The sequence below is a fragment of the Streptomyces sp. NPDC015661 genome (genome assembly GCF_043077765.1).
In the GTDB taxonomy this organism is placed as follows: domain Bacteria; phylum Actinomycetota; class Actinomycetes; order Streptomycetales; family Streptomycetaceae; genus Streptomyces.
In genome coordinates, this window is sequence record NZ_JBIBST010000004.1 from 512754 (window position 1) to 568373 (window position 55620).

Here is a 55620-nt window from a genome sequence, read left to right on the forward strand (position 1 = left end):
GTCGGCCAGGGAGGCGAGCCCGGAGTTCGCGGAGCTGTGGGAGCAGCGGGACATCCTGCCGGGCGGGCAGAACCGCAAGGAGATGGAGCACCCGCTGGTCGGCAGGCTCGTCGTCGAGGCGACCCAGCTCAGGGTCCCGGCCCGGCCGGACCTGGTCATCGTGATGCACACCCCGATGCCGGAGGCGAACACGGCAGAGAAGCTGGAGTGGCTGGTGTCGCCGGAGGGGCGCCGCGGGGCGATGTACCCGGTCGCGGGCTGATCATCCGTACGGACCTATGCTCGGCTCATGACACTCAGCAGCGAGCACGGCGACCTCGGCGCCGAGGACCTCAAGATCATCACCCTTGCGCGGAGCGCCCGCGCCCGTAACGGCGTGCCCGAGGGCGCGGCCGTACGCGACGAGACGGGCCGCACCTATGTGGCCGGCACCGTGGAGCTGGAGTCGCTCAAGCTGAGCGCGCTGCGGACCGCGGTCGCCATGGCCGTGGCCAGCGGGGCCCAGTCCCTGGAGGCGGCGGCCGTGGTGTCGAACGCCGAGGCGGCCTCGGACGAGGACCGCGCTGCGGTACGCGACCTCGGCGGCCCGGAGACCCCGGTGCTGCTCGCGGGTCCCGACGGGCAGCTGCGGCTGGCCGTCACCGCCGGCTGAGCGAACGGATCAGGACAGCGGGGGCCCGGCGTCACGCCGGGCCCCCGCTGTCTTTGTGTGTTTGTGAAGGATCACCGCATCTTCTCTTGCCTTCCCCGGCCGTCTGCGCGTCAATGACAGCGGTTCGTCCGACGGACCGTCAGATCTCTCGTCCTTCACGCAGTGTCCGCACCCCTGCGTTCGGTATCGGAAGGGGTTCGAACTCGCCATGAGAAGCAGAAGCACCTTAGGGACCGTCGCGGTACTCACCGGGGCGCTCGCCGCCGCCGGACTCGCCTTCGCCCCGACGGCCGGCGCGGTGTCGCCGGGCTCGGCGACCGCGACGTACGACTGCGGCAGCTGGGGCGGTGGCACCGCCACCCTCACGGCCACGCAGAGCGGCACCGCCGCGACCATCACCATCACCTCCGCCGTCACGACGCCGGTCGCGGTCGGCGCCGACACGATCAGCTCCACGCTGACGATGGCCAAGGCCGGCGGCGGCACCCGGGTCTTCACCGGGAAGAAGAACCCGGCGCTCTCCGCCGGGCAGTCCGTCGTCATGGGCCCGCTGAGCGGGACCGTGGCCTCGGGCGACAGCCTCAACTCGTACTTCGCGGGGGTCGCCCTCAAGATGGTGATCTTCGGGATCACGGTGAACTGCGACGCGGTGACCTCGCAGTCGCCGGGTCCGTTCGTCTTCAGCTGACCCTCGCTCGCTCCTCCCGACCGGTGTCGCCCTCGGCGGCACCGGTCTCCGTCGTGACCTGGGGAAATGTCGCCGATGTCACGATCTTGACAGTATCTGATGGGTCATCAGTCGGTGGAATTCGATTCCATTGACTTCTCTCCGCCCGCAGCCGTCAATGGCGCCCACTCATCCCTCAGGAGGGGGCACACACATGGCACTCACCCGATCCCGGGCGGCGGCCCGAAGACGGCGCTGGACCGCCGTCCTCGGCGTCACCGCCCTCGCGGTCGCCGGCGGCGCGCTCGCCGCCCCGGCCGGCGCGGCGACCACCTCGCAGTCGGTGGAATTCCAGACCCGCTGCGTCCCGCCGCCGGTCGCCCAGATCCCGCCGATCGAGGGCGCGACCACCGCCCAGATCACGGTCGACAAGACCAGCCCCAAGGTCGGCGAGACCGTCACCGTGACCTACACGGTCACCAAGCCCGCCGCGTCCAACCCGGTCGACCTCGCGCTCCCGGCCGACATCATGACGCCCAGCGGCAAGGTGGTCCTCGGCGGCGCCCAGACCGGCACGGTCACCGTCACCGGCCCCAAGAAGAACCCGCCGGTCCCCGGCAAGGGCTCCTTCCCGGCCTTCTCCATGACGGGCACCTTCACCGCCACCGAGGCCGGCTCGATCACCCTCTCGCCCGGCGACTACAACATCCACACCAGCTACCTCATGGAGCTGGACACCCCCTGTACGGTGCTCAACCCGCCCGCCCCGGTCTCCGAGACGGTCGTCGCGAGCCCCGTGACCAGCCCCAACACCCGGGCGCTCCAGCTCGACAACGCCACCGGCGACCCGGGGGTCCGCGTCACCGTCACCGGCTCCCACTTCACCCCGCTCACCGAGGTCACCGTCGTCGGCCGCGCCGGAGCGGCGGAGACCGCCGACAAGATGACCGTCACCACCGACAGCGAGGGCGGCTTCGCCGCGCGCCTGAAGGTCAACGACCCGGCGACCACCGGGATCGTGGCGTACGAGGGCACGGCCTGGGACCCCGAGAAGGGCGCGGGCCCCGCCGCGTACAAGGTCATCGTCCCGGCACCGCCGAACAGCCAGACGATCACCGCGGCCGTCACGGCGGGCGAGCTGTCCATGACCCAGGCCGGGGACGCCGTCCAGCTGTCCTCCGTCGACTTCGGCGCGGGCGGCGCGGCCACCGGCGCGCTCCAGACGGTGACCGTCAAGGACTTCCGCGGCGGCCCCGCCGGCTGGTCCCTGACCGGCAAGGTCACCGACTTCACCGGCCCCGGCGGCGCCATCGGAGCCGGGAACCTGTCCTGGACGCCCGCCTGCACCGCCAAGGCCGGCAGCCCCAGCGCCTGCGCCGCAGGCTCGGCGGGCCCGGTCGGCAGCGGCGGCGCGACCCTCGCCTCCACGCCGAACGGCACCCTCACGGGCGGCGAGTTCACCGTCGACGCGCAGCTCTCCCTCGACGTCCCGGCGTTCACCGCGCCCGGCTCGTACGCGGGCGTGCTCACGCTGACCCTGTCCTGACCGCTCGCGGGCCGGGCGCGCACCCGGCCGGCCCGCTCCGATCCGCACCCCGGGGGTCCGCACCCGTGCGCAAGCTCTCCGCACTCCTCCTGAGCACCCTGATCGCGCTGCTCGGCCTCGCGCCGGGCGCCGGGGCAGCCGAGAACGGCGAGTGGGCCGTCTACCCGGCCGCCTCGAAGCTCGGCGGCCGCCCGTACTTCTACCTGTCCGCCGACCCCGGCGCGACGCTCACCGACCGCGTCACCGTCGCCAACAAGACCGCCGCCCCGCTCACCTTCCGGCTGTACGGCGCCGACGCCTACAACACCGACCGCGACGGCGGCTTCGCCGTCCGCACCCAGCGCGAGAAGCAGACCGGCGCCGGAGCCTGGATCAAGCCCGAGCGGACCCGGATCACCGTCCCGCCCCGCTCCGCCGTCACCGTGCCGTACACGCTGACCGTCCCCGCCGACGCCGACCCCGGCGACCACCCGGGGGCCCTCGTCGCCCTCGACGAGCGGATCGCCCCCGGCGGGAAGGGCTCCGTCGCCGTCGGCGTGCAGCGCGCGGTCGGCGCCCGCGTCTACCTCCGGGTCAACGGGCCGACCGTGCCCGCCCTCGCCGTCGAGGACGTCACCCTCGACCAGGACCGGCCACTGGTCCCCGGCACCCGCACGAGCAGCGCCCTCGTCTCGTACACCCTGCACAACCGGGGCAACGTCACCCTGAACCCCAAGGTCGTCCTGAAGGCCGAGGGCCTCTTCGGCCGCACCCTCCTCGCCCGCGACCTGGCCAGGGTCCCCGCCGAGCTGCTGCCCCGCCAGAAGATCCGGCTCACCGAGCGCTGGACCGGCTCCCCGCAGCTCGACTGGGGCGACGTCACCCTCACCGCCACCGCGAAGGACGTGAAGGAGACCGGCACGGTGTCCTTCCTGGCCCTGCCCTGGCTCGCCGCCGCGGTCCTCGCCGTGGGCGGCGCGGCAGGGCTCTACGGCCTGCGGATACGACGCCGCCGGGCAGCCGGTACGTGACGGGATACGACGCCTCCGGGCACTGAGTACGTGACGCGGGCGCTCATCGGGGACAATGGCCCCCATGAGCGCTCGCAACCAAGAAACCGAAGCCGTCCACCGGGCCGGCTTCGCCTGCTTCGTCGGCCGCCCCAACGCGGGCAAGTCCACCCTCACGAACGCTCTGGTCGGCCAGAAGGTGGCCATCACCTCGAACCGGCCGCAGACCACCCGGCACACCGTCCGCGGCATCGTGCACCGCCCGGACGCCCAGCTGATCCTGGTGGACACCCCCGGCCTCCACAAGCCGCGCACCCTCCTCGGCGAGCGGCTCAACGACGTCGTCCGCACCACCTGGGCCGAGGTCGACGTGATCGGCTTCTGCCTGCCCGCCGACCAGAAGCTCGGCCCCGGCGACCGCTTCATCGCCAAGGAGCTCGCCGGGATCAAGAAGACCCCCAAGGTCGCGATCATCACCAAGACCGACCTGGTCGACTCCAAGACGCTCGCCGAGCAGCTCATCGCCATCGACCAGCTCGGCAAGGAGCTGGGCTTCGAGTGGGCGCAGATCGTGCCGGTCTCGGCCGTCGGCAACAAGCAGGTCCAGCTCGTCGCCGACCTGCTCATCCCGCTCCTGCCGGAGTCCCCGCCGCTCTACCCGGAGGGCGACCTCACGGACGAGCCGGAGCAGGTCATGGTCGCGGAGCTGATCCGCGAGGCCGCGCTCGAAGGCGTACGGGACGAGCTGCCGCACTCGATCGCGGTGGTCGTCGAGGAGATGATCCCGCGCGAGAACCGCCCGGCGGACCGGCCGCTGCTCGACATCCACGCGAACGTGTACATCGAGCGCCCCAGCCAGAAGGGCATCATCATCGGCCCGAAGGGCAGCCGCCTCAAGGAGGTCGGCATGAAGTCCCGCAAGCACATCGAGGCCCTCCTCGGCACTCCGGTCTTCCTCGACCTCCACGTGAAGGTCGCGAAGGACTGGCAGCGGGACCCGAAGCAGCTGCGGAAGCTCGGCTTCTAGGCGGTTTTCCGGGCGGCGTCCGGGGGCGCGTGTCAGCATGGCGCCGTGACAGAGATCGTCAAGGGGGGAAACCTGCCGGTCCCCGGGCAGGTGTGGCGGATCGCGGTCGTCCGGCGGGCCGGCGGTGAGGGCGTGCCGGACGTCGACGCCTCGGCGCTGCTGCTCGACGCCGCGGGCCGGGTCAGGGGCGACGGCGATCTGGTCTTCTACAACCAGCCCGCGCACGCGTCCGGAGCCGTGCGGCTGCTCGGTCAGGTGCGGGACGAGGATCAGCGCGTCGCCGACTGGCTGGAGATCGACACCGCGCGCGTGGAGCCCGCCGTCCAGCGCATCGTGATCACCGCCTCCAGCGAGGACGGGACGTTCGGCCGGGTGCCGGGCCTCCACATCAGGACGACCAGCGCCGTCACCGGCGAGCAGCTGGCGCTGTACGAGGTCGACGACGCGAGCACCGAGACGGCGTTCGTCCTCGGCGAGTTCTACCGGCGCGACGGGGCGTGGAAGTTCCGTGCCGTGGGCCAGGGGTACGACTCCGGGCTCGTCGGCCTCGCCGAGGACTTCGGCATCGAGGGCAGGGACCCGGAGCCCGCCTTCGACGACAGGCCCGCCTTCGACGACGAGCCCGCCCTCGACGACGGGCCCACCGCCGCCGGCGCCCTGCCGGAGGCCATTCCCGAGGAGCTCCTGGCCAAGGTCCGGGAGGCCGAGGCCGCCGTCCCGGCGCAGCCCCCCGTACGGATCCCGGCACAGGTCCCCGTGCAGGGCCCCGGGCGGGTCGGCCCGCAGTCGGACATCGAGCTCTTCGGCCAGGACTTCCCGGAGTTCGTCCGCAGCGGCGAGGGCAATGCCGAGATCACCGTCGACGTGCCCGTCCCGGCCGGTTTCGTCGTGGTCGACTCGACCCGGAGGGGCAGCGGCTACTTCGGGGTGGCCAGCCTCGACGAGAAGGGCGAGGACGCCGTCCTGCTCGCGAACACGACGCTGGACGACTTCGAGGGCCGTGGGCTGCTGCGGCACGACGGCCGGAGCCCGCTGCGCCTGCGCGTGAGCTCCTACGACCGCGCGTGGACGATCGCCGTCCGTCCGGTGAGCACCGTGGAGGACCTCGACGGCGACGCCGAGGGGCGGGGCGCCGACGTCCTGCTGTACACGGGCCCCGCCGGCCTGCTCGCCTCCCGGCTCCGCACGAAGTACAACCACGCGTACTTCCATGTGCAGGGCCATGAGCCGGACGGCCGCGATCACCTCCTGGCCAACGTGGCGAGCAGGCGCTGCAAGGACGAGCGGCCGCTGCCCGAGGGGCCTCTGCTCGTGCAGGTCAGGAGTGCCGACGGAGACTGGTCCCTGGAGGTCAGGGCGCCGAAGCAGAGCAGGTTCTGGCGCCGCGCCTCCCGCTAGCCCCTACGCGCCTTCCTTGAGGACCCTCGTGACGAGGGTCCTCTGGGCGTCCGTCAGGTGGGGGTCGCCGCAGTGGAGCGTGCGGCCGTCGACGGTGATCTCGTACGAGAAGCCGTCCGGCACGCCCCGGGCGTCACCGTCGCCCTCCGCGAGGACGGCGGAGGTCAGGGACTCCCACTCGGGTCCCGAGACCTCCACCTCCGCCGACCGCTCGATGCCCGCGAAACCACCCGTGCGCCGCACTCGAATCCGCATGGGCCCTGTCTACCAGCCGGTCAGTCGGTGGGCACCCCCACCGTCGCCCAGGCCTTCAGGACGGCCTGCATCTCCGCGCCGTCGCCGTACCGCGCCTTCGCCGCCGCGACGGTGGCCCGCGCGAACTCGGAGAAGCGGGCCTCCTCGGTCAGCGTGCCGCCGGTCATCACGTCGTACCAGATCTGCCCCGCCCGCTCCCAGGCGTTGCCGCCGAGTTCGGTCGCGAGGAGGTAGAAGGCGTGGTTGGGGATGCCCGAGTTGATGTGCACCCCGCCGTTGTCGGAGCTGGTGCGTACGTAGCCGTCCATGGTCGCCGGCTGCGGGTCCTTGCCCAGGACGTCGTCGTCGTAGGCCGTGCCGGGCTCCTTCATGGAGCGCAGCGCGACCCCGTTGTCGATGGCGGGACCGAGGAGACCGGCGCCGATCAGCCAGTCGGCCTCGTCGGCCGACTGGCCCAGCGCGTACTGCTTCACCAGCGTGCCGAAGACGTCGGACACCGACTCGTTGAGCGCCCCGGACTGGCCGAAGTAGGCGAGGTTGGCGGAGTGCTGGGTGAAGCCGTGGGCCAGCTCGTGGCCGATGACGTCGACGGGGATCGTGAAGTCGAGGAACAGCTCGCCGTCGCCGTCGCCGAACACCATCTGCGTGCCGTTCCAGAACGCGTTGTCGTACTTCTCGTCGAAGTGGACGGTGGCATCGAGCGGCATGCCCGCCCCGTCGACCGAGTCGTGGCCGTACGCCCCCAGGAACAGGTCGAAGGTGGCGCCCAGCCCCGCGTGGGCGCGGTTGACGGTGGCGTCCCGGGACGGCTGGTCGCTCTCGCCGTGCACACGGCGGCCCGGCAGTTCCGTGGTGTTCCCGGCGTCGTAGATCGTGCGCTGCGGCTTGCCGGACGACGTGGCCGGAGGGGCGGTCGTGGTGGCCGTGCGGGCCGTGCGCTGCTCCGCGTCCACCGTCAGGGTGCGCCGGGCGGCCTCGGCGACGGCCGGGTCGTCGGACCGGGCCAGCCGCTCCAGGATGTGGGGCGGGACGATCGTGCAGAAGAGTGACGTCATCCCAGCAATGTGGCACTCCGTGATGCCACTGTCACGGGATGCGACGCAGATTGGCGAAATGGAGTGATGGGTCACCTTTCGCCCTTGACGCGGGCGCCGTCCCGCATACTGAAACGGCACGTCCGGCTTCCCCGGACCTGGGCTATGGTGACGCACATCATGCGTTTCGGGCTGCTTCTCCTTAGCTGCCGCGGCGAGGGCCTGTAGTCGTAGGCCGACCCCCTCCCCGCGGGTTTTGGTGTTGCGTTCGACAGTCGGCCGTCCCTCCCGCAGGACCCGAGGAGCCCTACGCAATGTCTCAGTCGCCTTTCGTCAGCCGCCCGACGCCCGTCACCAACGCGACGCACACGCAGCAGCCGTCCGGGATGCCGATCCACAAGTACGGCCAGTACGAGGCCGTGACCATCCCCGACCGGACCTGGCCCGAGAAGCGCATCACGAAGGCGCCCCGCTGGCTGTCCACCGACCTGCGCGACGGCAACCAGGCCCTGATCGACCCGATGTCCCCGGCCCGCAAGCGCGAGATGTTCGACCTGCTCGTACGCATGGGCTACAAGGAGATCGAGGTCGGCTTCCCGTCCTCCGGCGAGACCGACTTCGCGTTCGTGCGCTCCATCATCGAAGAGGGCGCGATCCCGGACGACGTCACCATCTCCGTCCTGACCCAGGCCCGCGAGGACCTGATCGAGCGGACCGTGGAGTCCCTGGTCGGCGCCAGGCGCGCCACCGTCCACCTGTACAACGCCACCGCGCCCACCTTCCGCCGCGTCGTCTTCCGCGGCTCGAAGGAGCAGATCAAGCAGATCGCCGTGGACGGCACCCGTCTGGTGATGGAGTACGCGGAGAAGCTGCTGGGCCCGGAGACCACCTTCGGCTACCAGTACAGCCCCGAGATCTTCACCGACACCGAGCTGGACTTCGCCCTGGAGGTCTGCGAGGCCGTCTGTGACGTCTGGCAGCCCGGCCCCGGCCGCGAGATCATCCTCAACCTGCCCGCCACCGTGGAGCGTTCGACGCCGTCCACGCACGCGGACCGCTTCGAGTGGATGTCCCGGAACCTGACCCGCCGCGAGCACATCTGCATCTCCGTCCACCCGCACAACGACCGCGGTACGGCCGTGGCGGCGGCCGAGCTGGCCGTCATGGCCGGCGCCGACCGCATCGAGGGCTGCCTGTTCGGCCAGGGCGAGCGGACCGGCAACGTCGACCTGGTGACGCTGGGCATGAACCTGTTCTCGCAGGGCGTCGACCCGCAGATCGACTTCTCCCAGATCGACGAGATCCGCCGTACCTCCGAGTACTGCAACCAGATGGAGGTCCACCCGCGCCACCCCTACGCGGGCGACCTGGTCTACACGGCCTTCTCCGGCTCCCACCAGGACGCCATCAAGAAGGGCTTCGACGCCATGGAGGCCGACGCGGCCGCCCAGGGCAAGACCGTCGACGAGATCGAGTGGGCCGTCCCGTACCTGCCGATCGACCCGAAGGACGTCGGCCGCTCCTACGAGGCCGTCATCCGCGTCAACTCGCAGTCCGGCAAGGGCGGCATCGCGTACGTCCTGAAGAACGACCACAAGCTGGACCTGCCCCGCCGGATGCAGATCGAGTTCTCGAAGATCATCCAGCAGAAGACCGACACCGAGGGCGGCGAGGTCACCCCGGCCGCGATCTGGGCCGTCTTCCAGGACGAGTACCTGCCCAACCCGGACAACTCCGCGGCTCGTTGGGGGCGCATCCAGCTGCGCTCCGGCCAGACCACCTCCGACACCGACGGCACGGACACGCTGACCGTCGAGGCGGTCGTGGACGGCGTCGACACCGTCCTGACCGGCGCCGGCAACGGTCCGATCTCCGCGTTCTTCGCCGCGCTGCAGTCCATCGGCGTCGACGCCCGCCTGCTGGACTACCAGGAGCACACGATGAGCGAGGGCGCCTCCGCGCAGGCCGCCTCGTACATCGAGTGCGCCATCGACGGCAAGGTCCTGTGGGGCATCGGCATCGACGCCAACACGACCCGCGCCTCCCTGAAGGCGGTCATCTCGGCGGTCAACCGCTCCGCCCGCTGACCCCGCTCCACCCCGCCGTCCGCTGCCCCGCACCCTTCCTCCCGGAGGGTGCGGGGCAGCGGCACATGTGAACTGCGTCACCGTTTCGAGTCGCTTCAGGTTCGCTTAAGGAAGATCATCCCGGCATGCCGGAATCGGCGTCATATCAGGTGAGTTGACGCCACATCGGGGAATGGCGGAAGGTCGGCTCGTCCACTCGGACACGCCCCCCACGCGCCCTCTCCGTACCTCCCTGACCTGGAGTTTCGCATGCGCACGACCGCTGCCGTGGCCGCCGTCCTCGCGGTGACCGGTGCCGCCCTCACCTGGGCCCCCGCCGCCTCCGCCACCACCGCGGAGTGCGTGTCGCAGCCGCTCGGCACGGCCGGTCTGTACGCCGAGTTCGTCGAGAAGGACTCCGTCCGCCACGCGGACTCCGAGGGCGCGGTCGCGGTCGGCGGGGACGCCACCTTCGGGAAGCCGGGCACGTCCGGCTTCTCCGTCGGCTCCCGCCTCTCCGACGCCGACCTCGCCCGGCTGCCCGGCGGGCACAGCCTCGTCGTCGGCGGCACCCTCAAGGCCAACGGCGTGGTCCTGGTGAAGGGCTCCGGCATCGCCGGCAAGGTCGTGGACAACACCGGAGGCGCCGGCTTCGACGTCGACGGCGACAAGGTCGCGACCGGGCCCTCCCCGATCGACTTCGGCAAGGAGTTCACCGAGCTGCGCAAGCTCTCCGCCGGCTGGGCGGGCGTGCGGCCCAACGGCGAGGCGGCCGGCGGCCAGGACGGCCGGAGCCTCTACCTCACCGGCACCGACGCGAAGCTGAACGTCTTCGCCCTGAGCAGCGCCGACCTGGAGAAGGCCGGCGAGATCTACCTCAAGGTCCCGGCGGGCTCCTCCACCCTCGTGAACGTCATCGGCGCCTCGTACGACATGCAGGCCAAGCCCACCACCGGCGTCTGGATCTCGGACGGCGGCGCGTACGTCCAGGACGACTACGACCGGCACACCGACGCCCACAAGAGCATCCGCTCCAAGCTGCTGTGGAACTTCCCGCAGGCCGAGACCGTCAGGAAGAACTACGCCGCCTGGCCCGGCGCGATCCTCGCGCCCAACGCCGACGTCACCATGGGCAGCGAGGGAACCTACGGCCCCGGCCACATCAACGGCTCCGTCATCGCCGAGTCGCTGCACACCGTCCCCGGCGCCGAGACCCACCGGATGAACTTCACCGGCTGCCTCCCCGAGGTGACCACCCCCGGCCCGGTCGTCACCCCCGAGACGCCCAAGCCGACCGACACCCCCGCGCCCACCACCCCGGCGACCGAGGGCACGCCGACCACCCCGGAGGGCACCGACAGCCCCTCCGCGTCCCCGTCCACCCCGGCCGCCCCGGCGACCCCGGGTGAGGCCACCACCGCGCCCGCCCCGGCTCCGTCCGCCACCCCGGAGGGTGATCTCGCGACGACCGGTTCGGCCATCGGCCCGGGCGTCGTCGCCGCCGCCGTGGCCGCCGTCGCCGTCGGCGGAGGCTTCCTGGCCTTCGCGAAGCGCCGCCGCCGCACTTCCTGATCATGCGAGAGCGGTGACGTGTCTCGGCCAACTCCGTGGTGAACTCCCGACGGGGTGCTGACGCCACATCAAGGATGTGGCTAACATCACGCCAACGCCGGCAGTGCAGCCGGGCCGTTGAGGAGGTGCGTGTGCGGTCTGCCCGGAATTCACGTGGTGGGAAAGTGGGCGTCTGCGGAATCCGCACCTCCTGGAACACCGTCGGAGACGGCGAGTTCTTCTGCGAGGAGTGCGGGGGCGACCGCAACTACCGGCGGCGCACCGGCCGCCGCAGGTTCGCCGTCCTGGGCGTCCCCGTCCTGCCCCGGGGCTGTACGGGCCCCGTCGTCGAGTGCGCGGCCTGTCACACGCACTTCGGCACGGAGGTGCTCGACCGGCCGACGACCAGCCGCTTCTCCGCGATGCTGCGGGACGCCGTGCACACCGTCGCCCTCGCCGTCCTCGCGGCCGGCGGCACCGAGTCCCGCGAGGTCCTCGACCGGGCCGTCACCGCGGTCCGGTCGGCCGGCTTCGCCGAGTGCACTGCGGTCCAGCTCGTCGACCTCGTGGAGGCCCTGGAGGCCGACACGGGGCGCTTCATGCCCGAGGTGAACCCCGAGGGGACGCTCCTGTCGATCGAGCTCCACGAGGCCCTGGAGCCGCTCACCCCGCACCTGGCTGCCGCCGGGCGGGAGTCGATCCTGGTCCAGGCCGCCCGGATCGCCCTCGCCGACGGCGCCTACACCCCGGCCGAGACCGAGGTCCTCGGCACCGTCGGGAACGCGCTCGCGCTCGCCCCCGAGGACACCGTCCGTCTCCTCGCCTCGGCCCGCACCGTCCCGTAGGCCCTGTCCATCCGCCGAAGGCGGGCAGGGCGAGGGCGGCCGTGCCCCAGCCGGCGAGCGCCGTGATCGCCGTGAGGAACGCGGCCCCGATCAGCGTCCTGACCACGGAGCCCGTCCCCTTGTGCCGTACCGCCATGTGCGGCCTCCGGGGGTGGTGGGCGACCCTGACGGTCTCGCCCCGGGCCTTGTCGCCGGCGGCGACGGGCCGGCCCCTTCCGGTGGTGTCCGTGTACGCGTAGGTGCCCCGGCACGGTGAGGGCGACGAGCAGCACGGCGAGGCCGAGCGGAACGCGGGTCAGTGAGGCCTGGGCCTTCCCCTCCGTCCGCGAAGACGGTTTTCCGGCGCCCGAACGGCGAGAGCGCCACGTACGACACGGGCGTGACGGTCCTGCCCGTCCACGTGGTCGGCGACACCTGGGCCCTGGCCCTCGGACCCCGACGAGCGGCTACGGCGCGATGTTCTGGTTGAACCGGAACACGTTGTCGGGGTCGTAGCGGCGCTTCACCTCGCGCAGCCGGTCGTAGTTCTGCCGGTAGTTCACCCGCACCCGGTCCTGGTCGTCGTCCGTCATGAAGTTCACGTACCCGGCCTCCTCGGTGTGCGGCCGCAGCGCCGCGTCGTAGGCGCGGGTCCAGACGATGTTCCGCTCGTTGTCCGCCGGGTCGACCCAGGTGCCGCCGAAGGTGTGCGAGAAGGAGGCGTCCCGGTAGGCGAAGGCGGTGTCCTCCGGGCCCACCTCGTGGCACGCCCCGTCGATCGGGAAGATCGCCGTGTCCGACTCCATCGACGGCATCGTCGCGCCGAACTCCATGTGCGCGGCGATCGCGCCGTCCGTCAGCCCGCGGCTGAAGTTGCCCTTCCAGTAGTGGTAGAGGCCGGGCGGCAACTGCTCGTCGAAGAACGTGTTGATCACCGGGTACGGCATGCGGTCGATGAACCGGCCGACGACAGGGCCCAGCCCCTCCAGCCGGGCGAGGACCCTCTCGTCCTCCGCCGCCGGGCCGCTGAAGCAGGTGAACGCGGCGCAGATCGGGCGCCCGTGCCAGCGCTCCGGCAGGAACGGCTCCTCCGGGCCGAGCGCCACGACGAGGATCGTGTTCAGCTCGACGGGAGCGGCCGCGTTCATCTCCTGCCAGGCGCGGGCGACGTCCCCGTCGAGCGGATAGCAGACGATCCCGCCGAAGACCACGTCGATCGGGTGCAGCCGGAACGCGAGCGAGGTGACCACCCCGAAGTTGCCACCGCCGCCGCGCAGGGCCCACAGCAGCTCGGGGTTCCGGTCCCGGTCGCAGGTGACGAGCGTGCCCTCGGCGGTCACCACGTCCGCCGCGACCAGGTTGTCGCAGCTCAGCCCGCAGCGGCGGGCCAGATGGCCCATGCCGCCGCCCAGCGTCAGGCCGGCGACGCCGGTCGTCGACACGACCCCGCCGGTGGTGGCGAGCCCGAAGGCGTGGGTGGCGTGGTTGAAGTCGCCCCAGGTGGCACCGCCCTCCGCCCGTGCCGTACGGGCCCCGGGGTCGACCCGGACGGCCCGCATCCGGGACAGGTCGACGACCAGGCCGTCGTCGACGGTGCCGAAGCCTGCGACGGAGTGGGAGCCGCCGCGCACGGCCACCGGGAGCCGTTGCTCCCGGGCGTAACGGACCGCCGCGATCACGTCGGCGGCGTCCACGGCGTGGACGACGGCGGCGGGGCGGCGGTCGATCAGGGCGTTGTAGACCCGGCGGGAGACGTCGTACGACGGGTCGCCAGGGGTCACGACGGTGCCGCGCACGGCATCGCGGAGCGTGTCCAGGGGAGTGGTCGTGGTGGTCATGCCTCCGGTGTAGCCGGGTGCCCCGCGCGGCCGCATCGCCTGATCCGCCCATGGTCCGGCACGGGCCCGTATGGGCCGTTCAGACCAGGTCGTGCGCGTACGCGTACGCCGTCGCCGCCGCCCGTGAGCCCACGCCCAGTTTCGCGAAGATGTTGTTCAGGTGCCGGGCCACCGTGTGCTCGCTGATCACCAGGGCGTGGGCGATGTCCCTGTTCGTGCCGCCCGAGGCGACGAGACGGAGGACCTCCGCCTCGCGGGCCGTCAGGCCGCCCGGCAGGCGGCGCCGCGACCCGCCGGTCAGCAGCGCCGCCGCACGCCGGGCGTCCGGCACGGCCCCGAGCCGTTCGAACACCGCCCGCGCCGCGCCCAGCTCCAGGCGGGCCGCCTCCTCGTCGCCCACCGTCCGGTCGGCCGCCGCGAGCAGCATCCGCACCTGCGCCGCCTCGTACGGCACCCGCAGCTCCAGCCACCCGGCGAGCGCCCGGCGCAGCAGCCGCAGCGCGGGCTCGGGCCGCGCCTCCGCCAGCGCCACCGCACCCCGGGCCGTGTCGGCCATCGCCCGCAGCAGCGGTACGTCCCCGGCCAGGACCTCCAGCTCCGCCGCCGCGCCCGCGGCCCCGGGCACGTCACGGACGGCGAGGGCCACCTCGCTCCGGGCGGCGAGCAGCCGGGCCCGGCCGAGGAGGTCGTGGCGGGGGTCGCTCTGGCAGGCGAGCGCCAGGTCGACGCCCGCCACCGCCGCGTCGGCCCGGCCCTGCGCGAGCCGCAGCAGCGCGAGGCCCGGCTGCGGGATCCTGCCCAGTTCGTGGGCGTGCGCGTACGAGGCGGCGGCCTCCTCCAGGCGGCCCTGGCGCCGCTGGACGTCCCCGGTGGCGTAGTACGCGGCGGCCGCCGACTCCAGGCAGTCCACCGGCACCTCCCGGCACGCCAGCCGGGCCTCCTCCTCGGCGCTCGCCCACGCCCCGAGGAGGTCGAGCACCTGGACCCGGTGTGCCCGGCACACTCCCCGGAAGGGGTTCTCACCGGAGGGGACGGCCATGGGGCCCGTGCCCGTACCGGTCTCGTCCGGCGCGCTGCCCGTCCACGGTGGTTCGCACCATTCCATCGCCGCGTTCGTCCACTCCACCGCGCGGGCGAAGTCCGCCGTCTCCATGCACTGGGTGATCGCCAGGCAGTACAGCCAGCCCGTGCACATGCCGCTCAGTTCGCCGGCGGTGACCGCGCACATCGCGTCGTCCAGGAGCGCCAGGGCTTCGGCGCGCCGGCCGCTCGCGAGGAGGACGGAGGACTCCGCCTGGCGGCTCAGGGCCAGCAGGTCCGGGCTGCCGGAGCGGAGGGCGAGCCTGTACATGCGGCGGCCGGCCGCGAGGGCCGCCGCGTGGTCGCCGCGGGCCGACGCCTCCTCCGCGTCGGTCCACGCGAGGAAGCACTGCTCGGGGCAGGGCGGCAGGTCGTCCAGATGGTGGTGGGCCCGGTGCAGCCAGCCGGCCGCCGCCGCGGGCCGCCCGAGGCCCTCGTACTCGTGCGACAGCCACCACGAGGCCAGTCCCGCGCCCCGGTGGTCGCCGCCCGCCACGTACGCCGCGTGGGCCCGCAGCCGGGCCGCGACGGACTCGTCCACATGGCCCGACCACCAGGCGGCGTCGGCCAGGACCGTCAGGTCGTCTGCGCTCAGCGCGCTCGTGGGGTGCTCGTCGTGGGCGTGCAGCAGTCCGTACGCCTCGGCCCAGGACTCCCGGGCCGCCGCGGTCCTCGCCCGAGCGATCCGGTCGATCGTGGGTGCGGACATGGCCCTCACCTCTTCCGGGTCCTTCCAGGGTAGGACCGGGAGCGGGTGAGGGCCCCGCGACGGTTACTTGATCGCGCCGCTCGCGCGCAGCATGTCCTCGCGCTCGACGATCTTCACGCGGTCGCGGCCCTGCGGCTCGCCGAGCGCCTTCTCGGCGGCGTCGAGGGCGTACCAGCCCTCCCACGTCGTGTACGTGATGCCCTTGCCCTCCAGGAAGGACACGACCGCGTCCTCCTCCGGGGTCTCCGGCGTGAGCAGGCGCCCGTTCGCGAAGTCGTCCAGGAGGTTCGCCACGGTCTCGTTGGCGTCGCCCTTGGTGTGGCCGATGAGGCCGACGGGGCCGCGGCGGATCCAGCCCGTGCAGTACGTGGAGGCCATGTGCGCGCCGGTCTCCTCGATCACGCGGCCGCCCTCGTCCGGGACGGTGCCGGAGACGGCGTCCCAGGGGAGCTTGGGCAGCTCGTCGGAGAGGTAACCGACCGCGCGGTAGACCGCCTGGACGTCCCAGTCGGTGGTGGCGCCGGTGCCCTTCACGTTGCCCGTGCCGTCCAGCTCCGTGCGCTCGGTGCGCAGGCCGACGACCTGGCCGTCCTCGCCGAGGATCTCGACGGGCGACTCGAAGAAGTGCAGGAAGAGCTTGTGCGGGCGGTCGCCGACGTCGCGGATCGCCCAGTTCTCCAGGGTCTTGGCGACCATGTCGGTCTGCTTGTTCTTGCGGCGCTCGGCGATCGAGCCCTCGTCGTAGTCGATGTCCTCGGGGTTGACGATGACCTCGATGTTCGGCGAGTGGTCGAGCTCGCGCAGCTCCATGGGGCTGAACTTCGCCTGCGCCGGGCCGCGACGGCCGAAGACGTGGACCTCCAGGGCCTTGTTGGCCTTGAGGCCCTCGTAGACGTTGGCCGGGATCTCGGTCGGCAGCAGCTCGTCCGCCGTCTTGGCGAGGATGCGCGCGATGTCGAGGGCCACGTTGCCGACGCCGAGGACGGCGACCTTCTCGGCCTTCAGGGGCCAGGTGCGCGGCACGTCCGGGTGGCCGTCGTACCAGGAGGCGAAGTCGGCGGCGCCGTACGAGCCGTCGAGCTCCACGCCGGGGATCCTCAGCTCGCGGTCGGCCATGGCGCCGGTCGAGAAGATCACCGCGTCGTAGAAGGCGCGCAGGTCGTCGAGGTGCACGTCGGTGCCGTAGTCGACATTGCCGAAGAGGCGGACCTGCGGCTTGTCGAGGACCTGGTGGAGGGCGGTGATGATGCCCTTGATGCGCGGGTGGTCGGGGGCGACGCCGTAGCGGATGAGGCCGAAGGGCGCGGGCATCCGCTCGAAGAGGTCGATCGACACACCCGGCTCGGCGGCGGCCTCGGACTTCAGCAGCGCATCGGCGGCGTAGATTCCGGCGGGGCCGGCGCCGACGATCGCGACCCGGAGGGGGCGGGGCATGACTGGGTTCCCTTCGCAAGCGACGTGGCGGCGAAGCCGCCGACACTTAGGTCACCCTAAATAACACCTCGCGCGGATCGGTACCCGCCCCCGGTCTATGGCCTCATAAGGTGAACTTATGACTTCCATAAGTAGGCCTAGAAGGCGCCGGCGATCGACCCGGGGTCGAGGAACGCCATGACGGCCCATGCGACCGTGCCGACCAGGCCGGCGAGGCCGAGGAGGCCCAGGAACAGTCCGAGCGCCAGCTCCCCGCGCCGGAACAGGGCGATCCTGGGGAGGGCGACGTTCCCCGGGTCGACGGGGTCGTAGCAGACCTTGACGGCGATGCCCCCGGCCCACGTGAACACATGGCGGATCAGGCCGGCCGGGTCCGTGTAGAGGTACATCCCCGGCCTGTCCGGCACCTCGGCGGCGAAGGTCGTGATGCCGTGCCGGATCAGGCGCCACTCGCGGTACCAGTTGGCCAGGGCGTTCGCGCCGATGGCGAGGGCCGCGGTCAGGACGAGCCCTCCGGGCATGATGGCGACCGCGGCGAACGGCTCCCCGGCGACGGCGACGAGCACGCAGGAGAGGACGAGCAGACCGAAGGCGCCGGCCGACAGCCACATGATCCGCCGCAGCTTCCTCGTCCGCCGGCTCAGGGGCAGGTCGCGCGTCTGGACGAGGGCGGTCCCGTCGGCCGTGGCGTCCCGTCCGGGCGTGCCGGGCAGGGCGGCGTTCACGGTCTCGGCGAACATGACCGCCGCTGCCTCGCTCACCCCGGCGATCCGGTGCACGTACCGCGTGGTCCCCGCCGGGGCCGTCAGCTCGACGGTGATCGACCGTCCCTCGGTGCGGATCCGCTCGATCGCCGCCAGGGGGATGAGGGCCTCCTCGTGCGGGCGGCTCAGGAGGACCGCGTCGCCGTCGAGGCGGAGGGAGGCCTTCTTCGCGCCTTCGACGACGGGCGTGGACGGGGTGATCGACATGGAGGGGATGGTAGGCGCGGGGACCGGTTTACGGGAGGGGTGCCGCCCCGCCCGGGGGGCGGACGGAGCCCCGCTTCGTGTGGTCCCCCGAACACGGCCTGAGGGACGGCTCGTTCACTTCGGCTTGAAGAGGATCTTCTCCGAAGGGAGCGTCATCCTCGCGGTGCCGCCGTTGGTGATCTCGACGATCCGCTGAAGCCCGGTCTGCTCCTTCGGCTTGACCTGCGTCAGGTCGAGGAACTTGTCCGCGGCTCCTGCCAGATAGGCGGGGAAGGCGTCGAGCGTGGTGTGGCCGAGCGAGAAGTACTCCTTCAGGCGACGGAAGAGCTTCGGGAGGATCACCACGTCGTCGGTGATCGACTGCATCCCGGTGATCTTCGCCCCGGTGAGGGTCACGTCGCCGAACGCGTCGCCCGTGGTGTTCCAGATGCCTACGCCGATCCCCGCCCGCGCCTCCGCCGTGCCGTCGGCCAGCGCGTCGCGCAGGACGGGAAGCAGCCCCTGGTAGAACGTCGGATACGCCAGACCCTGGGCGAGCAGGTGGTAGTTGGCCGTCCTCTCCTTCAGGAGCCTCACCGACACGTCCAGCTCGTAGCCGCTGGCCCCCGGCGGGTCCCCCGCGCAGGCGAACGCCACGCAGCGGCCGAAGACGTCGGCGCCGTTGGTGAGGATGAAGCCCGGGATCGACTCCGGGGTCGCGGAGATCATGTCGTGCGGGTGATGGGGGTCGGGGGTCCGCCGGATGTCACGGAAACCGAGAAAGGTCAGCAGCGCGTCCGTGGCCGCGTCGCCGAACTTGGCCGGCTGGCGCTCCTCGTCCCCGTAGTTCCCCGTGTAGTGGGTCTCCAGCGCGTCGATGCCTTCGAGCCGGACGTCGACGTGGCCGTCGCGCTCCGGCTGCGGCTTCTCACAGCCTCGGACGAGCTTCCACTCGCCCACGTAGTCGGGGATGAAGGGGACGGTGTCCCCGTCGGGGGCCGTACGGCCCGAGAGATGGAAGGATCCCTTGATCAGCAGCATGGGCATGGTGACTCCCACGGCGATGTGTGTGCGGCATGGAAGGGAACCGGTTCTCCTGCTTCCATGCTGCGACCGGCCGCGGCGGAACGCCATTGGGACTGACGCAGGGGCGTACGCCGGCGCATGGGGGCATCTCGCGAGCGCGCCCCGACGCGCGGTTGAACCCCTCGGCCGTTCCCTCAGCCTCTGACGGCCTCGACGACCAGCCAGCCGATCCCGAACCACCCGCCGCCCGCGAGGCCGCAGCCGACGAGGGTCATGAGCGCCATCATGCCGCGGACGTAGAGGCCCTCGGGGTGGATGGCGACCTTCGGGTCGCGCGGATCGTAGGACACCTCGAACCGGGTCCCGCCCACGGTGTTGTTGTACGTGTGAGTGGTGCCGGTCGCGTCCGTGTACGTGAACACCCTCGTGTTGTTCGTGTAGTGCGAGAACTCCGCGGCGACGGTGATCCCGTGCCTCGGCAGGTGCCACATCCGGTACAGGTCCCGCCCCATGACGTACACCAGGAACACGCCGACGGCGACGACCAGGAACGCGGGCCAGAACAGGCCCGCGTACCCCCATTCACCCGCCGCGCCGACGAACACGTCCAGCGCGACGACCGGGACGGCGGCGACGAGCGCGCGCGCCTGCCGGCGGGCGAGGCGGGGCGGCGGGGCCGGGACGGCGTACGTGGTGACGAGGCCGGCGCCGTCGGCGACGGGGGTCTCGGGCAGCGCAGCGGTGACCGCGTCCACGAAGGCGGTGGCGGCGGCCTCGCTGACGTCCTCGACGCGGTACGGGTCCCCGGCACCGGTCAGCTCGATCTCGACCGCCCGCCCCTCGGCCTGGACCGACTCGATCGCCGCCAGCGGGATGCGGTGACCCCCGCCGGGGCGGCCGAGGGTGACCACTGTTCCCTCGAACCGGAGCACGGCGTCGCCGCTGCCGCGCAGGACGAGGGAGGGGGACGTCGTCATCTCGCGATGCCTGCGACGAACACGGACCAGGCGGCGGCGGGGACGACGAGGACGGGCCCGTCGGTGACCTTGCTGTCGCGGACCGGGACGACACCGGTGAAGTCGTACGAGACCTCGACGCAGTCGCCGCCCTCGCCGTTGCTGTAGCTGCTCTTGCGCCAGGCGGCGCCCGTGAAGTCGTACGAGACCTCGACGCACGAGCCGCCCTCGCCGTTGCTGTAGGAGCTCTTGAACCAACGGGCGTTGCTCAGGTCGTACTCGCGCATCGTCTGAAGTCCTCCGCCGCCGATTCGATCAGGGCCTGGGACGCCTCCGGCGACAAGGCGGCGACCCTGAGCAGATCGTAGGCGCGGTGTGCACGCTTCACCACCGCCGGATCGTCCAGGAGCGTTCCCGAAAACGAGGTCTCTGTATAGGCCGTTGGCGGCTGGTCCTCGAACTCCATGAGCTTGAGTGTGCCGTTCATGGAGGCGTGTGCCCCGGCGGTGCGGGGCACGACGGTCACCAGTACCCAGCGCTGCCGGATCAGCGTCGCGATGTGACCGAGTTGCTCGGTCATGACTGTCGGGCCGCCGACCGGGATACGGATCGCGTTCTCGTGCAGCGTGACCCAATACTCGGGCCTTGTGGCGTCCGCGAGGATCCCCGCCCGGTCGAGCCGCGAGGTGACCTTCTCCTCGACGTACTCCTCCGTCGCGAACGGGTTCGCCGCCACCGTAACCGCCCGCGCGTACGCCGCCGTCTGCATCAACCCCGGCACCACCAGCGGCGCGAACTCGCAGATCTTCGTCGCCACCGACTCCAGCTCCGCCACCGCGCTGAAATAAGACGCGTAGGGCGACTTGTTGATGAGCTTGCGCCACGTGCGTTCGAAAATACCGCCGGTTTGTAGGACCGTATCGATTCGCTGGGCCACATCCAGCTGCGGCTTTCGAATTCCCTGCTCGAACAGGCCGATGTACGCCCCGGATACGAACACCCGTCTGCCCAGTTCGCCCTGCGAGAGGCCGGCCGCCTCCCGGCGTTCCTTCAGGACCTCGCCGAAGAACTCCCACGCGTCCTGCTGCTTGCTTCTGGCCATGGGTTAACTCCCCAACCCTACCTCGCAGTTGTACGGCCTGCGCATCTGCCGATTCTACGGATCTGCCCCCACTCTGGAGAGGCGAAGCGGGAAATGGATTCAGAAAGGCATACGTTGGTGAAGGAAGACATCATGAAGACGACCACGGGGACCGTCGGAACGGCACAAGAGGCAGTGGCGGAATTGCGCGAGGCCCTCGCGAGGGCGGGAATCACGCTCCCCTCGCTCGGGCTCGACGTCGTCACCCTCGCGGCCGACCCGCCGCGGCCGCTCGTGGAATTGGGATGCTGCACGGTGGAAACGGCCCGGCTCCTCGCCGCCGCCGTACTGCCGAGGGAGGAGAGTCGATCGTGACGCTGCCCATCGGGTCGTACGTCGTCGAGATCCGTACCGGACGGGTCGGGAGGGTCATGGGGCACGAGGGGCCCCATGTGCAGGTGCGTCCGCTGGGGGGCGGGCGGGAGTGGGACGTGGAGCCGGACGGGGTACGGGAGGCCACCTCGGCGGAGCGGCTGAGCGCGGCCACGGCGCACGTCAACGCGCGGAGCCGGGGCGAAGTGCCCTGAGTCCGCTCGGGTGAAACGCCGTTCGGCGGCCCGTTGGTCCATCCGCCGCGCCCGTGCTGCACCCGCCTCGTCGCCCCGGTTACGTGGTTGCCGCGAACCGGTTCGGGTTCGTTGACCACGAAAGGAGACGAGGTGTTCGGCATGGTGGGACGAGGCCGGGTCGCGAGACCGGCGTACCGGCTGGCGGCGGTGTCCGCGGCGGCAGGGGCATTGCTCGCGGGGGGAATGACAGGGGCGGGGGCCGCCGAGCCGGAGGGGCGGTACGTGGTCGTCCTGAAGGAAGCGGCCCGTGGCAGGTTCGACGCGGTCGTGGGGGCGCACGGACGGGACCACGGGGTGCGGGCGGGCTTCCGGTACCGGCACGCGCTGGTCGGGTACTCGGCGGTGATCCCGGAGTCCCAGGTGGCGGCGCTGCGGGAGGACCCGAACGTGAAGGCGGTGGCTCCGGACCGGCCGGTGCAGGCCACCCAGCAGGTGCTGCCGACCGGGGTGGACCGGATCGACGCCGACGCGAGCAGTGCGGCCGCCGGGAACGGGACGGGGACCGTCGACGCGGCGGTCGCGATCCTCGACACTGGGATCGACGACCGGCACCCCGATCTCAACGTGGCAGGCGGGTTCAACTGCCTGGATCCCTCGCGGCCCGGCGCGTGGCGGGACAACAACGGCCACGGCACCCACGTGGCCGGTACCGTCGCCGCCCGGGACAACGGCGGCGCCGTGGTCGGGGTCGTGCCGGGCGCCCGGCTGTACGCGGTGAAGGTGCTCGGCGCCTCCGGCCACGGATCCACCGCCAACATCGTCTGCGGGCTCGACTGGCTGGCGCAGAACGCCGGCCCGCTCGGCATCAAGGTCGCGAACATGAGCCTCGGAGGGGACGGCGCCGACGACGGCAACTGCGGGTTCACCGACAACGACCCGGAGCACCAGGCGATCTGCCACGTGGTGAACGACATCGGCGTCACGATGGTCGTCGCCGCCGGCAACGACGCCGAGGACCTGGCGAACCACAGCCCCGCCGCCTTCGACGAGGTCCTCACCGTGACCGCCGTGGCCGACTACAACGGGCAGCCCGGCGGCGGCGCCGCCGCGACCTGCCGGGCGCCCTACGCGGACGACAGCGCGGCCGGCTTCTCCAACTTCGCCGTGAGCGCCGCGGACGCCGACCACACCATCGCCGGACCGGGGGTGTGCATCGAGTCCACCCGCAGAAGCACCGGCACGGTGGCCTACTCCGGCACCTCCATGGCCTCGCCGCACGTGGCCGGCACGGCCGCGCTCTGCCTGGCCAGCGGGCAGTGCGCGGACCCGTCCCCGGCCGGTGTGATCGCCGAGCTCCGCGGCAACGCGGCGGCCCGGCCCGCCTCGTACGGCTTCGCGGGCGACCCGAACACGCCCGTCGGCGGGCGCTACTACGGGTACCTCGTGCACGCCGGCGACTACTGAGCACACCGCACCCGCTGACGGTGCCTCGAACGGGCACCGTCAGGGGGTACGGCGGCGGATCCGCTGCACCTCACGGGTGATGGCCCAGGCGTCGGCCACCGGGCCGAGGTGGCCTAGCTTGTCGGGGTTGAGGACGGAGCGGATGGCCTGGATCCGGCCGTCGAGGATGTCCAGGACGACCGCCTGGAGGATCCTGCCGTCGCGGTCGCGGTAGAGCGCGCCCGGCTGGCCGTTGACCTCGTGGGGCTCGACGGTGACGTCCAGCTCCAGGAGCGTGGGGAAGACCGTGCCCAGGAGCCGCGCCACCTTCTCCGCGCCGACGATGGTCCTGGCGAAGTTCGGGGCCTTGCCGCCGCCGTCGCCGACGAGCTGGACGTCGGCGGCCAGGAGGTCCTGGAGCCCGCCGATGTCACCGTCCATGAGGGCGTCGAAGAAGCGGGTGGCCAGTTCCTGGCGCTCCTGGCGGTCGGCCTCGAACCGGGGGCGTCCGTCGTGCATGTGCCGCCTGGCCCGTACGAGCAGCTGGCGGCAGGCCGCCTCCGAGCGGCCCACGGCCTCGGCGATGTCCTGGAAGTCGAAGGCGAAGACCTCCCGGAGGAGGAACACGGCCCGTTCCAGGGGACTGAGCCTTTCGAGGAGCAGCAGCGCGGCCATGGAGACCGAGTCGGCCAGCTCCACCGCGCGCGCCGGGTCCTCGTACGGATCGCTCAGCAGCGGCTCGGGGAACCAGGGGCCGACGTACTCCTCGCGCCGCACCCGCGCCGAGCGCAGGACGTCGATCGAGAGGCGGGTGACCGTGGCCGACAGGAAGGCCTTGGCCGAGACGGGCCGGGTCGAGGAGCCGTCGAAGCGCAGCCAGGTCTCCTGGACGGCGTCCTCGGCCTCGCTGACGCTGCCGAGGATCCGGTAGGCGATCGAGAACAGCAGCGGACGCAGCTCCTCGAACTCCTCGACCTTGCTCATGACGACTTCCTCTCCCCGTACGCGTTCGCCTCGTACTCCCGCGCCTCATGATCATCCAGGCGGGTGGTGTCCGTCAGTGGAACTGGCCCGGAACGTAGTCGCCGGCCGGCTGACGGGTGATCGCGTTCAGCCGGTTCGCCAGGTTCATGAAGGCGATGTGCATGACGAGGGCCATGAGCTGCTCCTCGTCGTAGTGGAGGGCCGCGCGCTCCCAGACCTCGTCGCTGACGCCGCCGGCCCCGTCCGCGACCCGGGTGCCCTCCTCGGCGAGTTCCAGGGCGGCGCGCTCGGCCTCGGTGTAGACGGTGGCCTCGCGCCAGGCCGCCACCAGGTTGAGCCGCACCGCGGTCTCACCGGCGTGGGCGGCCTCCTTCGTGTGCATGTCGATGCAGACGGCGCAGCCGTTGATCTGGCTCACGCGCAGCGCGACCAGCTCCTGGGTCGCGGCCGGCACCGTCGACTCCTTGACGGCCTTGCCCGCCGCCATGAGGTGCTTGAAGGCCTTCCCGGCGGTCGGGCTGGCGAAGAGGTTCAGTCGGGCGTCCATGGGGTGCTCCCTCGTGCAGGTCGTCGGGCGGATACACCCCCGAGACGAGACAGCCCGAACCCCTGTGACACCGCCGGATGTGACCTGCGTCTCCCTGCGGCCGTGCGCCCTGTCCACCGTCGCCGTACGGGAGAATGGGCGCATGAGTCTGTTCCGCGACGACGGCATCGTGCTGCGCACCCAGAAGCTGGGTGAAGCGGACCGCATCATCACGATCCTCACGCGCGGTCACGGCCGCGTACGCGCCGTCGCGCGGGGCGTACGCCGGACGAAGTCGAAGTTCGGGGCGCGCCTCGAACCCTTCTCGCACGTGGACGTGCAGTTCTTCGCCCGGGGGAGTGAGCTGGTCGGACGCGGGCTGCCGCTCTGCACGCAGAGCGAGACCATCGCCGCGTACGGCGGCGGGATCGTCACCGACTACGCCCGGTACACCGCCGGCACGGCCATGCTGGAGACGGCGGAACGGTTCACCGACCACGAGGGCGAGCCCGCCGTCCAGCAGTACCTGCTGCTCGTCGGCGGATTGCGGACGCTCGCCCGGGGCGAGCACGCGCCGCACCTCATCCTCGACGCCTTCCTCCTCCGCTCCCTCGCCGTGAACGGCTACGCGCCCAGCTTCGAGGACTGTGCGAAATGCGGACTCCACGGCCCGAACCGGTTCTTCTCGGTCGCGGCGGGCGGGGTCATATGCGGCGACTGCCGGGTGCCCGGAAGCGTCGTACCCTCCGCGGAGGCCATCGGTCTGCTCAGCGCGCTGCTCACCGGCGACTGGGCGACGGCGGACGCGTGCGAGCCGCGTCACGTCAGGGAGGGCAGCGGACTCGTGTCCGCCTATCTCCACTGGCACCTGGAGCGCGGCCTGCGCTCCCTGCGGTACGTGGAGAAAAGCTGACGGACGGCGTCCTCGTCTACGCTGCTCGACGGACACGAGGGACCGGAGGGCCGGTCGGGTGCATCCGACGGCGTCACGCACGGGCGACCGTGCGCGGGGGGAGTGCGGGCGATGGAGAACGGCGCGGACCTGCCGCGGCGGATCGGTGTCTACGACGTCGAGCGGGAGCTGGGCGCGGGCGGCATGGGGACGGTCTACCTCGCCCGGTCACCGGGCGGCCGGGCCGTCGCGGTCAAGGTGGCCCGCCCCGAGCTCGCGAGCGACCCGCACTTCCGCCGACGGTTCCGCGCGGAGGTCGAGGCCGCCCGCAGGGTCGGCGGTTTCCACACGGCTCCGGTCGTGGACGCCGACCCCGACGCGAAGGTGCCGTGGCTGGCCACCGCGTACGTCCCCGGGCCCACCCTCGCCGAGCTGATCGAGCGCGAAGGGCCCATGGACGACGGGCGGTTGAGGGCTCTCGGGGCTGCGCTGGCCGAGGCGCTCCAGGCCGTCCACGCCTGCGGGCTCGTCCACCGGGACCTGAAGCCGGGGAACATCATCATGGCCGAGGACGGCCCACGCGTCCTCGACTTCGGCATCGCGCGGGCCGTTGAGTCCACCCGGCTCACCGCGACCGGGGCGGCCTTCGGCACTCCCGGATACCTGGCGCCCGAGCAGGCGCAGGGCGAGGAGGTCGGCGGTGCCGCCGATGTGTTCGCGCTCGGGGCGGTGCTCGTCGCGGCGGCCGGAGGACGGGCGTTCGGCACCGGGACTCCGATGGGGCTGATGTACCGGTCGGTGCACGAGCCGGCGGACCTGTCCGCGCTGCCGGGGGAGCTGCGAGAGCTGGTCGCGGCCTGCCTCTCCAAGGACCCGGCCGCCCGGCCGACACCCGAGGCGCTCCTGACGGCACTCGGGCCGACGCCGGACCCGGCCCCGATCGCGAGCCCGGCCGCCGCACCGGACCCGCGCCTGGACCCCGTACCGGCCCGGGACCCGGCCCCGGCCTCCGTACCGGCACCGGACCCGGCACCGGACCCGGCCCCGGCCCCGGACCCGCGCCTGGACCGCGTACCGGCCCGGGACCCGGCCCTGGACTCCGTACCGGCCCCGGACCCGGCCCCGGCCTCCGTACCGGATCCGGTTCCCGCTTCTGGGCCCGATCCCGACACCCGTGTGCTCACCACCCCCGACCCGGTGCGGCCCGCGTCGGCCGGGGCCTCGCGCGCCTCCCGCGCGCTCACCCTTGCGATCGTCGCCGTCGCCGTCGTGGGCGCACTCGGGGGTGGTCTCCTCGCCCTCACGCAGCTGGGGGACAAGGACGACAAGGGCGCCGGACCCAGCATCACCGCTTCCGGTCCTTCCACCGCTTCGGAATCCCCGCAGGCCTCCTCCCCGCCGTCCACGCCCGCCCCTTCCCGGGCGAGCGCCGCTCCCAAGGACCGGGTCACCGTCGTCCTGACCGGGACCGTGGAGGGCGGGAAGAGCTGGGTCTCGGTGAAGGGGCAGGACGGCACCCTGCTGTACGACGGACTGCTGGACGTCGGCGAGACCAAGACCTTCACGGACAAGAACCAGATCACGCTGGTCCTCGGCAACGCCCACGCCGTCCAGCTCGTCGTCAACGGCAAGCAGGTTCCGAACGACTTCCAGCCCGGCCAGGTCGAACGTCTGACCTATGGCAGGGGCGACTAGACCAAGAGCAGGCCTCCCGCCGTGGGAAACTCGACTACGCGTGAAGTACGGCACCACCTCTTAGGAGATTCATCGCCATGGCCATCGCACGACTCCTCGGGCGCCAGCGTCGGGAGTACAGCACCCCCGAGCCGCACCCGTCCGGTGCCCGCCCGCCGAAGCTCCAGACCGAGCTGGTGCCGGAGCACGTCGCGATCGTCATGGACGGCAACGGCCGCTGGGCGAAGGAGCGCGGGCTTCCGCGCACCGAGGGGCACAAGGTCGGCGCCGAGCAGGTGCTCGACGTGCTCCAGGGCGCCATCGAGATGGGCGTGGGGGCGATCTCGCTGTACGCCTTCTCGACCGAGAACTGGAAGCGCTCCCCCGAAGAGGTGCGCTTCCTGATGAACTTCAACCGCGACTTCATCCGCAAGACCCGCGACCAGCTCGACGCGCTCGGCATCCGGGTGCGCTGGGTCGGCCGCATGCCCAAGCTGTGGAAGTCCGTCGCCAAGGAGCTCCAGGTCGCCCAGGAGCAGACCAAGGACAACACCAAGCTCACGCTGTACTTCTGCATGAACTACGGCGGTCGCGCCGAGCTCACGGACGCGGCGCAGGCGCTCGCCGAGGACGTGAAGGCCGGCAGGCTCGACCCGGCGAAGATCACCGAGAAGACCATCCAGAAGTACCTCTACTACCCGGACATGCCGGACGTGGACCTCTTCCTGCGGCCCAGCGGCGAGCAGCGCACCTCCAACTACCTGATCTGGCAGAGCGCGTACGCCGAGATGGTCTTCCAGGACGTGCTGTGGCCCGACTTCGACCGCCGCGACCTTTGGCGGGCCTGCGTCGAGTACGCCCAGCGCGACCGCCGCTTCGGCGGCGTCGACCCGGCGGACCTCGCGGTCCTCGACAAGGCCTGAGCCGTCTCATGGGGGAGAAGATGGAGCTCGTCTACTCGGCCGAGCTCGCCGACGTGCACGAGGCGGTACGGGTCAGGCTGAAGTCGACCCGCTGGTGGCCGCTGTTCCGGTGGACCACCCGCGCCGTCGCCGCGCTGGCCGTCCTGGTCGCCGGTGCGGGGCTGCTGGTGGGCGAGGTGGCGGAGCCCGTCAAGCTCGTCCTCCTCGGCGCCGTGGCCGTGGCCTGCGCCGAGCTGCTGCCGTGGGTGTCCGCCCGCAGCCTCTTCCGGCTGATCGGGTCCCAGGGCGAGGCCCGGGCGATCGTGGACGAGGACGGCGGGCGGTGGATCTCCCGGGACACCGACATGACGATCCGGTGGGCGCTGCTGACCCGGTACGCGGAGACGCCCCGGCTCTTCGTCCTCTTCACGGACCGCACCTCCGGCACCGGTTTCGCGTACCTGCCCAAGCGCGGTCTGGGCGCCCCGGGCGACGAGGAGCGGCTGCGGGCCATCCTGGACCGGAGCACCACCCGGGCATGAGACGGCGAAGGGCCCGCACCGGATCGATTCGGTGCGGGCCCTTCGTATGTCAGGTCACTTCCCGGCGCACTCCGCGCAGGTGCCGAAGATCTCCACGGTGTGCGCCACGTTCACGAAGCCGTGCTCCGACGCGATCGTCTCGGCCCACTGCTCCACCATGGGGCCCTCCACCTCCACGGCCTTGCCGCAGACGCGGCAGACGAGGTGATGGTGGTGGTCGCCGGTCGAGCAGCGGCGGTAGACCGTCTCGCCGTCGCTGGTGCGCAGCGCGTCGACCTCGCCGGCGTCCGCGAGGGACTGGAGCGTCCGGTAGACGGTGGTGAGGCCGACGGAGTCGCCGCGGTGCTTGAGCATGTCGTGCAGCTCCTGGGCGCTGCGGAACTCGTCCACCTCGTTCAGTGCCGCCGACACGGCGGCCCGCTGCTTGGTCGAGCGGCCGCGTACGGGGGGTCCTGCCGTCGCCACGGGGGCCTCCTTGGATGCTTGTCTGCCCCCGCCATTCTGCCAGCCCCCCGCACCCCCGGGATCAGTCGCGGGTCAGACCTTCACATCGTCCGTCGGCCGCCGGGTGGCCGGAACGCAGCGGGTGTCGCAGTCCGCGGTGGCCTGTGCGGCGGCCCTGGCGCGGCGCTTGGCGAGCGGGGCGGCGAGCAGGGTCAGGACGATGAAGATCCCGATCGCGTACAGGACGATCGTCGCGCCGGGGGGGACGTCCTGGTAGTACGAGGTGACCGTGCCCGCCAGGGTGACCGTGATGCCGGTCGCCACCGCGAGGACGAAGGTCGCACGGAAGGACTTCGACAGCTGCTGGGCCGCCGCGACCGGCACCACCATCAGCGCGCTGACCAGGAGCAGGCCCACGACCCGCATGGCGACCGTGACGGTCACCGCGGCGGTGACCGCGATGAGCAGGTTCAGGGCGCGGACCGGCAGTCCGGTGACCCGGGCGAACTCCTCGTCCTGGCTGACGGCGAAGAGCTGCCGGCGCAGGCCGACCGTGACGAGGACCACGAAGGCCGCGAGGATGCTGATCGCGGTGACGTCCTCCGTCGAGACGGTGGAGAGCGAGCCGAAGAGGTACGAGCTCAGGTTGGCGTTGGAACCGGTCGACGAGAGGTTGATCAGCAGGACGCCGCCGGCCATGCCGCCGTAGAAGAGCAGCGCGAGCGCGAGGTCGCCGCGGGTCTTGCCGTACGCCCGGATCAGCTCCATCGCGACCGAGCCCGCGACGGCGACGAGGGTCGCCATCCAGACCGGGCTGCTGTTCAGGAGGAAACCGAGGCCGACGCCGGTCATGGCGACATGGCCGATGCCGTCGCCCATCAGTGCCTGGCGGCGCTGCACGAGGTAGATGCCGACGGCGGGCGCGGTGATGCCGACGAGGACGGCGGCGAGCAGCGCCCGCTGCATGAAGGCGGGTTCGAGGAAGTCCATGATCAGGTCAGCAGTCCCGTACGGAGCGGCTCGTCGGCCGCGTGCGGATGAACGTGGTCGTGGCCGGGCAGCGCGTGCTGGCCGAGGGCCTCGGGCGGCGGGCCGTCGTGGACGACGCAGCCGTCGCGCAGGACGACCGCGCGGTCGATCAGGGGCTCCAGGGGGCCCAGCTCGTGCAGGACGAGGAGGACGGAGGTGCCGCCCGCGACCTGCTCGCGCAGGGTCGCGGCGAGGATCTCCTGGCTCCCGAGGTCCACGCCGGCCATCGGCTCGTCCATGATCAGGAGTTCGGGCTCGGAGGCGAGCGCGCGGGCGATCAGGACCCGCTGGTGCTGGCCGCCGGAGAGGGCGGTGACGGAGTCCTGGGCGCGGTCGGCGAGGCCGACCAGTTCCATCGCCCGGTGGACGGCGGCCTTGTCGGCCTTGGTCGGCAGGCCGAACCGGCGGCGGGCGAGGCGGCCGGAGGCGACGACCTCCCGGACGGTGGCCGGCACCCCGGCGGAGGCCGTGGTGCGCTGCGGCACGTACCCGACGCGGGCCCAGTCGCGGAACCGCTTCCGTTCGGTGCCGAACAGCTCGATCGTGCCGCCGGTCAGCGGGACCTGGCCGATGATCGCGCGGACGGCGGTGGACTTGCCGGAGCCGTTGGCGCCGAGCAGGGCGACGACCTCACCGGAGCGGACGGTGAGGTCGACGCCCCGGAGGACGGGGCGCGCGCCGAGGGCCGCCGTGGCTCCGCGGACGGAAATGACGGGCTTGTCGTCGCTCACGGGGGCCTCCTACTTGGCGCCGAGCGCGGTCTTCAGGGCGGCGAGGTTGGACTGCATGACCTCGATGTAGTCATCGCCCTTGGACTGCTTGGTGATTCCCTCCAGCGGGTCGAGCACGTCGGTCTTCAGACCGGTGTCGCCCGCGAGGGTCTTGGCGGTCTTGTCGCTCGCGAGGGTCTCGAAGAAGACCGTGGAGACCTTGTCCTTCGCGGCGATGTCCTGGAGTTCCTTGATGCGGGCGGGGCTCGGCTCGGACTCGGGGTCGATGCCGGTGATGCCCTCCTGCTCCAGGCCGTACCGCTCGGCGAGGTAGCCGAAGGCGGAGTGGGTGGTGATGAAGGTCTTCGTGGCGGTGTTCTTCAGGCCCGTCTCGAACTCGGTGTTCAGGTCGCCGAGCTTCTTCACCAGGGCTTCGGTGTTCTTCTTGTAGTCGGCGGCGTGGTCCGGGTCCGCCTTCTCCAGGGCGCTGCCGACGCCCTTGGCGACCTCGGCGTACTTCACGGGGTCGAGCCAGATGTGGGGGTCGGCGCCGGCCTCGGACTCGTGCTCCTCGCCGGTGCCGTGGTCGTGGCCGACCTCGGTGCCGTGCTCCTCGAGCTTCGTGAGGGTGGCCGCGTCGACGGTGTTCTTCACGCCGGCCTGGGCGATGGCGTCGTCGACGGCGGGCTGGATGCCCTTGAGGTAGAGGATGACGTCGGCCTCGCCGAGCTCGCCGATCTGCTTCGGCTTGAGCTCCAGGTCGTGCGGCTCGACGCCGGGCCTGGTGAGCGTGTTGACGGCGACGTGGGTGCCGCCTATCTGCTCGGCCAGGTACTGCATGGGGTAGAAGGACGCCACCACGTCCAGCTTGCCGTCGCTTCCCTTGTCCGCGGCGTCGGAGGTTCCGGAGCAGGCGGAGAGGGAGACGATGCCGAGCGCGACGGCTCCGGCGAGGGCGGTGCTGGGTATCAGGCGACGTACGTTCATGACACTCATTTTCAACAAAGTTGGAAACGGTTGTCAATTGCCCTCCCTGTGTTCCGGGCCACCCGGGGCCTCGCGGGCCCTGGATGCCTAACCGATTTGATACGGGGGGCGTGCGCGCCGGTAACCTGTGGCATTCGCACTTCGTCGTCGTAATGAAGAGAGCACCGTGGCCGCCGACAAGATCGACACCATCGTCAGCCTGAGCAAGCGCCGTGGCTTCGTCTACCCGTGCAGCGAGATCTACGGCGGCCAGCGTGCCGCCTGGGACTACGGGCCGCTGGGTGTCGAGCTGAAGGAGAACATCAAGCGCCAGTGGTGGCGTTACATGGTCACCGCGCGCGAGGACGTCGTCGGCATCGACTCGTCGGTCATCCTGGCCACCGAGGTCTGGGAGGCCTCCGGTCACGTCGCCACCTTCACCGACCCGCTGACCGAGTGCACCTCCTGCCACAAGCGCTTCCGCGCCGACCACCTGGAGGAGGCGTACGAGGAGAAGCACGGCCGTCTCCCCGAGAGCCTCACCGAGCTCAACTGCCCCAACTGCGGCAACAAGGGCACCTTCACCGAGCCCAAGCAGTTCTCCGGCCTGCTCTCCACGCACCTCGGCCCGACCCAGGACACCGGCTCCGTCGCGTACCTGCGTCCCGAGACCGCCCAGGGCATCTTCACCAACTTCGCCCAGGTGCAGACCACCTCGCGCAAGAAGCCCCCGTTCGGCATCGCGCAGATGGGCAAGTCCTTCCGGAACGAGATCACTCCGGGCAACTTCATCTTCCGCACGCGCGAGTTCGAGCAGATGGAGATGGAGTTCTTCGTCAAGCCGGGCGAGGACGAGCAGTGGCAGGAGTACTGGATGGAGCAGCGCTGGAACTGGTACACCGGCCTGGGTCTCCGTGAGGAGAACATGCGCTGGTTCGAGCACCCGCAGGAGAAGCTCTCCCACTACTCGAAGCGCACCGCCGACATCGAGTACCGCTTCTCCTTCGGCGGCAGCGAGTGGGGCGAGCTGGAAGGCGTCGCCAACCGCACCGACTACGACCTGAGCGCCCACGCCAAGGCCTCCGGCGCCAACCTGTCGTTCCTGGAGCAGGAGAGCGGCGAGCGCTACACGCCGTACGTCATCGAGCCCGCGGCCGGTGTCGGCCGCACGATGCTGGCCTTCCTGCTCGATGCGTACATCGAGGACGAGGCCCCGAACGCCAAGGGCGTCATGGAGAAGCGCACCGTGCTGCGCCTCGACCACCGCCTGGCCCCGGTCAAGGTCGCGGTCCTCCCGCTCTCCCGCAACGCGCAGCTCTCCCCGAAGGCCAAGGGCCTCGCGGCGGACCTGCGCCAGAACTGGAACATCGAGTTCGACGACGCCGGCGCCATCGGCCGCCGCTACCGCCGTCAGGACGAGATCGGCACCCCGTACTGCATCACCGTCGACTTCGACACCCTCGAGGACAACGCGGTGACCGTGCGCGAGCGCGACACCATGAAGCAGGAGCGCGTCTCCCTCGACCAGATCCAGGGCTACCTGGCCAGCCGCCTCATCGGCTGCTGAATCCGGTCGCGGACACGCGAAAGCCCCCGGTTCTTCCCCGTGCGGAGGGGCCGGGGGCTTTCCCGTGTCGTCAGGCGGTCGCTGCGGCCGCAGCCGCCTCGGCCTCGGCCTGGCGGCGCGCTCCCTCGGCCGCGCGGCGCTTGCCGAACCAGGCCGTCCACACGCCGAGGGCGCCGAGGACGCCGTAGATCATGATCGGGCTGAGCGTGACCATGGTCCTGGTCGCGAGGACGTACGCGAGGGCGATGCGGACCAGCGCCTCGGCCACGTACGCCACGCCCCACACCAGCGTCATGGTGCGCATGGTGGAGCGGAAGCCCTCGAACTGCCACATGCCGTTCCACCAGGCCGTGGACTCCGGGGTGCCGTCGGTCGCGAACTTGCGGCCGAAGTAGAACATCAGCGGGCGCGGAGCCAGCAGCGTCCCCAGGCAGAGCAGGCCGAACAGGCCCGTCACCGAGGAGTCCTTGATCAGCAGTGCGCGGGCGGTGTGCGCGCCGACCAGCGAGACCACGGCCGTGATCACCAGGAAGACCAGGGTGACCATGGCGAACTCGTCGATCTTGCGGCGCCAGGCCGCCATGATCGCGGTGTCGAGAACCGGCCAGGCGCTGCTCAGGAGCAGTGCGGAGAACTCGGACCAGCCGTGGTCCTCGGTCAGCGTGTTGTACGTGAGGATCGGCGCGACGACGTTCAGGCCGATGGTGAGGACCCAGCCGATCGCGGATGCCCCGCCTGATCGGGCCGGCTTGGCGGGTGCGGACGCGGACATGGTTCCCCCAGGGTGCTTCTACGGTCGATGTGCGGGAGAACGCTAGTCATGTACCGGACAGGGAAGGGGAAATTCCACGCCAAATGATCTTCAAATGGTGGGACGGCTCAGGCTCGCAGTGCCCGCTGCACCAGGGAGACGACCGCCGCGAACGCCTCCTCGACGTCCGGGGCCGACCACTCGGCGGCGTGCGCCGGATTGTGGAAGCGGTCCGTGGCGTGGAAGACCGCGCGGGCCGTCGTCCCGAGGTCCCGCTCCGGCGCCGCGAACAGACCCTCCCGGTGACCGTCCTCCACGATCCGGGCGATCTGCTCGACGAGATGCTCCTCGTGCCGGTCGACCACCGCGCTGTTCTCGCCGATCAGCACCTGGAAGGTGGCCATCAGCTCCGGATCGCCGCCCGCCTTCTTGCGCTTGAGCGAGAACAGGGCCGTGAGCCAGCCGGTCAGCCGCTCGTCCGCAGGACCCCCGGCCTCGACGTACGGCCCGAGGGCCACGATCGTCCGCTCCAGCCACCGCTCGGTGACCGCCTCGCGCAGCGCCGCCTTCGTGCGGAAGTGGCGGTAGACGCTGCCATGACTGACGCCGAGGACCCGGGCCACGTCGACGACGGTCGCCTTCGCGGGCCCGTAGCGCCGGAGCACCTCCTCGGTGGCTTCGAGGATGCGCTCTGCGGTCAGGGTCTCGGTGGCGGCCATGGGAACGACAGTACCCGTCAGTGCTCGCTGTCCAGGTGGGCCATCTGGGCCTCCGGGTAGCGGGCGCCGGAGGCCGCGTTCGCCGGGACCGCCTCCTCGATCGCGGCCAGGTCGGCGGCGTCGAGCGTGACGTCCAGGGCGCCGAGCGCCTCCGCGAGCCGGTCCCGGCGGCGGGCGCCGATCAGGGGGACGATGTCGGTGCTGTGCCGGGGGCCCTGCGCCAGGACCCAGGCGATCGCGGTCTGGGCGACCGTGACGCCCTTGGCCTCCGCGATCGCGCGCAGGCGGTCCACCAGGTCCAGGTTCCGGCCGAGGTTCTCGCCCTGGAAGCGGGGGGACATCCCGCGGAAGTCGCCCGGGGCCAGCTCGCGGTCCCGGGTGAAGTGGCCGCTGATCAGGCCCCGGGAGAGGACTCCGTACGCGGTGATGCCGATGCCCAGTTCGCTGGCCGTCGGGAGGATCTTCTCCTCGATGGACCGGGAGATGAGGCTGTACTCGATCTGGAGGTCCGCGATCGGGGCGACGGCCGCCGCCCGGCGCAGGGTGTCCGCGCCGACCTCGGAGAGGCCGATGTGCTTCACGTGTCCCGCCTCGACCAGCTCGGCGATCGCGCCGACGGTCTCCTCGATCGGCACGTCCGGGTCGACGCGGGCGATCCGGTAGATGTCGATGTGGTCGGTGCCGAGGCGCTGGAGCGAGTAGGCCGCGAAGTTCTTCACGGCGGCCGGGCGGCCGTCGTAGCCGGTGAAGCCGCCCTCGACCGTGCGCAGGGCGCCGAACTTCACGCTGGTCAGCGCCTGCTCGCGGGCGGCCGCGGGCGCGGTCCGCAGTGCCTCGTTGATGAGCAGCTCGTTGTGGCCCATGCCGTAGAAGTCGCCGGTGTCGAGCAGGGTGACGCCGGCGTCCAGGGCCGCGTGGATCGTCGCGATCGACTCGGAGCGGTCGCTCTCGCCGTACAGGGCGGACATGCCCATGCAGCCGAGGCCGAGGGCGGAGACGACGGGGCCGGTGGTGCCGAGGGGGCGGGTGGGGACGGAGGTCTTCGGTGTCGTGGTCATGGAACAACCATGACATGTGCGATGACAGATTTCAATATCTGTCACTCCATCCTCCATCTCCGTCCTACTTCACCGTGCGGGGAAGACGCAGGCTCAGCAGCAGCGTCACCGCCACCACACCCAGCTGGACCAGGAGCGTCGTCCGCAGCGCCCCGCCCATGTCCGCCGGCGAGGAGGCCAGCGAGAGGAAGAGCGAACCCAGCGTCGCCACGCCGAGCGTCAGCGCCGACTGCTGCGTGGTCACCATGACCCCGCTGCCCACGCCCGCCCGCTCCGACGGCACCTCGGAGAGCACCACCCGGAAGAGCACCGGCAGCTGGAGCCCCTGACCGAGACCCGCCACCGCCATGCCCGGCACCAGCTCCCCGACCGAGAGCCCCTGCCAGTCGTGCCCCACCGACCAGGCGATGGCGGCGACGCCGACCCCCTGGAGCAGCGCGCCCACCGGCACGACCCGGGTGCCCCAGCGCCGTACCAGACGCGGCCCCGCGAGCGAGGCGCCGAAGAACGCCAGCGCCATCGGCACGAGCGCCAGGCCCGAGGCCACCGCGCCCTTCCCCAGGCCCTGCTGGAGCGCCACCGCGATCACGAACATGAAGCCGCTGAAGCCCAGCGAGAGCGGCAGCACCACCGCCAGCCCGCGCCGCAGCGGGACCAGGGCGAGCAGGCTCGGCGGGACCAGCGGGACGGCGCCCCTGCGGTCCGCCCGCCGCTCCACCCACCAGAAGGCCCCCGCCGCGATCGGGAACACGGCGAGCGACACCCAGGTCCACAGCGGCCAGCCCGCCGCCCGGCCCTCCGTCAGCGGCGCGAGCAGGGTGAGCAGCGCGAGCGCGAGGAGCAGCGTGCCCGGCACGTCCACCGGCGCGGGCCGGTCCGAGCGGGTCTCCGGCACGGTACGGAGGGCGAGGGCCAGGCCCGCCAGCGCCACCGGCACGTTCACCAGGAACACCGCGCGCCAGCCGGAGCCCGCGATGTCGGCGGTCACGAGCACCCCGCCCAGGATCTGGCCGCCCGCCATCGCGAGCCCCGCGGTCGCCCCGTACAGGCTCAGCGCCCTGGCCCGGCGCGGTCCCTCGGTCGAGGAGTGGATGGTCGCGAGGACCTGCGGCAGCATCAGCGCCGCCGCGGCGCCCTGGGCCACCCGCGCCGCGACCAGGGTCCAGGCGTCGGGGGCGAGCCCGCAGGCGAGCGAGGTGAGGCCGAAGGCGGCCATGCCGGCGAGGAAGAGCCGGCGGCGGCCGAAGAGGTCGCCGAGCCGCCCGCCGAGGACGAGCAGCACGGAGTACGACAGGCCGTACCCGGCGACGACCAGCTCCAGGAGCGCGGGGCCCGCGGCCAGGTCGTGGTCGATGGACGGCAGGGCGACGTTGACGATGAAGAAGTCGATGAGGGGGAGCGCGGCCCCGAGCAGGACGGTGAACAGTCCGAGGGTGCCGAGCGCCGGGGCCCGGCGGCCGGCCGGGGCGGCGGTACGGACGGAAGGGGAGGTCGTAGTCACGGGACCGAGCCTCCGCCTCCGCTCAGCCTGGTACCAGAGTGTCTTTATCCTGGTACAAGCACTACCTGGAAACCGGCTGACCGCCCCGGCACCCTGGAGGCATGACCGTCATGGCGATGAGCGCACCCTTTGACGCGGCGAACGACGTGGCGAACGACGTCGCGAACGCCCCGCTGAACGACGCGGCGAGCGACGTCGCGAACGCCCCGCTGAACGACGCGGCGAGCGAGACCGACGTGCGGCGCCACGAGCTCGCCGCCTTCCTGCGCTCCCGCCGCGAGCGCATCACCCCCGAGCAGGTCGGGCTGCCCCGGGGCCGGCGCCGCCGCACCCCCGGACTGCGCCGCGAGGAGGTCGCGCACCTCTCCGCCGTCGGCGTCACCTGGTACACCTGGCTCGAACAGGCCCGCGACATCCAGGTCTCCCCGCAGGTCCTGGACGCCCTCGCCGGGGCCCTGCTGCTCGACCCCACCGAGCGCAGCCACCTCTTCGCCCTCGCCGGAGCCGCCGACCCGCACCCCGAGGCGCCCTGCCCGGCCGTCACGCCCACCCTGCGCCGGCTGCTCGACCAGCTGGAGCCCGTCCCGGCCGCGATCCAGAACAGCCGGTACGACTTCCTCGCCCACAACCGCACCTTCGGGCAGCTCTTCTGCGACCTGGACGCGCTGCCCCGCGAGGACCGCAACTCCCTCTGGCTGGCCTTCACGAACGAGGACTTCCGGGCCTCGGTCACCGATCTGCCCGAGGTCACGCGCGCGCTGGCGGGGAAGCTCCGAGCCGCCATGGCCGAGCACCTGGCCGAGCCCGCCTGGAAGGAGCTCGTGCGCCGGCTGGAAGAGGCCTCGCCCGAGTTCCGGGAGCTGTGGGCGCGGCACGAGGTGGTCGCCCCGGGCGGCCGTGTGAAGGTCATCCGCAACGCGCGCGTGGGGCTGCTCAGCTTCGAGCACACCAACCTCTGGCTCGGTCCGAACGCCGGGACCCACCTCGTCACGTACGTCCCCGTGGACGACGCCACCCAGGCCGGCGTCGCCCGTCTCCTCGACCTCGTGGTCCGGGAGCGGGAGGCTCAGGCCGAGGGGGCCTTGGCCGTGGCCTGAGTGCCGTCTTCCCGACCGTCTTCCCGACCGCCCTCCGGGTCCTCGCCCCGGCCCTTGTCCTGGCCCTCTTCCCGGCCGTCGCCCCGGCCCTTGTCCTGGCCCTCTTCCCGGTCGCCTTCCCGGCCGTCGCCCCGGCCCTTGTCCTGGCCACCTTCCCGGCCGCCTTCCCGGCCGTCGCCCCGACCGCCCTCCCGGCCCTCCTCCGGCGCCAGGCACCGGGCCGTCCGCTCCGCCGTGCGCCGCGCCCACGCCCCGCTGGTCAGCGCCCCGACCGCCAGGACGGCGAGCCCGCAGCCGGTGATGATCCAGTAGCCGGGGCGGGCCGCCGCCACGAACGCGTCCGCCTGCGGCGTCGCGCCGAGCCCCGCCGCCAGGACCGTGCCGATCACCGCGACGCCCAGCGTCTGCCCGACCTGGCGGCTCGTCGAGGCCACGGCGGCGGCTACGCCGGCCTGCGCGCGGGGCATCCCGGAGACGGCGGTGTTCGTGATGGGGGCGTTCACCAGGCCGAAGCCGATGCCGAAGACCACGTACCCGGTGAGGAGCAGCCCGTCGCTGGTCTCGGCCGAGAAGGCCGCGAAGAGCAGCGGGCCCGCCGCCATCGCCGTCCCCGCGAGGAGCAGCGAGAGACGCGGCCCGCGTGACGCCGTGAGCCGCCCCGACAGCGGGGCGAAGACGAAGGTCATGCCGGCCATCGGCAGCATCCAGAGCCCGGCGGACAGCGGGGAGAGCCCGCGCACGTCCTGGAGGTAGAGCGTGTTCAGGAAGAGGAAGCCGCCGAGCGAGGCGAAGGCGCAGACGGCGATGACCGTGGCCCCGCTGAACGGCGCGCTGCGGAAGAACCGCAGGTCGATGAGGGGCTCGCGGCGGCGGGGCTCGTAGAGCAGCAGGCCGATGAGCGCGACGGCGGCGATCCCGGCGAACAGCGGGTCGGTCTCGATGATCGCGTACGTGAGCGAGCCGAGGAGCACGGTCACCAGGAGCTGCCCGACCGGGTCGGGGCGCCGGGGGCGGGGGGCGCGGGACTCGGGGACGTACTTCATGGTCAGGAGCAGGGCGACGAGGGCGACCGGCAGATTCACCCAGAAGATGGACCGCCAGCCGACCGACTGGACGAGCACCCCGCCGACCAGCGGTCCGGCGGCCATGGAGACGCCGACGACCCCGCCCCAGACGCCGATGGCACGCGCGCGTTCCGCCGGTTCCGTGAAGGTGTTGGTGATGATCGACATGGCGACCGGGTTCAGCATCGAGCCGCCCACGGCCTGGACCGCCCGGAAGGCGATCAGGGCCTCCAGGTTCGGCGCGAGGGAGCAGAGCAGCGAGCCGAGGGCGAAGACGGCCAGGCCCGTGACGAAGACCTTGCGGCGGCCGATCCGGTCGGCGGTGGAGCCCGCGAGCATCAGCAGGGAGGCGAGGACCAGGGTGTAGGCGTCGATCGTCCACTGCATGCCGGCGACGGTGGCGCCGAGATCGCGGCGCATGGCGGGCAGGGCGACGTTCAGCGCGGTGTTGTCCAGGCTGACGATGAGCAGGCTCATGCAGCAGATCGCGAGGACGACGAGACGGCGGCCTCGTGTGAGCTCGGGCATGTGCGGATCGTATGGCTGTCTAAGAAACTCCGCAGTGCGGGACAATGGCCGAATGACCGCGTTCACCCCTCTCGCCATCGGGCCGCACATCGTGCAGCCGCCGGTGGTGCTCGCCCCCATGGCCGGCATCACCAACGCCCCCTTCCGTACCCTCTGCCGCGAGTTCAGCGGCGGCAAGGGGCTGTTCGTGAGCGAGATGATCACGACGCGCGCCCTGGTCGAGCGCAACGAGAAGACGATGCAGCTCATCCGCTTCGACGAGACGGAGAAGCCGCGCTCGATCCAGCTGTACGGCGTCGACCCGGTGACGGTCGGCAAGGCCGTGCGGATGATCGTCGACGAGGACCTCGCCGACCACATCGACCTGAACTTCGGCTGCCCGGTCCCCAAGGTGACCCGGAAGGGCGGCGGCTCGGCCCTGCCCTACAAGCGGCCGCTGCTGCGGGCGATCCTCCACGAGGCCGTGACGAACGCGGGCGACCTGCCGGTCACGATGAAGATGCGCAAGGGCATCGACGACGACCACATCACCTATCTCGACGCCGGGCGGATCGCCGTCGAGGAAGGTGTCACCGCCATTGCCCTGCACGGCAGGACCGCCGCCCAGCACTACGGCGGTACGGCCGACTGGGACGCGATCGCGCGGCTCAAGGAGCACGTGCCGGAGATCCCGGTGCTCGGCAACGGCGACATCTGGTCGGCGGACGACGCGCTGCGGATGATGCGGGAGACGGGCTGCGACGGCGTCGTCGTGGGCCGTGGCTGCCTGGGCCGCCCGTGGCTCTTCGGGGACCTCGTGGCGGGCTTCGAGGGCACCGGGGCGTATGCGCAGCCGGGGCTCCGGGAGGTCGCGGACGCGATGGTGCGGCACGCGCGGCTGCTCGGCGAGTGGCTGGGCGACGAGGCACGCGGTGTCATCGACTTCCGCAAGCATGTGGCCTGGTACCTGAAGGGCTTCGCGGTCGGCTCGGAGATGCGCAAGAAGCTCGCGATCACCTCTTCTCTGGACGAGCTGCGCGCTCAGTTGAGCGAGCTCGACCTGGACCAGCCGTGGCCGGTGGGTGCGGACGGTCCTCGGGGCCGTACGTCCGGAAACAACCGAGTTGTCCTGCCGGACGGCTGGTTGAAGGACCCCTACGACTGCGCCGGAGTGAGCGAGGACGCCGAGCTGGACACGTCCGGCGGCTGAGATTCGGCTCTTCTGGAGGAGTGATCCTCGCCACCCTTGAGGGGGGTGGTGCTCAGATGAGCATGTTACGGATGGCTGCACAGCCTGAAGGGGTGGCACTGAGTGCCACCCCTTTTGTGTTCAAGAGTTGAACGCAAGTGCTCGATTGGGCGCTCATGTGAGCGGCTAAGCGCTGGATTGGGTCAACTGGCCTTCGGGGCGTGAAACCGGAAGCTTTGGCTCGGTAACTTTCGAAGTGCTGGCGGACGGGTGGTTAAAACCGTGTGACCGGCAGGCGTACCTCCCCAGAAGCCTTCGATCTGGGTATGTTCCTCGCCGTCAGGGCAGCCAACCGAGTCATCGAGGAGTCGGGACCCGTGTCGGAAATTAATGATCAGAAGTTCGTCTACGACTTCACCGAGGGCAACAGGGACCTGAAGGACCTGCTCGGTGGCAAGGGCGCCAACCTCGCCGAGATGACCAACCTCGGCCTGCCGGTGCCTCCGGGCTTCACGATCACCACCGAGGCGTGCAAGGTCTACCTCGAGAGCGGCTCGGAGCCGGTCGAGCTCCGCGACGAGGTCACCGCGCACCTCGACGCCCTCGAGCAGCAGATGGGCAAGAAGCTCGGCCAGGCCGACGACCCGCTTCTCGTCTCCGTCCGCTCGGGCGCCAAGTTCTCCATGCCGGGCATGATGGACACCGTCCTCAACATCGGCCTCTCCGACGAGTCGGTGGCCGGCCTCGCCCGCCAGGCCGACAACGAGCGCTTCGCCTGGGACTCGTACCGCCGCCTCATCCAGATGTTCGGCAAGACCGTCCTCGGCGTCGACGGCGAGCTCTTCGAGGAGGCCCTCGACGAGGCCAAGGCCGCGAAGAAGGTCGCCAGCGACACCGACCTGGACGCCGCCGACCTCAAGAAGGTCGTCAAGCACTTCAAGAAGATCGTGAAGGCCCAGACCGGCCGCGACTTCCCGCAGGACCCGCGCGAGCAGATGGACCTCGCCATCGAGGCCGTCTTCAACTCCTGGAACACGGACCGCGCCAAGCTGTACCGCCGCCAGGAGCGCATCCCGGGCGACCTCGGCACCGCCGTCAACGTCTGCTCGATGGTCTTCGGCAACCTCGGCCCCGACTCCGGCACCGGCGTCGCCTTCACCCGCGACCCCGCCTCCGGCCACCAGGGCGTCTACGGCGACTACCTGCAGAACGCGCAGGGCGAGGACGTCGTCGCCGGCATCCGCAACACCGTGCCGCTGGCCGACCTCGAGTCGATCGACAAGAAGTCGTACGACCAGCTCATGCACATCATGGAGACGCTGGAGACCCACTACAAGGATCTCTGCGACATCGAGTTCACCATCGAGCGCGGCCAGCTCTGGATGCTCCAGACCCGCGTCGGCAAGCGCACCGCCGGTGCCGCCTTCCGCATCGCCACGCAGCTCGTGGACCAGGGCCTGATCGACGAGGCCGAGGCGCTCCAGCGCGTCACCGGCGCCCAGCTCGCCCAGCTGATGTTCCCCAAGTTCGACGAGAACGCCAAGGTCGAGCAGATCGGCCGCGGCATCGCCGCCTCCCCGGGCGCCGCCGTCGGCAAGGCCGTCTTCGACTCCTACACGGCCGTCAAGTGGTCCCGCTCCGGCGAGAAGGTCATCCTGATCCGCCGCGAGACCAACCCGGACGACCTGGACGGCATGATCGCCGCCGAGGGCATCCTCACCTCCCGCGGCGGCAAGACCTCGCACGCCGCCGTCGTCGCCCGCGGCATGGGCAAGACCTGTGTCTGCGGCGCCGAGGAGCTGGAGGTCGACACCAAGCGCCGCCGGATGACCACGGCCGACGGCCAGGTCGTCGAAGAGGGCGACGTCGTCTCCATCGACGGCTCCACCGGCAAGGTCTACATCGGTGAGGTACCCGTCGTACCGTCCCCGGTCGTCGAGTACTTCGAGGGCCGCATGCACGCCGGTGCCGACGACGCCGACGAGCTCGTCGCCGCCGTCCACCGGATCATGGCCTACGCCGACCGCGTCCGCCGCCTCCGCGTCCGCGCCAACGCCGACAACGCCGAGGACGCCTCGCGCGCCCGCCGCTTCGGCGCCCAGGGCATCGGCCTCTGCCGCACCGAGCACATGTTCCTCGGCGAGCGCCGCCAGTACGTCGAGCGCCTCATCCTGGCCGACACGGACGCCGAGCGCGAGGATTCGCTGAAGGCGCTGCTCCCGCTGCAGAAGCAGGACTTCATCGAGCTCTTCGAGGCCATGGACGGGCTGCCCGTCACGGTCCGCCTGCTCGACCCGCCGCTGCACGAGTTCCTGCCCGACATCACCGAGCTCTCGGTGCGCGTCGCCCTCGCCGAGTCCCGCAAGGAGCCGCACGAGAACGACCTGCGCCTGCTCCAGGCCGTGCACCGGCTGCACGAGCAGAACCCCATGCTGGGTCTGCGCGGCGTCCGCCTCGGCCTGGTCATCCCCGGCCTGTTCACCATGCAGGTCCGGGCGATCGCCGAGGCCGCGGCCCACCGCATCGACGCCAAGGGCGACCCGCGCGCCGAGATCATGATCCCGCTCGTCGGCACCGTCCAGGAGCTGGAGATCGTCCGCGAGGAGGCCGAGCAGGTCATCGCCGAGGTCCAGGCGCAGACCGGAGTCGAGCTGAAGCTCGCGCTCGGCACCATGATCGAGCTGCCGCGCGCCGCCGTGACCGCCGGTCAGATCGCCGAGGCCGCGGAGTTCTTCTCCTTCGGCACCAACGACCTGACGCAGACGGTCTGGGGCTTCTCCCGCGACGACGTGGAGGCCTCGTTCTTCACCGCGTACCTGGAGAAGGGCATCTTCGGCGTCAGCCCCTTCGAGACCATCGACAAGGACGGCGTCGGCGCCCTCGTGCGCAGCGCCGTCCAGGCCGGCCGCGCCACCCGCCCCGACATCAAGCTCGGTGTCTGCGGCGAGCACGGCGGCGACCCGGAGTCGGTGCACTTCTTCCACGAGGTCGGCCTCGACTACGTCTCCTGCTCGCCCTTCCGGATCCCGGTGGCGCGCCTGGAGGCCGGCCGTGCCGCCTCCGGGGCGAAGGGCAGCGACAGCCGCTGAGTCCACCGGGGCCGCCGTCGGTCACCTCTTGACCCTCACCGACGGGCGGCGGCTCCGGATTCACAAAAGAGACGGGACGGACACCTTTTGTGCGGAGGTGTCCGTCCCGTCGTATATCCCCGGGAGTTCGGCGTGCACATGTGAGTTCATGTTCAATTACGGCCGATTGAATTATTGGCTATTGAACTTCTACGTTTACGTGTCGCAAAGAACGGAGCGGGCGCGACCCCCGGATCCCCACCCGGAGGCCGCGCCCTTTACCGATGCCGGGCAGGTGAGCCGCAACCTCGCCGACCGCCGCCGGACGGGCAAAGCCCCCCACGGTCTTCACCACGTCACCTCGGTCCTGAAGGTTTCCTGCCCGACCCGTACAGCTTTTCGGTTCCCCCCTGATTGCCGCGATGCCTTTCAACTGTGGCTGAAACACCCTGGTAACGTGCAGTGATGCTGTGCATACTCGTCGTCGGGGGTGGTTGCGAGTGCACAGGTGGGGACCTTCATGCTGCGGATTCATTTCACCGGGAACGATTTGGCAGGGGTGCGGACGGCCGCCCGGCCGGATGTTCTGTGGGAAACGATTCTGAGCTTTCACCGTTTAAGGGACCGGCGCGGCCCCGTCGTCTACGGGGAATGGCGCGCGGACGCCCGGATGCGGCTCGGTGGTGAGACCCGGCTCCTTGCCGCGCTCGTCCCCAGCCGCGGCTATTTCCCCGACTTCCTGACGCCCGCCGAGGGCGTCCACGGCCTCGACGAGGGCCTCCAGGCCATCCGCGCGACCGAACACGGCCGGCTCCGCGGCGAGCTCTCGCTGCTCGCCGCCGACCGTTCCGGCGGCCGGACCGTGCCCCACTCGCTGCGCGCCCTCGCCGACGGCGGCGCGGAGCCCTTCGACCGGCTCGTCGGGGCCCTGCGCAGCTACCACCGGGCCGCGATCGAACCGTACTGGCCGCACATCAGGGCCCGTGTCGAGGCCGACCGGGCCCGTCGCGGCCGCGCGCTCCTGGACGGCGGCGCCGAGGAGCTGCTCGCCTCGCTGCCGCCGATGCTGCGCTGGCGCGCACCCGTCCTGGAGGCGGACTACCCGGTCGACCGGGACGTCCACCTCGACGGGCGGGGCCTGCTGCTCCAGCCCTCGTTCTTCTGCCGGGGGACCCCGGTGGTGCTGCGCGACCCGGCGCTGCCGCCGGTCCTCGTCTACCCCGTCACGCACGGCGAGACGCCGACCGTCCGCGCGCCGGGCGGCTCCTCGCTGGCCAAGCTGGTCGGCCAGACCCGCTCGGCCGTCCTGCACGCCATCGGGGACGGCGGCACGACCAGCGAGCTGGCCCGCAGGGCCGGGGTGTCACTGGCCTCGGCCAGCCAGCACGCGGGCGTCCTGCGCGAGGCCGGGCTCATCGCGACCCTCCGCCACGGCAACGCCGTCCTGCACACCCTGACACCGCTGGGCGCCGCCCTCCTCGGCGGCGCCCAGCGGCAGGTCGACCTGCGGTGCTACACGAAGGGCTACGCGCGTAAAGGGCCCGTCGCCTCGTGACTACGCGCGGAACGGGCCGGTCACCTCGTAGGTGATGCCGCCCGAGGAGCTGCCGCTCGTGCCGCGCTGGCTGGAGAAGTACAGCCGCGTGCCGTCGGGGGAGAAGGCCGGTCCGGTGATCTCGGAGCCGGACTGGCCGTTGATCCGCAGGAACTGCGTGACGACGTCGTCCGGGGTGATGATGCAGATCTCCATGTTGCCGCCGTCCTCGGCTACGTACAGGTCGCCGGAGGACGAGCCGGTGATGTTGTCCACGCCCGTGAGCGGGGCGCCGCCGCCGACCACCAGCGAGTCGTCGTAGGCCAGCTCGTAGGTGCCGGCGGCCAGGTTGACCTGCCAGACCCGGTTGTCGCCCTTGGTGGTGAACCAGACGGTGTCGTTCGCGTAGTGGCAGCCCTCGCCGCCGTTGAAGTGCTTCGCGCCGGAGACCTGGGTACGGGTGGTGGTCGGGGAGCCGTCCGGGTCCGGCACGTTCTGCCAGCTGAAGGTGCCGGAGGTGGCGGTGCCGGCCTTGAGGACCTGGAGGGTGCCGGAGGAGAGGTCGCCCCAGGTGGTGGGGACGAAGCGGTAGAAGCAGCCGTCCGTCTCGTCCTCGGTCAGGTAGACCACCTGGCGCACCGGGTCGGCGGCCGCGGCCTCGTGCTTGAACCGGCCCATCGCGTCGCGGCGGGTGGCCGTGCCGCCCCACGGGTTCGTCTCGTAGACGTAGCCGAGGGACACCTCCTCGCAGGACAGCCAGGTGTTCCACGGGGTCTTGCCGCCGGCGCAGTTCTGGCGGGTGCCGGAGAGGATGCGGTACGCGCCGGTGATCGCGCCGGCGGAGTCGAACCTCACCGCGCTCGCGCCGCCGCTCGGGTTGATCTCCGAGTTCGAGACATAGATCCAGCCCGATCCGTCGGCGAAGCAGGCGCCGCCGTCGGGGGCGTTGTGCCAGGCGTACGAGGTTCCGGTCACGGTCTGGCCGGACCGCGCGATCACCCGGCTGGTGAACCCGGCCGGCAGCTGGATGCCGTTCGCGTCCGCCGCGCCGAGCGCCCCGTAGGGGCCGGCTCCGGGCTGGGCGGGGGCGGCGACGGCCGCGCTCTGCCACAGGCTGCCGCCGAAGGCGGCGGCGGAGGTGCCGATGACCGCTCCGCGCAGGAAGGTGCGTCGCTCCACGTCTCACTCCTGAGAAGGGTGGTGCCTGCCCCGCCGCACCGGTCGGGCGACGGGGTCGCGCGCTTCCGGAACCTAGGGGTCCGGAGTTGACTGCGCGTCAACGAGCGGTGACGGGGAGGCGGGGGCTTGCTGTCGGTGCGGGGCGCTAGGTTCCCGTCATGTCTATCCACGCACACCTGAGCGGTTCCGTACGGCTGCCCGGGGGCAGCGCCCTCGTCCACGGCGATGTCTACGAGAGCCGCCGGGACGGCAGCCGCCGCGCCCTGCTCCTCCACGGCGACGACCTGGAGGTCCACGACCTGGAGGACCTGTTCGCAGGGGAGCGGGCGCCCGCGGCCGTCTTCCCGATGCCCTGGCCGGGCTGGGGCCGGGGCGGCGCCTCGGTGAGCCCCGACGGCACCTTCGCGGTCTTCTCCGGACAGCGGGCGGTACGTGCCGTCGGCACGGACGGCACGACCCGGTGGGAGTACCGGCACGCCTGCTGGGGCCCCGTGCTCGACCACGAGCACACCGGGGACGAGCAGCAGCTCTGCGAGGGGTACGAGCACGGCTCGGTCCGGGTCTCCGACGACGGCCGGTTCGTCTGGGCGCACGTCATGGGGGAGGAGTACGAGGAGATGTGGGCCGTCCTGGACGCCCGCGACGGCCGGGAGCTCGCCCGGCTGCCCCTCGACGACAGCGCGGCCGCCGGATCCCACCACCTCGCCCACCCCGACGGCGTCCACATGGGGCTCTGCATCGGCATGGGCCAGGACGGCATCCTGCTGTACTGGGCGCGATGGGACGGCGAGCGGGCGACCGTATGGGACCTCAACGAGACGCTCGACCGGATCCTCCTGGACGCCCACCCGGCCCACGAGGGCTTCCTGACCGTCGAGCACTACGGGTCGGACCTGCGGCTGCACGCCCTGGACGGCGCGGTCCTGGCCGAGCGGGAGCAGGACGAGGAGGCCGAGCTCGCCTGGGACTACGCGGCCGGCTTCGTCGACGGCGACACCGTCATCGCGACCACCGGCATCGAGTACGAGGACGAGGAGGGCCCCCGCCACTGGCTCCTGACCGCCGGCACCCTGGAGACACGCGGCTCCGTCACGTACCCCTGCGGCCCCGTCGACAGCCTCGTCCGCCCCCTCGGCGACGGCAGCTGGCTCACGTACGACGAGAAGACCGGGACCCTGAACCGCTGGACGGTCTGAGGGACCTTCGGCACTGGGGCCCGGCCGCGGTGCGGGGCACACTGGAGGGCATGCGTGCCACCCGCGACATCGGCGACCGCCACGACCTCGACGTGCTGCTGCGGCGCTTCTACGGCGCCGCCTTCGCCGACCCGCTGATCGGTCCCTTCTTCACCGAGATCGCCGGGACGGACCTGGAGGTCCATCTGCCGCGCATCGCCGACTTCTGGGAGCGCGCCCTCTTCCGTACCGCCGACTACGGCCGCGACGCCTTCGCCCCGCACGCCGCGCTCCACGCCGCCCGGCCGCTCACCGCCGCCCACTTCGGCCGCTGGGTGCAGCTCTGGCACGCGAGCGTCGACGGGCTCCACCGGGGGCCGCGGGCCGAGCGGGCCAAGGCGCAGGGGGAGCGGATCGCCCTCGCCCTGCTGAAGCGGCTGGGCGGCGGGTCGACGGAGGGCACGGGCGGCGGGTTCGTCCCGCTGGCGGCGCTGGAACTGCGCTCCGTGGCCTGAGCGAAAAGAATCCTCGGGAGAGCGATGAGTTCCGAGGGGCAGGCCCGTCTTACCTCTCGACAGCGCCGCACGGCGCGCCGCACGACGGAAGAGAGAGTGCCATGGCCCCCCAGATGATCTTCGTGAACCTGCCCGTCAAGGACGTCGACGCCAGCAAGGCCTTCTTCGAGAAGCTCGGCTTCTCCTCGAACCCGCAGTTCAGCGACGAGACCACCGCCTGTGTGGTGATCAGCGACACGATCTTCGCGATGCTCCTCGAAGAGCCCAAGTTCAAGTCCTTCATGGCGCCCGGCAAGGAGATCTCCGACGCGACCAAGTCCACCGAGGTCCTGGTCACGCTGAGCGCCGAGAGCCGGGAGAAGTGCGACCAGCTGGCCGACCGCGCCCTCGCCGCCGGAGGCAGCCAGGCGAAGGAGCCGCTGGAGATGGACTTCATGTACGGCCGCTCCTTCACCGACCTGGACGGCCACCACTGGGAGGTCTTCTGGATGGACCCGGCGGCCGTCCAGGGCTAGGGGGTGTCCGGGTCAGGCCGAGACGCCGCCGTCGATCACCAGGTCCGTGCCGACGGCGGAGCCCGCGGCGTCCGACGCGAGGTACAGCACCGCCGCCGCCACCTCGGCCGCCGACGAGATGCGGCCGAGGGGCGACTGCTCCTTCATCCGGACCTCCCGCTCGGTCTCGGTCTCGCCGGGCCGCAGCGACATCGTGGACTCGGCGGCGCCGGGGCTGACCGCGTTGATCCGGACCCCGTCGCCGATGTGGTCCAGGGCCGCGGCCCGGGTGAGCGCCGAGACCGCAGCCTTGGAGACCTGGTAGCCGAAGACCCCGGGGATCCGGACGTGCGGACCCAGGTTGGACGCGATGTTCACGACGGCCCCGCCGCCGTTCGCCCGCATGTGGGCGACCTCGGCCTGGAGGGCGTGCAGCACCCCCGTGACGTTGATGTCGAGGAGCGTCCGCCAGTCTTCCAGGGGGAAGTCGGCGGCGCTGTGGCCGCCGCCCCGGAAGACCCCCGCGTTGTTGACGGCCACGTCCAGGCCGCCGTAGAGCTCGACCGTGCGCCGGACCAGCTCCCGGGTGGACTCGGCGCTCGACACGTCGGCGGTCACCGCGGCGGCCGTGCCGCCGGCGGCCTCGATCAGGGCGACCGTCCCGTCGAGGGGCTCCGCCGTGCGGCCGGCGACGACGACCTTCGCGCCCTCGGCGGCGAAGGCGAGCGCGATGGCGCGGCCGAGACCGGAACCGGCGCCGGTGACGAGGACGGTGCGGTCGGTGAAGCGTGCGGACATGAGGGCTCCTTGTCGAGTGATGAACTTGACCGTACATTCCAGAATGAGGGTCGAAGAAAAGGCGCCCCCCGTGGGCGCCCGTTCCTCACTTCAGCAGTGCCAGTGCCTGCTCCGCCGCGTCCGTGACCCGGCCCGGCTCGCTCGACACCTTGCCGACGACCCGGATCCCCTGGAGCAGGACGAGCAGCATCCGGGACAGGGCCCGCGGATCCCGGTCGGCCGGGAGCTCGCCCCCGGCGCGGGCCCGGGTGAGCGCCCCGTGCAGCAGCGTCTCGATCTGCTCCCAGCTCAGCTCGACCCGCCGCGCGACCAGCGTGTCGTGCGGGCCCAGCTCCGCCGCCGAGTTGGTGACGAAGCAGCCGTTCAGGCGCTCCCCGTCGGTCGCCGCCTCGGCGGCGAAGCGGCGGACGAGGGCCCGCACGGCCGGCAGGGCCGGGCCCGGCGCGGACAGCTCCTCGACGATCCCCGGGTCGCGGGTCTCCAGGTAGCGGTCCATCGCCTTCAGGTACAGCTCGTGCTTGTTGCCGAAGGTCGCGTAGATGCTGGCGCGGCCGATGCCGAGGTGCTCCACGAGGTCGGACATCGTCGTCGCCTCGTAGCCGCGCGCCCAGAACAGTTCGAGCGCTGCCTGGAGCGCGGCCTCCGGATCGAATTCCTTGGTCCTGGCCACGAGAAGACCGTACGGCTATCTGGAACGCTCGGTCAAGTTACTTGGTGCGCACCGGATACACCGCCACCGCGACCTCGTCGTCGTCCAGGCACCGGCCCGTCTCCAGGTCGAAACGCTGCTTCAGGAGCGGCGAGGCCACGAAAGGCCGCCCGCCCGCCGAGCCGACGAGCCCCCGGGACAGCACCTGCGCCCCCGTGAACGGATCGCGGTTGTCGATCGCGTACGTCCGGCCCGAGCGGTCCCGGAAGACCGCCACCTGCCGGCCGTCCGGCAGCAGCGCCGCCACCCCGCGGCCCGGGGTCAGCCGGGCCTCCTCGCAGACCGCCATCCAGGAGTCGGGAGACAGGGAGAGTTCGAGCGTCGCCGTCGTGGTCGTCGTCGTCATCGGGAGGTGGCCCCTTCCAGTGTTCCGATCGTGAGAATCGTGAGGTCCGGCTTGATCTGGTCGCGCTCCGGCACGAACCGGACCGACGGGTCCGGCGCCCCCGGCGCGTTCACGAAGGAGACGAAGCGCCGCAGCCGCTCCGGGTCGTCCAGGGTCTCGGCCCACTCGTCCCGGTAGTCGGCGACGTGCGCGGCCATCAGCGCCTCCAGCTCCTCGCAGAGCCCGAGCGAGTCGTGCACCACCACGTCCCTGAGGTGGTCGAGCCCGCCCTCCAGGCGCTCCAGCCAGGTCGACGTCCGCTCCAGGCGGTCCGCCGTCCGGATGTAGAACATCAGGAACCGGTCGATCAGCCGCACCAGTTCGGCGTCCGAGAGGTCCTGCGCGAGGAGGTCCGCGTGGCGCGGGGTCGCGCCGCCGTTCCCGCCGACGTACAGGTTCCAGCCGTTCGCCGTCGCGATGATCCCGAAGTCCTTCGACTGGGCCTCCGCACACTCGCGGGCGCAGCCCGAGACCGCCGACTTCAGCTTGTGCGGGGCGCGCAGGCCCCGGTAGCGCAGCTCCAGCTGGATCGCCATCTTCACCGAGTCCTGGACGCCGTAGCGGCACCAGGTCTGCCCGACGCAGGACTTCACCGTGCGCAGCGCCTTGCCGTACGCGTGCCCGGACTCGAAGCCCGCGTCGACCAGCCGCGTCCAGATCGAGGGCAGTTGGTCCACCCGGGCGCCGAAGAGGTCGATCCGCTGGCCGCCGGTGATCTTCGTGTAGAGCCCGAAGTCCCGCGCCACCTCGCCGATCACGATCAGCTTGTCCGGGGTGATCTCGCCCCCGGGGATGCGCGGCACCACCGAATAGGAACCGTTGCGCTGCATGTTGGCGAGGAAGTGGTCGTTGGTGTCCTGGAGGGAGGCCTGCTCGCCGTCCAGGATGTACCCGTTGTTGAGCGACGCGAGGATGGAGCCGACGGTCGGCTTGCAGACCTCGCAGCCCTCGCCGCCCCGCGCCTCCTCCCGGCCGTGCGAGTCGAGCAGGGCGGCGAAGGAGGTCAGCCGCAGGGTGCGGGCGATCTCGTACAGCTCGCTCCGGGTGTACGAGAAGCAGCCGCAGAGCCCCTCGTCGGTGGCGGCCGGCAGCAGCTTCTCGATCACCTTCACACAACTGCCGCAGCCCGTACCGGCCTTGGTGCACCTCTTCACCTCGGGGAGGCTCGTGCACTGACCGATCGCGTGCTTGGTCACGTTGTGACAGGAGCAGATCACCGCGTCGTCCGGCAGCGCCGAGGGGCCCAGCGCGACCGGGGCGCCCGCGCCCGCCGGGAGCACCAGCTGCTCGGGGGAGACCGGCGGCACGGAACCGGTGAGCGGGCGAAGCAGCCCGTACTGCTCGGCGTCGCCGACCAGGACGCCGCCGAGCAGCACCCCCTCGCCGGAGATCACCAGCTTCTTGTAGACGCCCGAGCGGGAGTCGGAGTACACGACGTCGAGGCAGCCCTCGGCCGTGCCGTGCGCGTCGCCGAAGGAGGCCACGTCCACGCCGAGCAGCTTCAGCTTCGTCGACATGTCGGCGCCCGTGAAGCCGTCCCCGGCCTCCTCCTCGGCGATCGCCGCCGCCGCCGTCTGCGCCATCTCGTAGCCCGGCGCGACCAGGCCGTACACCCGGCCGTCGACCGCGAGCGCGCACTCGCCGATCGCGAAGACCGCCGGGTCGGACGTACGGCACAGCGCGTCCACCGCGATGCCGCCGCGCTCGCCGACGTCCAGGCCGCAGTCACGGGCCAGCTGGTCCCGGGGGCGCACACCCGCCGAGAACACGACCATGTCCGTGGCCAGTTCGGAACCGTCCGACAACTTCATGCCCGTCACGGCGCCGTCCGCCGTCACGACCTCCTGCGTGCCCGTCCCCGTGTGGACGGTCAGACCCATCCGCTCGATCGTCCGCAGCAGGGCCGCGCCGCCGCCCTCGTCGACCTGCACCGGCATCAGACGCGGCGCGAACTCCACCACGTGCGTGTCGAGGCCGAGGCCCTTGAGCGCGCCCGCCGCCTCCAGGCCGAGCAGACCGCCGCCGACGACCGCGCCGGCCTTCGCCGTCCTCGCGTACTCCTCGATCGCGAGGAGGTCCTCGATCGTGCGGTAGACGAAACAGCCCTTGGCGTCCTTGCCGGGCACGGGAGGCACGAAGGGGTACGAGCCGGTGGCCAGGACGAGCGTGTCGTACGCGATCACCCGCCCCGAACGGGCCGTGACCGTCCGGGCCTCCCGGTCGATCGTCTCGGCCGGGTCGCCGACGTACAGCTCGATGCCGTGCTTCTCCATGAAGCCGTCCTCGACCATCGACAGGTCCTCGGGCGTCTTCCCGGAGAAGTACGAGGTCAGCTGGACGCGGTCGTAGGCCGGGCGCGGCTCCTCGCAGAGGACCACGATCCTGGCCCGGTCGGTGACGCCACGGTCGGCGAGCGCCTCCAGGAACCGCTGGCCGACCATTCCGTGGCCGACCAGGGCGATGGTGGGGGTGGTCATGAGGAGCCTCCGTCGTGGGTGAGCAGGTGGAGCAGGGGGGCCTCGTCGGGCAGGGCCTCGTCGCCCTCCCAGGCCCGGGCGAGCGCGCCGACCGCGGCGAGGTCGCCGAGGAGCACGCCGCCGACGAGCCGGTCACCTCGGACGACGACCTTGCGGTAGGCGGCGCGTGTGGCATCGGTGAGCTGGACGACGTCGTCGCCGGGACGCGCGGTGACCTCACCGAAGGCGGCGAGATCGAGGGGACGGGCACCGCCGAGGGTGAGGCGGGTGAGGGCGCGGGTGCCGGTGTAGCGGGCGGTGGGGGTGCGATCCGCCGGGGCGGCGCCCGCCTCCGTTGTGGGCATGCGTTCCGCAGGGGCGGAACGGGTGGGCACAACGGACGGCACCTCTGCGGGTGCCTCCGCCTCCTGTGCCTGTGCCCGCACCGGAAGCGCGTCGCCGTCGTGGTGCGGGTCGATGCGGGGGGCGGAGGCGCCGCCAAGGGCGCCGTCCCGTGCGCCCACCCGTCCCGCCCCAGCGGGACGATTGCCCACACGGAGGTGCGCGGGGGCGGCGGCCCGTGTGTCCGCGCGGAGGTGGGCGGGGGTGCCGTCCCGTGTGTCCGCGGGGGACGCCAGCAGCACCTCCGCCAGGACGTCCGCCTGGTCCAGGGCCGGGCCCGCCAGGCCGTAGACGCGGCCCGCGTGTTCCGCGCAGTCGCCGATCGCGTGGATGTACGGGTCCGACGTCCGCAGCTCGTCGTCGACCACGATGCCCGTCGCGACCGTCAGGCCCGCCTCCCGGGCCAGGGCCACCCGGGGCCGGACCCCGCACGCCAGGACCACGACCTGCGCGTCGAGGACGAAGCCGTCGGCGAGTTCGACCGCCGTGACCGCCCCGTCCCGCTGCCGCAGGCCGCTGACCCGGCACTCGGTGTGCACCTCGACCCCGAGGGCCTCGACGTGTTCCCGCAGCAAGGCGGAGGCCTGGGCGTCGAGCTGGCGCTCCATCAGGCGTTCGCCCTGCTGGGTCAGGACCACGTCCGCGCCCAGGGCGGCCAGCGCCCGCGCGGCCGAGACGCCGAGGAGCCCGCCGCCGATGACCACGGCCCGTAGCCCGGGCCGTACGGCGGCGCGCAGCTCCAGGCAGTCGTCGAGGGTGCGGAAGGGGTGGACCCCGGAAGGGAGGTCCGCTCCGCGCGCCCCGCGCAGCGGCGGAAGCACCGGGTTGGAGCCGGTGGCCAGGACCAGCCGGTCGTACGCGACGAGCGAGCCGTCCGCGCACTCCACGGTCCGGGCCGCCCGGTCGATCCGGACCGCCCGCGTCCCGAGCCGTACCGGCTCCCGGGTCCCGGGCAGGGCGATGACCTCGGGGGCGTACCGTCCGGCGAGGACGTCCGCGAGCAGCACCCTGTTGTAGGGGGCGTGCGGTTCCTCGCCGAGGAGGGTGACGGGCAGGCGCTGGGCGAGCCGGGCGCCCGCCGTTCCGCCCCCGACCACCACGATCCGTGTACTCATACCGGAAGGGTGCGCGGCGGGTGTTACCCGTCGGCATCCCGACTGTTTCCCGTACGGAACGCTGATCTCCGTGCGGTGCGGGGAGCGCTGTGAGGCCCGCCGGATTAACGCGCGGTGAGTCTCGCCTCAAGGCCGCCTTAAGCGCGCCGTTTCCGTATACGGGCCGCCCTAGGGTGCCGGACGTGACCACCGAGGCCAGCCATCACCCCCTCTACGCCCCTCTGCTCGTGCCGCTGTCGGAGCGGCCGCCGGCCGAGGTCCCGCCCGTTCCCGTCCTGCGGCTCGCCCCCGAGCGGCTGCGGAACGCGATCGCCGCGGGCGCCGGGGCCGTGGCCCTGCTGTGGGGCGTGCAGGCCCGGCCCTCCGCCCGCCTCGACGCGTTCTTCGCGACCGGCGCCCACCTCACCGGCCTCCTCGCCGGGTACGGCGTCCTCGTCCTGCTCCTGCTGATGGCCCGCGTCCCGGCCGTCGAGCACGGCGTCGGCGCCGACCGGCTCGCCCGCTGGCACGCGCTGGGCGGCCGGTACGTCCTCGGTCTGATCGGCGCCCACGCCCTCCTCGCCCTCTGCGGTT

Annotated in this window: 53 protein-coding genes (2 of these 53 running past the window's edge); 26 read left to right on the forward strand and 27 right to left on the reverse strand. The window is 71.8% G+C overall.

The window, feature by feature from the left end; genetic code table 11:
- The 7 genes from ACF07V_RS14165 to ACF07V_RS14195 form a co-directional block, all read left to right on the forward strand.
- On the forward strand, window positions 1-262 hold the end of the coding sequence (locus ACF07V_RS14165; protein ID WP_392154206.1) for a helix-turn-helix transcriptional regulator. It extends 560 nt beyond the left edge of the window; only the last 262 of its 822 coding nucleotides appear in the window; the start codon falls outside the window, past its left edge; the stop codon is at window positions 260-262.
- A 27-nt stretch (window positions 263-289) separates the two neighbouring features.
- Window positions 290-652, forward strand: a complete 363-nt coding sequence (locus ACF07V_RS14170) for a cytidine deaminase (RefSeq protein WP_392154050.1) — start codon at window positions 290-292, stop codon at window positions 650-652.
- A gap of 208 nt (window positions 653-860) precedes the next feature.
- The gene (locus ACF07V_RS14175; protein ID WP_392154051.1) at window positions 861-1340 is read left to right on the forward strand and encodes a hypothetical protein; all 480 of its coding nucleotides are present in this window, start codon (window positions 861-863) and stop codon (window positions 1338-1340) included.
- 193 nt (window positions 1341-1533) lie between these two features.
- Window positions 1534-2865: a beta-xylosidase gene (locus tag ACF07V_RS14180; protein WP_392154052.1), complete on the forward strand. Its 1332-nt coding sequence runs from the start codon at window positions 1534-1536 to the stop codon at window positions 2863-2865.
- Window positions 2866-2930: 65 nt separating this feature from the next.
- On the forward strand, window positions 2931-3875 hold the full coding sequence (locus ACF07V_RS14185; RefSeq protein WP_392154054.1) for a WxL protein peptidoglycan domain-containing protein: 945 nt from the start codon (window positions 2931-2933) through the stop codon (window positions 3873-3875).
- Between the two features lie 55 nt (window positions 3876-3930).
- The gene (gene era / locus ACF07V_RS14190; protein WP_370468173.1) at window positions 3931-4881 is read left to right on the forward strand and encodes a GTPase Era; all 951 of its coding nucleotides are present in this window, start codon (window positions 3931-3933) and stop codon (window positions 4879-4881) included.
- Between the two features lie 45 nt (window positions 4882-4926).
- Window positions 4927-6279 (forward strand): TerD family protein, encoded by a 1353-nt coding sequence (locus ACF07V_RS14195; RefSeq protein WP_392154056.1) that lies wholly within the window; start codon window positions 4927-4929, stop codon window positions 6277-6279.
- 3 nt (window positions 6280-6282) lie between these two features.
- On the opposite strand, the gene ACF07V_RS14200 is transcribed toward ACF07V_RS14195, so the two are convergent.
- Both ACF07V_RS14200 and ACF07V_RS14205 read right to left on the reverse strand, forming a co-directional pair.
- The gene (locus ACF07V_RS14200) at window positions 6283-6534 is read right to left on the reverse strand and encodes a protealysin inhibitor emfourin (RefSeq protein ID WP_392154058.1); all 252 of its coding nucleotides are present in this window, start codon (window positions 6532-6534) and stop codon (window positions 6283-6285) included.
- A gap of 20 nt (window positions 6535-6554) precedes the next feature.
- A complete protein-coding gene (locus ACF07V_RS14205; RefSeq protein ID WP_392154059.1) occupies window positions 6555-7589 on the reverse strand; it encodes a M4 family metallopeptidase in 1035 nt (344 codons plus the stop codon).
- 293 nt (window positions 7590-7882) lie between these two features.
- Between ACF07V_RS14205 and leuA the strand changes: the two genes are divergently transcribed.
- The 3 genes from leuA to ACF07V_RS14220 all read left to right on the forward strand — a co-directional run bounded on the left by leuA (window position 7883) and on the right by ACF07V_RS14220 (window position 12030).
- Window positions 7883-9655: a 2-isopropylmalate synthase gene (gene leuA, locus ACF07V_RS14210; protein WP_392154061.1), complete on the forward strand. Its 1773-nt coding sequence runs from the start codon at window positions 7883-7885 to the stop codon at window positions 9653-9655.
- A 249-nt stretch (window positions 9656-9904) separates the two neighbouring features.
- Entirely contained in the window at window positions 9905-11206 is a 1302-nt protein-coding gene (locus ACF07V_RS14215; protein ID WP_392154063.1) for a choice-of-anchor A family protein, read from the forward strand.
- A gap of 131 nt (window positions 11207-11337) precedes the next feature.
- The gene (locus tag ACF07V_RS14220) at window positions 11338-12030 is read left to right on the forward strand and encodes a TerB family tellurite resistance protein (RefSeq protein ID WP_392154065.1); all 693 of its coding nucleotides are present in this window, start codon (window positions 11338-11340) and stop codon (window positions 12028-12030) included.
- A 446-nt stretch (window positions 12031-12476) separates the two neighbouring features.
- Here the strand turns inward: ACF07V_RS14220 and ACF07V_RS14225 are convergent, their stop codons facing one another.
- The 8 genes from ACF07V_RS14225 to ACF07V_RS14260 form a co-directional block, all read right to left on the reverse strand.
- Complete coding sequence (locus ACF07V_RS14225) at window positions 12477-13847, reverse strand: FAD-binding oxidoreductase (RefSeq protein WP_392154067.1); 1371 nt, start codon at window positions 13845-13847, stop codon at window positions 12477-12479.
- Between the two features lie 79 nt (window positions 13848-13926).
- Entirely contained in the window at window positions 13927-15636 is a 1710-nt protein-coding gene (locus tag ACF07V_RS14230; RefSeq protein ID WP_392154068.1) for a LuxR C-terminal-related transcriptional regulator, read from the reverse strand.
- A 63-nt stretch (window positions 15637-15699) separates the two neighbouring features.
- A complete protein-coding gene (locus tag ACF07V_RS14235) occupies window positions 15700-17070 on the reverse strand; it encodes an FAD-dependent oxidoreductase (protein WP_392154070.1) in 1371 nt (456 codons plus the stop codon).
- Between the two features lie 137 nt (window positions 17071-17207).
- Window positions 17208-18041, reverse strand: coding sequence for a hypothetical protein (locus ACF07V_RS14240; RefSeq protein WP_392154071.1), 834 nt, complete (start codon window positions 18039-18041; stop codon window positions 17208-17210).
- 114 nt (window positions 18042-18155) lie between these two features.
- Window positions 18156-19067: a nuclease gene (locus ACF07V_RS14245; RefSeq protein WP_392154072.1), complete on the reverse strand. Its 912-nt coding sequence runs from the start codon at window positions 19065-19067 to the stop codon at window positions 18156-18158.
- Window positions 19068-19240: 173 nt separating this feature from the next.
- Window positions 19241-20023, reverse strand: coding sequence for a DUF3592 domain-containing protein (locus tag ACF07V_RS14250; protein WP_392154074.1), 783 nt, complete (start codon window positions 20021-20023; stop codon window positions 19241-19243).
- Window positions 20020-20289: a DUF397 domain-containing protein gene (locus ACF07V_RS14255; protein WP_392154076.1), complete on the reverse strand. Its 270-nt coding sequence runs from the start codon at window positions 20287-20289 to the stop codon at window positions 20020-20022. The genes ACF07V_RS14250 and ACF07V_RS14255 overlap by 4 nt, the downstream gene beginning before the upstream one ends.
- Window positions 20271-21104, reverse strand: a complete 834-nt coding sequence (locus tag ACF07V_RS14260) for a Scr1 family TA system antitoxin-like transcriptional regulator (protein WP_392154077.1) — start codon at window positions 21102-21104, stop codon at window positions 20271-20273. Before ACF07V_RS14260 ends, ACF07V_RS14255 begins: the two co-directional genes overlap by 19 nt.
- 132 nt (window positions 21105-21236) lie before the next feature.
- On the opposite strand from ACF07V_RS14260, the gene ACF07V_RS14265 reads away from it, so the two are divergent.
- The 3 genes from ACF07V_RS14265 (at window position 21237) to ACF07V_RS14275 (ending at window position 23116) form a co-directional block, all read left to right on the forward strand.
- Window positions 21237-21458, forward strand: a complete 222-nt coding sequence (locus ACF07V_RS14265) for a hypothetical protein (RefSeq protein WP_392154079.1) — start codon at window positions 21237-21239, stop codon at window positions 21456-21458.
- A complete protein-coding gene (locus ACF07V_RS14270; protein WP_392154080.1) occupies window positions 21455-21670 on the forward strand; it encodes a hypothetical protein in 216 nt (71 codons plus the stop codon). The genes ACF07V_RS14265 and ACF07V_RS14270 overlap by 4 nt, the downstream gene beginning before the upstream one ends.
- Before the next feature lie 225 nt (window positions 21671-21895).
- Entirely contained in the window at window positions 21896-23116 is a 1221-nt protein-coding gene (locus tag ACF07V_RS14275) for a S8 family serine peptidase (protein ID WP_392154081.1), read from the forward strand.
- A 39-nt stretch (window positions 23117-23155) separates the two neighbouring features.
- Here the strand turns inward: ACF07V_RS14275 and ACF07V_RS14280 are convergent, their stop codons facing one another.
- Entirely contained in the window at window positions 23156-24079 is a 924-nt protein-coding gene (locus ACF07V_RS14280; protein WP_392154082.1) for an RNA polymerase sigma-70 factor, read from the reverse strand.
- Between the two features lie 73 nt (window positions 24080-24152).
- Window positions 24153-24626: a carboxymuconolactone decarboxylase family protein gene (locus ACF07V_RS14285; protein WP_392154084.1), complete on the reverse strand. Its 474-nt coding sequence runs from the start codon at window positions 24624-24626 to the stop codon at window positions 24153-24155.
- A gap of 142 nt (window positions 24627-24768) precedes the next feature.
- On the opposite strand from ACF07V_RS14285, the gene recO reads away from it, so the two are divergent.
- The 4 genes from recO (at window position 24769) to ACF07V_RS14305 (ending at window position 28615) form a co-directional block, all read left to right on the forward strand.
- Complete coding sequence (gene recO / locus ACF07V_RS14290) at window positions 24769-25518, forward strand: DNA repair protein RecO (protein WP_030684767.1); 750 nt, start codon at window positions 24769-24771, stop codon at window positions 25516-25518.
- A 111-nt stretch (window positions 25519-25629) separates the two neighbouring features.
- Window positions 25630-27192 (forward strand): RodZ domain-containing protein, encoded by a 1563-nt coding sequence (locus ACF07V_RS14295; RefSeq protein ID WP_392154086.1) that lies wholly within the window; start codon window positions 25630-25632, stop codon window positions 27190-27192.
- Between the two features lie 77 nt (window positions 27193-27269).
- Window positions 27270-28094, forward strand: a complete 825-nt coding sequence (locus ACF07V_RS14300) for an isoprenyl transferase (protein WP_392154088.1) — start codon at window positions 27270-27272, stop codon at window positions 28092-28094.
- A gap of 8 nt (window positions 28095-28102) precedes the next feature.
- A complete protein-coding gene (locus tag ACF07V_RS14305) occupies window positions 28103-28615 on the forward strand; it encodes a YcxB family protein (RefSeq protein WP_392154090.1) in 513 nt (170 codons plus the stop codon).
- Window positions 28616-28669: 54 nt separating this feature from the next.
- Here ACF07V_RS14305 and ACF07V_RS14310 read toward each other — a convergent pair whose 3' ends face one another.
- The 4 genes from ACF07V_RS14310 to ACF07V_RS14325 all read right to left on the reverse strand — a co-directional run bounded on the left by ACF07V_RS14310 (window position 28670) and on the right by ACF07V_RS14325 (window position 31785).
- Complete coding sequence (locus tag ACF07V_RS14310) at window positions 28670-29080, reverse strand: Fur family transcriptional regulator (RefSeq protein ID WP_041129147.1); 411 nt, start codon at window positions 29078-29080, stop codon at window positions 28670-28672.
- Between the two features lie 72 nt (window positions 29081-29152).
- Window positions 29153-30049, reverse strand: coding sequence for a metal ABC transporter permease (locus ACF07V_RS14315; RefSeq protein WP_392154092.1), 897 nt, complete (start codon window positions 30047-30049; stop codon window positions 29153-29155).
- 2 nt (window positions 30050-30051) lie between these two features.
- A complete protein-coding gene (locus ACF07V_RS14320) occupies window positions 30052-30819 on the reverse strand; it encodes a metal ABC transporter ATP-binding protein (RefSeq protein WP_392154094.1) in 768 nt (255 codons plus the stop codon).
- Between the two features lie 9 nt (window positions 30820-30828).
- A complete protein-coding gene (locus ACF07V_RS14325) occupies window positions 30829-31785 on the reverse strand; it encodes a metal ABC transporter substrate-binding protein (RefSeq protein ID WP_392154096.1) in 957 nt (318 codons plus the stop codon).
- Window positions 31786-31951: 166 nt separating this feature from the next.
- Here ACF07V_RS14325 and ACF07V_RS14330 point away from each other — a divergent pair, with 166 nt between their 5' ends.
- On the forward strand, window positions 31952-33331 hold the full coding sequence (locus ACF07V_RS14330; RefSeq protein WP_392154098.1) for a glycine--tRNA ligase: 1380 nt from the start codon (window positions 31952-31954) through the stop codon (window positions 33329-33331).
- Between the two features lie 70 nt (window positions 33332-33401).
- Here ACF07V_RS14330 and ACF07V_RS14335 read toward each other — a convergent pair whose 3' ends face one another.
- The 4 genes from ACF07V_RS14335 to ACF07V_RS14350 form a co-directional block, all read right to left on the reverse strand.
- Window positions 33402-34103: a VC0807 family protein gene (locus ACF07V_RS14335; RefSeq protein WP_392154100.1), complete on the reverse strand. Its 702-nt coding sequence runs from the start codon at window positions 34101-34103 to the stop codon at window positions 33402-33404.
- Between the two features lie 107 nt (window positions 34104-34210).
- Window positions 34211-34801: a TetR family transcriptional regulator gene (locus ACF07V_RS14340; RefSeq protein ID WP_392154102.1), complete on the reverse strand. Its 591-nt coding sequence runs from the start codon at window positions 34799-34801 to the stop codon at window positions 34211-34213.
- A gap of 17 nt (window positions 34802-34818) precedes the next feature.
- A complete protein-coding gene (locus ACF07V_RS14345) occupies window positions 34819-35859 on the reverse strand; it encodes an aldo/keto reductase (protein WP_392154104.1) in 1041 nt (346 codons plus the stop codon).
- A 64-nt stretch (window positions 35860-35923) separates the two neighbouring features.
- Complete coding sequence (locus ACF07V_RS14350) at window positions 35924-37360, reverse strand: MFS transporter (protein ID WP_392154106.1); 1437 nt, start codon at window positions 37358-37360, stop codon at window positions 35924-35926.
- Between the two features lie 116 nt (window positions 37361-37476).
- On the opposite strand from ACF07V_RS14350, the gene ACF07V_RS14355 reads away from it, so the two are divergent.
- Window positions 37477-38457 (forward strand): helix-turn-helix domain-containing protein, encoded by a 981-nt coding sequence (locus ACF07V_RS14355; RefSeq protein WP_392154108.1) that lies wholly within the window; start codon window positions 37477-37479, stop codon window positions 38455-38457.
- Here the strand turns inward: ACF07V_RS14355 and ACF07V_RS14360 are convergent.
- Window positions 38427-40049, reverse strand: coding sequence for an MFS transporter (locus tag ACF07V_RS14360; protein ID WP_392154109.1), 1623 nt, complete (start codon window positions 40047-40049; stop codon window positions 38427-38429). The two genes, ACF07V_RS14355 and ACF07V_RS14360, sit on opposite strands and share 31 nt — an antisense overlap.
- Before the next feature lie 52 nt (window positions 40050-40101).
- Here ACF07V_RS14360 and dusB point away from each other — a divergent pair, with 52 nt between their 5' ends.
- The 3 genes from dusB (at window position 40102) to ACF07V_RS14375 (ending at window position 45840) form a co-directional block, all read left to right on the forward strand.
- Complete coding sequence (gene dusB / locus ACF07V_RS14365) at window positions 40102-41238, forward strand: tRNA dihydrouridine synthase DusB (protein ID WP_392154111.1); 1137 nt, start codon at window positions 40102-40104, stop codon at window positions 41236-41238.
- A gap of 356 nt (window positions 41239-41594) precedes the next feature.
- Window positions 41595-44306 carry a pyruvate, phosphate dikinase gene (gene ppdK / locus ACF07V_RS14370; RefSeq protein ID WP_392154208.1) on the forward strand — a complete coding sequence of 904 codons (2712 nt, stop codon included), beginning with the start codon at window positions 41595-41597 and terminating at the stop codon, window positions 44304-44306.
- Window positions 44307-44805: 499 nt separating this feature from the next.
- On the forward strand, window positions 44806-45840 hold the full coding sequence (locus tag ACF07V_RS14375; protein WP_392154113.1) for a helix-turn-helix domain-containing protein: 1035 nt from the start codon (window positions 44806-44808) through the stop codon (window positions 45838-45840).
- Here ACF07V_RS14375 and ACF07V_RS14380 read toward each other — a convergent pair whose 3' ends face one another.
- Window positions 45841-46998, reverse strand: coding sequence for an alkaline phosphatase PhoX (locus ACF07V_RS14380; RefSeq protein ID WP_392154115.1), 1158 nt, complete (start codon window positions 46996-46998; stop codon window positions 45841-45843).
- Window positions 46999-47156: 158 nt separating this feature from the next.
- Between ACF07V_RS14380 and ACF07V_RS14385 the strand changes: the two genes are divergently transcribed.
- The 3 genes from ACF07V_RS14385 (at window position 47157) to ACF07V_RS14395 (ending at window position 49203) form a co-directional block, all read left to right on the forward strand.
- Complete coding sequence (locus ACF07V_RS14385; RefSeq protein WP_392154116.1) at window positions 47157-48194, forward strand: hypothetical protein; 1038 nt, start codon at window positions 47157-47159, stop codon at window positions 48192-48194.
- Window positions 48195-48244: 50 nt separating this feature from the next.
- The gene (locus tag ACF07V_RS14390) at window positions 48245-48688 is read left to right on the forward strand and encodes a group III truncated hemoglobin (protein ID WP_392154118.1); all 444 of its coding nucleotides are present in this window, start codon (window positions 48245-48247) and stop codon (window positions 48686-48688) included.
- A 101-nt stretch (window positions 48689-48789) separates the two neighbouring features.
- On the forward strand, window positions 48790-49203 hold the full coding sequence (locus ACF07V_RS14395; protein WP_392154120.1) for a VOC family protein: 414 nt from the start codon (window positions 48790-48792) through the stop codon (window positions 49201-49203).
- 12 nt (window positions 49204-49215) lie between these two features.
- Here the strand turns inward: ACF07V_RS14395 and ACF07V_RS14400 are convergent, their stop codons facing one another.
- The 5 genes from ACF07V_RS14400 to ACF07V_RS14420 all read right to left on the reverse strand — a co-directional run bounded on the left by ACF07V_RS14400 (window position 49216) and on the right by ACF07V_RS14420 (window position 55047).
- Window positions 49216-49980, reverse strand: a complete 765-nt coding sequence (locus ACF07V_RS14400; RefSeq protein ID WP_392154122.1) for an SDR family NAD(P)-dependent oxidoreductase — start codon at window positions 49978-49980, stop codon at window positions 49216-49218.
- Between the two features lie 85 nt (window positions 49981-50065).
- Complete coding sequence (locus ACF07V_RS14405) at window positions 50066-50650, reverse strand: TetR/AcrR family transcriptional regulator (RefSeq protein ID WP_392154124.1); 585 nt, start codon at window positions 50648-50650, stop codon at window positions 50066-50068.
- Window positions 50651-50687: 37 nt separating this feature from the next.
- The gene (nirD, locus tag ACF07V_RS14410) at window positions 50688-51035 is read right to left on the reverse strand and encodes a nitrite reductase small subunit NirD (protein WP_392154126.1); all 348 of its coding nucleotides are present in this window, start codon (window positions 51033-51035) and stop codon (window positions 50688-50690) included.
- Window positions 51032-53551, reverse strand: coding sequence for a nitrite reductase large subunit NirB (gene nirB, locus ACF07V_RS14415; RefSeq protein ID WP_392154127.1), 2520 nt, complete (start codon window positions 53549-53551; stop codon window positions 51032-51034). The genes nirD and nirB overlap by 4 nt, the downstream gene beginning before the upstream one ends.
- Window positions 53548-55047, reverse strand: coding sequence for an NAD(P)/FAD-dependent oxidoreductase (locus ACF07V_RS14420; RefSeq protein WP_392154129.1), 1500 nt, complete (start codon window positions 55045-55047; stop codon window positions 53548-53550). Before ACF07V_RS14420 ends, nirB begins: the two co-directional genes overlap by 4 nt.
- Before the next feature lie 173 nt (window positions 55048-55220).
- Here ACF07V_RS14420 and ACF07V_RS14425 point away from each other — a divergent pair, with 173 nt between their 5' ends.
- Window positions 55221-55620: the beginning of a ferric reductase-like transmembrane domain-containing protein gene (locus ACF07V_RS14425; protein ID WP_392154131.1), read on the forward strand. The gene runs 1010 nt beyond the window's last position; 400 of the gene's 1410 nt are visible here — the first part of the coding sequence; it begins with the start codon at window positions 55221-55223; its stop codon lies beyond the right edge, outside the window.

What these genes read in the sequence shown, in the direction of transcription:
- ACF07V_RS14170 (WP_392154050.1), top strand. Translation starts at nt 290, where the DNA reads ATGACACTCAGCAGCGAGCACGGCGACCTCGGCGCCGAGGACCTCAAG.
- ACF07V_RS14175 (WP_392154051.1), top strand. Translation starts at nt 861, where the DNA reads ATGAGAAGCAGAAGCACCTTAGGGACCGTCGCGGTACTCACCGGGGCG.
- ACF07V_RS14180 (WP_392154052.1), top strand. Translation starts at nt 1,534, where the DNA reads ATGGCACTCACCCGATCCCGGGCGGCGGCCCGAAGACGGCGCTGGACC.
- era (WP_370468173.1), top strand. Translation starts at nt 3,931, where the DNA reads ATGGCCCCCATGAGCGCTCGCAACCAAGAAACCGAAGCCGTCCACCGG.
- ACF07V_RS14200 (WP_392154058.1), bottom strand. Translation starts at nt 6,534, where the DNA reads ATGCGGATTCGAGTGCGGCGCACGGGTGGTTTCGCGGGCATCGAGCGG.
- ACF07V_RS14205 (WP_392154059.1), bottom strand. Translation starts at nt 7,589, where the DNA reads ATGACGTCACTCTTCTGCACGATCGTCCCGCCCCACATCCTGGAGCGG.
- leuA (WP_392154061.1), top strand. Translation starts at nt 7,883, where the DNA reads ATGTCTCAGTCGCCTTTCGTCAGCCGCCCGACGCCCGTCACCAACGCG.
- ACF07V_RS14215 (WP_392154063.1), top strand. Translation starts at nt 9,905, where the DNA reads ATGCGCACGACCGCTGCCGTGGCCGCCGTCCTCGCGGTGACCGGTGCC.
- ACF07V_RS14225 (WP_392154067.1), bottom strand. Translation starts at nt 13,847, where the DNA reads ATGACCACCACGACCACTCCCCTGGACACGCTCCGCGATGCCGTGCGC.
- ACF07V_RS14230 (WP_392154068.1), bottom strand. Translation starts at nt 15,636, where the DNA reads ATGTCCGCACCCACGATCGACCGGATCGCTCGGGCGAGGACCGCGGCG.
- ACF07V_RS14235 (WP_392154070.1), bottom strand. Translation starts at nt 17,070, where the DNA reads ATGCCCCGCCCCCTCCGGGTCGCGATCGTCGGCGCCGGCCCCGCCGGA.
- ACF07V_RS14240 (WP_392154071.1), bottom strand. Translation starts at nt 18,041, where the DNA reads ATGTCGATCACCCCGTCCACGCCCGTCGTCGAAGGCGCGAAGAAGGCC.
- ACF07V_RS14245 (WP_392154072.1), bottom strand. Translation starts at nt 19,067, where the DNA reads ATGCCCATGCTGCTGATCAAGGGATCCTTCCATCTCTCGGGCCGTACG.
- ACF07V_RS14250 (WP_392154074.1), bottom strand. Translation starts at nt 20,023, where the DNA reads ATGACGACGTCCCCCTCCCTCGTCCTGCGCGGCAGCGGCGACGCCGTG.
- ACF07V_RS14255 (WP_392154076.1), bottom strand. Translation starts at nt 20,289, where the DNA reads ATGCGCGAGTACGACCTGAGCAACGCCCGTTGGTTCAAGAGCTCCTAC.
- ACF07V_RS14260 (WP_392154077.1), bottom strand. Translation starts at nt 21,104, where the DNA reads ATGGCCAGAAGCAAGCAGCAGGACGCGTGGGAGTTCTTCGGCGAGGTC.
- ACF07V_RS14265 (WP_392154079.1), top strand. Translation starts at nt 21,237, where the DNA reads ATGAAGACGACCACGGGGACCGTCGGAACGGCACAAGAGGCAGTGGCG.
- ACF07V_RS14275 (WP_392154081.1), top strand. Translation starts at nt 21,896, where the DNA reads ATGACAGGGGCGGGGGCCGCCGAGCCGGAGGGGCGGTACGTGGTCGTC.
- ACF07V_RS14280 (WP_392154082.1), bottom strand. Translation starts at nt 24,079, where the DNA reads ATGAGCAAGGTCGAGGAGTTCGAGGAGCTGCGTCCGCTGCTGTTCTCG.
- ACF07V_RS14285 (WP_392154084.1), bottom strand. Translation starts at nt 24,626, where the DNA reads ATGGACGCCCGACTGAACCTCTTCGCCAGCCCGACCGCCGGGAAGGCC.
- recO (WP_030684767.1), top strand. Translation starts at nt 24,769, where the DNA reads ATGAGTCTGTTCCGCGACGACGGCATCGTGCTGCGCACCCAGAAGCTG.
- ACF07V_RS14295 (WP_392154086.1), top strand. Translation starts at nt 25,630, where the DNA reads ATGGAGAACGGCGCGGACCTGCCGCGGCGGATCGGTGTCTACGACGTC.
- ACF07V_RS14300 (WP_392154088.1), top strand. Translation starts at nt 27,270, where the DNA reads ATGGCCATCGCACGACTCCTCGGGCGCCAGCGTCGGGAGTACAGCACC.
- ACF07V_RS14305 (WP_392154090.1), top strand. Translation starts at nt 28,103, where the DNA reads ATGGGGGAGAAGATGGAGCTCGTCTACTCGGCCGAGCTCGCCGACGTG.
- ACF07V_RS14315 (WP_392154092.1), bottom strand. Translation starts at nt 30,049, where the DNA reads ATGGACTTCCTCGAACCCGCCTTCATGCAGCGGGCGCTGCTCGCCGCC.
- ACF07V_RS14325 (WP_392154096.1), bottom strand. Translation starts at nt 31,785, where the DNA reads ATGAACGTACGTCGCCTGATACCCAGCACCGCCCTCGCCGGAGCCGTC.
- ACF07V_RS14335 (WP_392154100.1), bottom strand. Translation starts at nt 34,103, where the DNA reads ATGTCCGCGTCCGCACCCGCCAAGCCGGCCCGATCAGGCGGGGCATCC.
- ACF07V_RS14340 (WP_392154102.1), bottom strand. Translation starts at nt 34,801, where the DNA reads ATGGCCGCCACCGAGACCCTGACCGCAGAGCGCATCCTCGAAGCCACC.
- ACF07V_RS14345 (WP_392154104.1), bottom strand. Translation starts at nt 35,859, where the DNA reads ATGACCACGACACCGAAGACCTCCGTCCCCACCCGCCCCCTCGGCACC.
- ACF07V_RS14355 (WP_392154108.1), top strand. Translation starts at nt 37,477, where the DNA reads ATGAGCGCACCCTTTGACGCGGCGAACGACGTGGCGAACGACGTCGCG.
- ACF07V_RS14360 (WP_392154109.1), bottom strand. Translation starts at nt 40,049, where the DNA reads ATGCCCGAGCTCACACGAGGCCGCCGTCTCGTCGTCCTCGCGATCTGC.
- dusB (WP_392154111.1), top strand. Translation starts at nt 40,102, where the DNA reads ATGACCGCGTTCACCCCTCTCGCCATCGGGCCGCACATCGTGCAGCCG.
- ACF07V_RS14375 (WP_392154113.1), top strand. Translation starts at nt 44,806, where the DNA reads ATGCTGCGGATTCATTTCACCGGGAACGATTTGGCAGGGGTGCGGACG.
- ACF07V_RS14385 (WP_392154116.1), top strand. Translation starts at nt 47,157, where the DNA reads ATGTCTATCCACGCACACCTGAGCGGTTCCGTACGGCTGCCCGGGGGC.
- ACF07V_RS14390 (WP_392154118.1), top strand. Translation starts at nt 48,245, where the DNA reads ATGCGTGCCACCCGCGACATCGGCGACCGCCACGACCTCGACGTGCTG.
- ACF07V_RS14395 (WP_392154120.1), top strand. Translation starts at nt 48,790, where the DNA reads ATGGCCCCCCAGATGATCTTCGTGAACCTGCCCGTCAAGGACGTCGAC.
- ACF07V_RS14400 (WP_392154122.1), bottom strand. Translation starts at nt 49,980, where the DNA reads ATGTCCGCACGCTTCACCGACCGCACCGTCCTCGTCACCGGCGCCGGT.
- nirD (WP_392154126.1), bottom strand. Translation starts at nt 51,035, where the DNA reads ATGACGACGACGACCACGACGGCGACGCTCGAACTCTCCCTGTCTCCC.
- nirB (WP_392154127.1), bottom strand. Translation starts at nt 53,551, where the DNA reads ATGACCACCCCCACCATCGCCCTGGTCGGCCACGGAATGGTCGGCCAG.
- ACF07V_RS14420 (WP_392154129.1), bottom strand. Translation starts at nt 55,047, where the DNA reads ATGAGTACACGGATCGTGGTGGTCGGGGGCGGAACGGCGGGCGCCCGG.